Raw genomic sequence first — 57,671 nt, 5'->3', positions numbered from 1 at the left:
ACAATCGCCCCTGCTTCACGAGCGATTAATTCGCCTGCCGCACAATCCCACGGTTTTAAGCCGATTTCAAAGAAACCGTCCACACGACCGGCTGCAACATAAGCTAAATCTAATGCTGCCGAACCTGTACGACGAAAATCAGCCACACCATTATTCATTAATGCTTCAAGCATATTTAAGTGTGCTTCACGATGTCTTAACACTTTAAAAGGGAAACCTGTTGCTAATACAGTGCCTTTTAAATCACGGCGTTCTGCATCAATGCGTAAGCGGAACTCATTTAATTTTGCTCCTTCACCACGCACTGCAGTGAAAAGCTCATTACGGATAGGATCGTAAACCACTCCTACTGTTGTACGACCATTCTCACGAATGGCAATAGAAACAGAGAAATGCGGTAAGCGTTTTACGAAATTAGTTGTGCCATCTAATGGATCAATTACCCATTGCACATTTTCATTGCTACCGTTTAATACGCCTGACTCTTCCGTTACGATAGAATGATCAGGGTAAGATTTACGGATCACATCAATAATTGCTGCTTCAGCCGCTTTATCAATATCGGTTACATAATCATTTGTATTTTTTTGAGAAACTTGAGTATCTTGAGGCGATTGCTCATAGCCTTTGGCAATAATATTGCCTGCTTTTCGTGCAGCACGAATAGCAATGTTTAACATTGGGTTCATATTTCCACCAGATTTTAAAGAACATAAGAAAGCACCGATTATAAAGAAAGTAGCCCGATAAAGAAACAACAAGCGGTCTAATCTGTGAAATTTTTTGCAAAAAAATGGCTTTTTCTAACCGCTTGTAAATTGTATTCGTTATAATAAGCTTAATTTTAGCCACAACTTAGGTATGAAAAATGAAATTTAAAGAAAATAATGAGCCTCGCTTTAAAACTAGAGATGAAAAGAGAACGAGTGATCGTTCTTCCCGCTTTTCAGAAAAAGGCAAAGAGCGAAGCTTTGAACGCAAAAATGAGCGAAATGATAACCGCAAAGCTAATTTTCAACGTGAACGCTCTGAACCAATTTACCCAACCGAGGGCAGAAAAGCCAGCGGCGAAGGCAGCGTGCAAATTTGGGTAAAAGGCGGTAACTCATCAAAAGAGAAAAAAACAGGTCCGCTTTCGCCTCGAGCACCGGAAAAAATTAAGAAAAACCGCTTAGAGGAAATGAAAGTGTATGGCGAAAATGCGTGTATCACATTATTCCAACAACGTCCTGAATCTATTGTGCGTTTATGGGCAACGGTTGAAGGTGCGAAGAAATTAGGCGATGTAATGAGCTATTTAGCCGAAAATAAAAAGGCATATCACGTTATCGATCGTGAAGAAATGGAACGTGTAACCGGTACTGAACATCACGGCGAGATGTGCTTATTAGTGAAAAAATCGTCATCATTCGTGTTAGAGGGCTACTTACAAGTCCCGAAAAAGCAAGATTGTTTAGTATTGCTAGATGGCGTGAATAATGCACAAAATGTTGGCGGTATTATCCGTACCTGTGCATTTTATGGGGTGAAAGGGATCATCACGGAAAATGTAGATAGCTTAAATTCAAGTGCGGCAGCTCGTGTAGCGGAAGGTGGATTAGAGTTTGTGCGTGCTTTAGAAACGAAGAATAAGCAAATTGCGTTAGTGCAGTTACGCCAAGCCGGCTACCAAATTGTACATCTAACCCGCCATAAGCAAGCTCCATCTTTAACTAAAACGAAATTGGCAGAGAAAGTGGTCTTTGTATTAAGTGAAATTCCGGCAAGCGAGATTGCTTATATGGAAGATACTACTGTACAGCTTTCATTTAACAATCCGTTAAATAGTGGTTTAAATGTGGCAGTTAATACAGGTATTCTGCTTAACCAATGGTATCAAACCCATATTCTCTAGTCGTTTATAGGAATAGAAAATGAACCCACAAAAACCGTTTGAAGTTATTGCAATCGTTGGCACGCCTCGCCACGATAGTGCCTTTGAAACACATCTCGCAGTGTATAACTGGTTAAAAGATCGAGATTACACCATTTTAGTGGAAAAAGAGGTCGCTACCCAGTTACAGCTTGCCGAAAGTTATTGCCTAGATGAAATCGGGCAACGTGCCGAACTTGTAATTGTGATTGGTGGTGATGGCAATATGCTAGGCATTGCTCGTGCTTTAGCCAAATATCGTGTACCGCTTATCGGCATTAATCGTGGTAATTTAGGTTTTTTAACCGATATTGCCCCTCAAACGGCTTTTGAGCAGCTTTATAGCTGCTTAGTGAAAAATGAATATGTCATTGAAGAGCGTTTCTTGCTTGAAGCCTATATTGAACGTAACGGCAAAATCATTTCATTAAATAATGCCTTAAATGAAATTGTGGTTCACCCAACACAAGTCGCTCGAATTATTGAATTTGAAGTTTATATTGACGGCAAATTTGCCTTTTCGCAACGAGCAGATGGCTTAATTGTGGCAACCCCAACAGGCTCAACTGCTTACTCACTTTCTGCCGGCGGTCCAATTCTCACCCCGAATATGAATGCTATCGCACTTGTGCCAATGCACCCACACACGCTTTCATCACGCCCATTAGTCATTGATGGCGACAGCCAAATTTCACTCCGCTTTGCAAAATATAATACCCCTGATTTAGAAGTGATTTGTGATGGGCAGGAAAAGATGAGCTTTAGCCCTGAAGATCGTGTATTAGTTAGAAAAAGCCCTGATAAATTACAACTACTGCATTTAAAAGATTACAACTACTTTACTGTGCTAGGTTCAAAATTAGGCTGGGCGAGTAAGTTATTTTAAAGTGTAAAATATCCCTGCCCATTATAGATACTCCTTTTTTACAAGCGGTCATTTTTTTCTGACATTTTGCAGGTTGAATATGAAAGTTATTCATATTCAACTTCAAAACATATCATTTTTATTCAACAAAAATTTATGGTTCAATAAGTCATCTCAACAACAATAAGAACTCAAAGGAGACGTTAAGATGACTACAGATTTCAAATGCCAAGTTCACACCATTGAATTTGATGAAAACTATGAACCAGCCAATAGCACTCGCTTAACCACCAATTTTGCCAATCTTGCACGCGGCGAAAACCGTAAGCAAAATTTGCAAAATACGATTACGATGATCAATAACCGTTTTAATGATTTAGCGAATTGGGATAACCCAAATGCGGATCGTTATTCTGTGAAATTAGACATTGTGTCCGTAGATATTGACGTAGAAGGTAAAGGTGAATTTTTCCCTGCTCTTGAATGGCTTAAAACCTATGTAATCGATCACAAAACAGGTAAGACCATTGATGGTATTGTAGGTAACAGCTTTTCATCTTATGTGCGTGATTATGACTTTAGCGTTCTATTACTTGATTACAACAAAGATAAACCAAGTTTCAGCGTACCGGAAGGCTATGGCGATTTACACGGCAAGCTCTATAAACACTTGGTAAACTCGCCTGAATATCAAGCAAAATTCCCAAAATCACCTGTGATTTGTTTAAGTGTGGCAACCACTCGCACTTATCACAAAACCACTAATGTTCATCCAATTTTAGGGGTAGAATATGTGCAAAATGACTATTCATTAACCGATGAATACTTTGCCAAAATGGGCTTAAAAGTACGTTACTTTATGCCACCAAAATCGGTTGCACCTTATGCGTTCTATTTTGATGAAAACACGGATCTACTGAACGATTATAGTAACTTGGAGCTTATCAGTACTATTGCAACAATGGAAGCTTTCCAAAGAATCTATCGCCCGGAAGTGTATAACGCAAACTCTGTAGCAGGACAGGTTTACAAAGCCAGTTTGACTTATGGCGATTACTCTACTACCCAAGTGGAATATGACCGTGAAGAGCGTACTCAGCTTGCGATCAAACAAGGCAAATACACCGAAGAACATTTTATTAAGCCATATCAAGCTATTTTAGATGCTTGGTTAAGTGAAAAATAGGAATAAAAAAAGATGAGCAAAATCCTTCTCCCAACTTCTACCGCTGGCAGTTTACCCAAACCGGCTTGGCTTGCTGAGCCTGAAAAACTTTGGTCTGAATGGAAATTCAGTGGCAGTGAATTACTACAAGCAAAAAGAGATGCCCTTTTAGTTTCACTTGCTGAGCAAACAGCAGCTGGCATTGATATTGTGAGTGATGGTGAACAGACTCGCCAGCATTTTGTAACAACCTTCATTGAACATTTAGACGGCGTAGATTTTAACAAGCGTGAAACCGTCCGCATTCGTAACCGTTACGATGCCAGCGTGCCAACCGTGGTAGGAGCAGTTTCTCGCCCTAAATCCATATTTGTTGAAGATGCAAAATTCCTTCGAGCCCATACTGACAAACCCATTAAATGGGCATTGCCGGGTCCAATGACGATGATAGACACCTTATACGATGCTCACTACAAAAGCCGTGAAAAGCTAGCGTGGGAATTTGCCAAAATTTTAAATGAAGAAGCAAAAGAGTTAGAAGCGGTAGGCGTAGATATTATTCAGTTTGATGAACCTGCGTTTAACGTATTCTTTGACGAATTAAACGATTGGGGGGTTGCTGCTCTTGAACGAGCTATCGAAGGCTTAAAATGCGAAACTGCGGTGCATATCTGCTACGGCTACGGCATTAAAGCAAATACGGATTGGAAACAAACGCTCGGTTCAGAATGGCGACAATACGAAGAGAGCTTCCCGAAATTACAACAATCTAAAATTGATATTGTCTCTCTTGAATGCCAGAATTCCAAAGTACCAATGGATTTAATTGAACTTATTCGTGGTAAAAAGGTAATGGTGGGAGCCATTGATGTCGCAACCAATACCATTGAAACACCTGAGCAAGTAGCAGATACATTGCGTAAAGCATTGCAATTTGTCGATGCCGATAAGCTCTACCCTTGCACTAACTGTGGTATGGCACCACTTTCTCGTGAAGTTGCTCGTGGCAAACTCAATGCACTTAGTCAAGGTGCGGCGATAATTAGAGCAGAATTGGCGGGTTAGAAAAGCAAAACTTACTATCTTACAAGCGGTCATTTTTGGTAAAAAATTTACAAAATATGACCGCTTGTTGCTTTCTGCTTTTATAGGAGTATGATTATTTAAATTAATACTATCTATTAGATTAAAAAATACGTAAAATATCGGCAAATCAACTTACGCAAACGTTTACTTAAGCTTTATAGGAGTCCAACAATGTTAAAACGTGATATGAATATCGCAGATTATGATGCTGTTTTATGGCAGGCTATCCAAGATGAAGATCGTCGCCAAGAAGAGCATATTGAGTTAATTGCCTCAGAAAACTACGCAAGCCCACGTGTAATGCAAGCTCAAGGTTCACAATTAACCAATAAATATGCAGAGGGCTACCCTAATAAACGCTACTATGGCGGCTGTGAATATGTAGATATTATTGAGCAATTAGCGATTGATCGTGCTAAAGAATTATTTGGTGCCGATTATGCTAACGTTCAACCACACTCTGGCTCACAAGCAAATGCTGCGGTGTATATGGCGTTGTTAAATCCGGGCGATACCATTTTAGGTATGAGTTTGGCTCACGGCGGACACTTAACACACGGTGCTTCAGTTAGTTTTTCCGGCAAAATCTATAAAGCGGAGCAATATGGTATTACCGCAGAAGGCTTAATTGATTACGATGCATTGCGTAAGCAAGCTCAAGAAGTCAAGCCAAAAATGATTGTGGCTGGTTTTTCCGCTTATTCTCAAGTGATTGATTGGGCTAAAATGCGTGAAATTGCTGATGAAGTAGGAGCTTACTTATTTGTGGATATGGCACACGTTGCAGGTTTAATCGCAGCTGGAGTTTACCCAAATCCACTTCCACACGCACACGTTGTTACAACCACAACACATAAAACATTAGCCGGTCCTCGTGGTGGTTTAATTTTATCTGCTTGTGGCGATGAAGAAATCTATAAAAAACTACAATCTGCGGTATTCCCGGCAGGTCAAGGTGGTCCGTTAATGCACGTTATTGCAGCAAAAGCGGTTTGTTTTAAAGAAGCATTAGAGCCTGAATTTAAAGCCTACCAACAACAAGTAGTAAAAAATGCAAAAGCAATGGTGGAAGTATTTAAACAACGTGGCTTTGAGGTAGTTTCTAACGGAACGGAAAACCACTTATTCCTAGTAAGTTTTGTAAAACAAGGCTTAACGGGTAAAGCAGCAGATGCGGCTTTGGGTGCAGCAAACATCACGGTAAATAAAAACTCAGTACCAAACGATCCACAAAAACCATTTGTAACATCAGGTATCCGTGTGGGAACACCATCTGTTACCCGTCGTGGTTTTAAAGAAGATGATGTAGCAACATTAGCCGGCTGGATGTGTGATGTGTTAGAAAGTATCGGTAAAGACAACCACGAGCAAGTGATTGCAGAGACGAAAGCGAAAGTATTAGAGATCTGCAAACGTTTACCTGTTTATGCTTAGTATGCTGTAATTTATATTTAAAAAAGCAAATTATGATCTGCACCTCAAAAGTTGGACTAAACAACCAACTGATTAAGGTGCAGATTTTATCTTCAACATATTCACAAATATTATTTGTTCGTATTCAAATGAAATTAAAAGGACTAAGCCCTTAGAATATCGGGCTTAGTCCTTGAATTAAACCAATCTAACCATTATTGGGAACTGATTAAATTAAGAGCCTTAACGATTGACTTTAAGAATTTGCTGCGTGCTTTTCTGCCGTTGCTTTTAACAATTCTTGTAATTCACCTTTTTGGAACATTTCTAACACGATATCACAACCGCCGATTAACTCGCCTTCTACCCATAATTGTGGGAAAGTTGGCCAGTTTGCGAATTTTGGTAATTCAGCACGAATGTCTGGATTAGCTAAAATATCCACATAACCGAATGGCACTTGGCAGTTGATGACTGCTTCCACCGCACGAGCTGAGAAACCGCAAGATGGGAATTTTGGTGAACCTTTCATATAAAGTAGAATTGGATTTTCGCTAATTTGTTGTTTGATTTTGTCGATAGTTTCCATTTTTTAACCTCAATAAAATAGAATTTTAAAATTAAAATAGTTGAGTAATTATATCAGAATTAAGCCTATACCGAAATAGTTTAAAAGGTAATATCACGTCGCCCGGCAAATGAATGGGAAAGCGTCGTACCATCTACCATTTCAAGCGAACCGCCAACAGGCACTCCGTGTGCAATTCTAGTTGCTTTTACGTTGTACATCTTACACATTTCGGCGATATAGTTTGCCGTCGCATCGCCCTCAATGGTTGGATTAGTGGCTAAAATCACTTCGTGGAATGATTCATTTTCCAAACGCTGTTGGAGTAAATCCAGCCCAATTTCACGTGGACCAATACCATCAATCGGCGACAAATGCCCCATTAGCACAAAATAACGCCCCGAAAACTGCCCGGTTTGCTCAATAGCTTGAATATCTTCCGGCATTTCAACCACACAAAGCTGTCCGCTCATTTGACGGCGAGGATTTTTGCAAATTGTGCATTCCTCTTCTTCGGTAAAGGTACGGCAAGATTGGCAATGCCCGATATGGCTCATTGCTTCGCTTAATGCCTTAGCCAATGCCACACCGCCCGAACGATTACGTTGCAGCAGATGATATGCCATTCGCTGTGCCGATTTTGGACCAACGCCTGGCAACGCTCGTAAGGCTTCCATTAAATTTTCAAGTAAAGGACTGGTTTGCATACTCAATTAGAATGGGAATTTCATACCCGGTGGTAATTGCATACCTGCTGTTACACTCGCCATTTTTTCTTTTTGCATTTCTTCTGCACGGCGAACGGCATCGTTAAACGCTGCTGCAACTAAGTCTTCCACCATCTCTTTATCATCTTCCATTAATGATGGGTCGATCTCAATACGGCGGCAGTTGTGTGCCCCGTTAATGGTTATTTTCACCAAACCTGCTCCAGATTCGCCTGTTACTTCTAATTGTGCGATCTCTTCTTGCATTTTTTGCATACGCTCTTGCATTTGCTGAGCCTGTTTCATTAAGCCGCCTAAGCCACCTAAACCGCCTTTTCCAAACATAATTTTTCCTCTAAATTTAGCGATAAAATAAGCGGTTCATTTTACTGAACGCTTGTCTAATCTGCAAGCGGTTAATTTTTCCCAAAATTTTGCAAATTTGGTAAAATACCACTCATTTTTAACCGCTTGTATTCTCACTTTATGGCTTTAACCCGTTTACTGATTAATCATTTCCGCAATATCCAAAGTGCCGATTTAACATTTAGCCCCCATTTTAACTTTTTAGTCGGCTCAAACGGCAGCGGTAAAACCAGCCTGTTGGAAGCCATTTTTTATCTCGGGCACGGGCGTTCCTTTAAAAGCCATATCAGCAACCGCATCATCAATTATGATAGTGATGATTTTGTCTTACACGGCAAAATTGACGAAGCCCAACATTCGTGGTCGGTTGGCATTCAGAAATCTCGAAGTGGCGACACTACTCTGAAAATCAACGGCGAAGATGGCAATAAAATTGCTGATCTCGCTCAGTTACTCCCAATGCAAGTGATTACGCCTGAGGGCTTAACACTGCTAAACGGCGGTCCGAGCTATCGCCGAGCCTTTTTGGATTGGGGCTTGTTCCACCAACATTCTGATTTCTACACCCATTGGACTAACCTACGCCGTTTATTAAAACAGCGAAATTCTGCCTTGCAACAAGTGCGTTCTTACCAAGAGCTAAAAGCGTGGGATATTGAACTGGTGAAAACCACCTATGCAGTAAGCCAAATGCGAGCGGAATATGCCGAAGCTCTCCGCCCTGAAATTGAGAAAACCTGTCAATTTTTCTTGCCGGAATTAGAAATCGGCTTAAGTTTTCATCAAGGTTGGGAAAAGGGAGCGGATTATGCCGAAATTCTGGTACAAGGCTTTGAGCGTGATAAAGCGATTGGTTACACAATGATTGGGGCACAAAAAGCGGATTTCCGTTTTAAAGCGAACGGCTTGCCGGTAGAAGATGTGCTTTCCCGCGGGCAACTCAAATTACTGATGTGTGCGTTACGCTTAGCACAAGGGGAACATTTAGTCGCCCAAAAACAACGCCAATGCCTGTTTTTGATTGACGATTTCGCCTCAGAGCTTGACCCAACCAAACGTGAACTTTTAGCCCACCGTTTAAGAGAAAACGGCTCGCAAGTGTTTGTTACGGCAATTACCCAAGATCAACTTAATCAAATGCAGTGGCAAGATAGGGCGGATGATCGCTTGTTTGAAGTGAAAAACGGTGATATTCAGCCACTTGCAAGCGGTTAATTTATGGCAAAAATTTGCAAAAAATATTTTTAAAAAATTTTTCTCATCTATTTGGTTTTCTCCCTATCGCATTTTTAAAATAAATTGTAATGTCGAAAGACGCTATTTTATTTTTAAAAATGCCTCACAAATTATTAGGATTAGATAAAGAAAACTCAAAATTAAACATAAAATCGATTAAAAATATTAATGAAGAAACCGCTCGCAATTTCTTTCAATATTTACGTTGGGAGAGTTTAAGCGAGCAAATTTGCCCCCATTGTCAAAAAAAGCATCAAGCCTATTATATAAAAACACGCAAACAGTGGCGTTGCAAATACTGCAAACATACCTTTAGTTTAAGTTCCGGCACGATATTCCATTCTCGAAAATTATCTTTTGTTGATATTTATCATTTATTACTATACTTTAATAACCGAAGATGTGCTATTTCTATTTATCAACTAAGTATCGATCTTGGCATTTGTTATAAAACCGCCTTTATGAATGTAAAGAAAATCCAATATACTTTTTTAAAAGAACAAGAAAGCATTTTATTACAAGGTGAAGTGCATATTGATGGAAAATATAAAACCAAATCCATTAGAAAATGCAATTCTCAGCAAGCCAATGCAATAAATAAAGATAAAAACAAACTTGATAAGCAGAAAAACAAATTTTCGATTATTAATGCCACCTGTAAATACAAAGATGAAAAACAACCGAATAAATGGGTAAAAAAGAGCATTGTTTATATTGCTAAAACAGAAGATAAAGAAACGGTATTAAAAATATTAAATCAGGTGGATAAAAATAGCAAAATTCATACTGATTCCGCCCCTGTTTACTCGATTATTAAACAGCAAGGCTTTAACCATCAAAAAGTTAATCACGCCAAAGAATTTTGCACCCCAAATGGGGTAAGTAATAACCTTGCGGAAAATTTTAATAGTTTGCTTGTTCATAATTTAAATATCGTCAAACATATTAGCCAGAAATATATTTTCTTATTTAGCTTAGAAACCGCTTATCGAAGAAACCATAATCAAGATAGCCTTATTCAAAAACTAATACATTTATCTACACTTTGTTTTAATCACCCACCGATTAAGCTTATCTAGCAGCCTTCCAAACTGAAGGCGGTATGCAGAGCAGCTTAGTAGGCTAAAACCCTATCAAAACCACCCCTAACGCTTGCGTTCAGGGGTGTTTGTGCTGGCTATTGGTTGGATTTTGTTAAAATTATTGATTATTTTTTGAATGGATATTGACGAAAAAAAAACGATTTAGAATAAGAACTCCAATTTTCACTTAGATTATAAAGGAAACATTATGAGTTCAGAAAACCAACAAAACCCATCACAAGAAAATGAAAAAATAAAAGAAAAGCTAATAAACATAATAAATATTTGCTTATTAGCAGTAGTAGCAGTAGTTTTAGCTTTTATTATAGTATTTTCTATAGTCTATTTTGTAGCACCTCCTAAAGACATATCTCAATATAAAGAATTACTTATTGTTATCATTCCCCTAGCATTCCTATTTTTATTCACAACTTGTCTTGCCAAAAGATTAAAAACAACCTTTTTTGAGAATATAAAAAAGAAAATGTCAATATCAAGCAATTTTATTTTCAATATGCTAATAATATCCTGCTTAGCTACTGCTTGTAGTTTAAATACATTAGTTACAACAAGCAGTGAAATAATAAATGAAACAGACACTCAAAAAAGACATCAAGAGCTAAAAGATGAAATCAGAAAAATAAAAACGCAATGCAATATTGATAATACAATAAAAGAGACGGAATATAATATCAAAAACAAAGAAAAAGAAAGTCAAACTCAAGACAGCAATATTATCACACAACCGATAGAGGAAACCCAAACTCAAAACAATGATGTTATCACCCCAAAAACACAACAAAGTAAAGATATTAATGAAAAAACAAACACTCTTCAAAAAGAGTGTGAATGTAACAATTCCAAAAACATACAAGAAAAAGATGAAAGTATAAACACTTGTAATGAAAAAAATAATAAAAATGAAGATTCCTCCCACGAGATTCTAGAAATTTTCGCAAAATTTCTAATTATTTTTGGGACTGCATTCTTTGCATTTTTATCAGCCTATTTCTTTGTGCAAAAAGACAAGATTGAGGATTATCTTGACACTATTGATGAGCAAAATAGTTAATACCGTCCATATTCCCTAAATGCACAAAACTTTTTTATTAAAATAAAGATTACCCATTAAAAATGGAGCCTACTATGAAAAAACTTATTACGATTGCACTACTTGCATTAGCCACAACCACCACCGCACACGCTAAAATTGGCGATACGTTTATCGACCCTGAATTTGGGAAGATTACGGTGAAAGCACCTGCATTTCCTGACGATGGCAAAACCAAATATGAAATCGTCAATGGTGAGCGAAAAGCGATTAAGACACCAGCATGGAATTTTGTTATGAAATCAGCTCGTACTTACACTCTTGTTGATATTGCACTAAATAAATTCTTAAAACAAGAGAATAAATCTGAAAGCGATATTATTAAGATGACGAAAGTCTTTATTGAGAGTTTACAAACTTTAAAGCCAATGCGTAAAACCATTTATTTGGACGGCTATAACCCTGAAATGCTTTTCCAATATGGTGCTAAAATTAAAAACATTCAGCGAGCGTTTAAATACCAATTTTGGGATTACCTTTTAAAAATCGAAGGTACACCTGAATTTGACCAATTAAGAAATGAAATTAACTTTTCAACACAAATTCTTAAAAATCTCAAATTATATGAAGAAAACTAAAAAAATAGAGGGGGAACCCCTCTATTTTATACTCCAACTTCAAAATTTCTATTTTCAATTTGAGCCTCTTTCGTTTGCTCATTTGCATTTCCTAATGCGACCGCTTCGTGTTCTTTTGCGACAAGCTTATCTAATTGAGGATATTCTTCTTTAATTTCCCCTAACGGTTTCCCTTGTTTAGATAATTCATCTAGGGCGAACTGTTTTTCTTCCTCGCTAACAGGCTCTTTATTTTTCATTTTCTGTAAAATAACCCCCAAAGAATAAGCAGGCGTTAATTGATTAACTTCTTCCTTTTTATAAACATTATTGTATGCCCCATAAGCAGAATAACGCATAATTTCATCTTCGGTCATACGATTTATAAAACGCTCGGCTTCTTCTCGATTCATTTTTAGATGAGGGTCATTAACATAAGCGGAAATTAATGTTTTTTTCATCGCATCAATATGTTTACCCAACATATCCATTAACTCAGCATTGTCTTTATTTTCTAATTTATAGCTCACCAATGCTCTTAACTTCGCATATTGTTCATTGATACCGTTAAATTTTGCCTCATTTCCCTCTTCTTCATTTACAATAGTAAATTTTGTATTAATATTGGTGAAATCTTTTAAGAAGTCGTCAATTGAGTTAATATCTGTTTTATTTTCCGAAGTTAAATTTTTCAACCCCACTTTCAACATCGCTTCGGTAAAATCCAACATAACTTGTCCGCCATCTTTGGATTTTAATGAAATCACCCCCATATCGGAGCCAAAGCTACTGATTTTAATTTGATACCCTTTAAGGTTTTCGTCATCTTTTTGTTTTGCAAGAATATGATTTGTTACCCCCACGGTGATTTCAGTATAAATTAAATTATTAAGCTGACCTTTTAAATGGGCTGGGACTTCATCTTCTTTATAGGTGGCGATTTTCGCTTGCAACTCTTTGCGTTTTTGGATTGTTTCATTAATATTTGCTTCGGCAATATAAGCATCAAAATAAAAAACTTGACTTTTTATATCTTGAATCTTTATTTTGCCACTTTCGATATTTTTATACAATTCCAACAAATCTTCTTCTGAAAGCTCACTTTTCCCTATCTTACGAGCAAACTCTCTAATCATATTCGCTTGAAGTGGGGTCAATTTATCGCCATTCTCTTTTAAATAAGATTTAAACTCTAATGCACTTTTAATTTGCACAAGCAATAATTCTTTGAATTTTTGTTCTTCACTTAAACTATTATTTTGTAAAATTTGCTGGCTATTTACTAAATAATCAACACCTGCTTTGGCAAGTTTTTCTACATTTGGCAAAGGGGGATTAGAATTTTTAGCCATTTCAAAGAGTTCTTTAGCCGCGATAAGCTTTTCTTCTGTTGGCTTAACTTCATTCCAAATTTTCGCAAACTCAGGACGTTGAGAAACAAAAGCGTCCATTTTTCTCTCAATTTCTTTATATTCTTGCGATTGGAAAAACGCTTCCGCTCTATCAAAACGCTGTTGTAATACCGCCATCGCGGCTAAATGAGATTGAATATTGTATTGCTGTCTTTCAATATTACGCTGAATACGACTATCCTCTTCACGAGTATTTTGAACCTGTACTGTTTTCTCAATATAGTCAAGGTTTCGCATAAAACGCACACTCTCACGCAAAAGCTCTTGTTTTTCTTGTTGCTCTTGCAAAGCGGCTTCTAAAATAATTTTATTGTTCGCCTCTGTCGCAAACTGTTTAAATTGCTCGACTTTATCTTTAATTAAAGCGGTAAAACTCACACCCCCTTTCACTTGCTCCATATAATCAATGATTAATGCAAGCTGTTCTTTGGTGGCGTTTTCAATGTCTGCTTTGGTTAGGTTGCTGAGGTAGGTTTTGATATTATTCATTGCTTTATTCTTGAAAAATCACTTTGTTTTATTTTAAATAAAAAACAGAGAAAACAAGTTCAAGCAAGGAATAACGGCTTTGTGCATTTGGTCAAGAGGGGCGGAATTTGATGAATTAAAATTTTCTCGTTTAAATACCCACTCACAAACTGCTTTAAAATAGAAGCAATCAATATGTTTGTAAAAATACCCTCAATAACTAACGTCTTGAATCATTCGCCTGTTGCAGCAAAATGCGGCTTTCTTTTAGGAATTGTTCGGAATAGTCGCCAAACCAATGGTGTACTTCATCAAAAGCTTGGATAAAGCCGGCTTTATCGTTACGTTTGAAGAAATCCAAACCTTGTTCAAAGCTCTCTTTGAGTGATTCAATAATGTCTATATTTTCCGGTTTATCAGCAATAATATCTGCGTATAGGCTACCGTCTTGAGCAAATAAACGCCCGATCATCGCTAATTCTAATCTGTAAATTGGGGAAGATAACGCCAATAATTGCGACAATTGTATAGGCTGACGGGAAAGGTGTAGCCCGAATACAAAAGTTGAAAAGTGGCGTAACGCTTGAATATAAGTCATTGCGTGGTCGTGTTCTGCTGCTTCAATCTGTTCGATTTTCGCCCCCCAAATTTTCATTTGTTCAATCAACCATTCATAACGCTCAGGGTAACGCCCATTACAGCAGGCAATAACTTGTTTTGCTTGACTCGCAATATCCGGTCCGAACATTGGGTGCAAGCCAACTACCGCTCCATTATGCACTTCCAGCATTTTTTGCAGTGGCTGATATTTAACAGAAGTTAAATCTGCTAAAATCATATTTTCGGTTAAATAAGGCTTTAAACGCTCAATGGTATCTAAAGTGTTGGCAATTGGTACACAAACAATCACTAAATCAGCGTTGGCTAAAATAGTTGCGGCATTGCCCCAATCATTTCGTCCTAAGGCTTCAACGTTATAACCGGATAAGGTTAAATAATTGCCGAATAATCCACCTAATTTCCCTTTACCGCCTACAATTACAATTTTTTGGATAGCAGAATTCACTCTTTTGAAACCGTGCTTGTTTTCATTGGCGTAAGATTCACGCATTACACGGCGTAGCACATCTTCAATTAGATCGGCAGGAACACCTTGCTTTTCCGCCTCTTCTCGGCGGGCGGAAATCATTGCGGTTTCTCGCTCAGGGGCATACACAGGAATGCCGTGTTCTGATTTTACTTTTCCCACTTCTGCCACAAGGGCTAGGCGTTGGGAAAGTAATGCTATAAGTTGTTGATCAACTTGGTCAATTTGTTCACGTAACGGAGCTAATGGGTTCATAATTCTTACCAATATAAAAACAAGCGGTCGTTTTTATCTCATTTTTTGCAAATGATTAATCACGCAATTTTGTTGCAAAATTCGTTAAGAGATCTTCTGTAGTTTGCCAGTCAATGCAAGCATCGGTAATGGAAACACCGTATTTCATCTCACTAAACGGCAATTCTGATGATTGATTACCTGCGTGCAAATTACTTTCAATCATTAAACCGATAATCGAGGTATTGCCTGCAAGTAGTTGCTCCAATACATTTTCTGCCACAATCGGTTGGCGGCGGTAGTCTTTATTTGAATTACCGTGACTACAATCGATCATAATCGCCGTAGGTAAGTTTGCTTGTTTTAGCACCCACTCACAATCATCAACGTATTGCTTTTCATAATTTGGCGTTTTGCCGCCACGTAAAATAATGTGTCCATCGGCATTACCTTTAGTTTTGAGTAGAGTTACCTGCCCTTTTTGGTTGATGCCGATAAAACGATGACTTTGAGCAGAAGATTGCATTGCATTGAGAGCAACGGCTAAACCACCGTCTGTACCGTTTTTAAAGCCAACCGCCATTGATAAACCTGAGGCTAATTCACGGTGAGTTTGGGATTCTGTGGTTCTTGCACCAATTGCAGACCAGCTGAATAAATCCGCTAAATATTGCGGTGTCATAGGATCTAAAGCTTCTGTTGCAAGCGGTAAACCGAGTTCTGCTAAATCAAGGCAGAGTTTACGCCCAATACGCAGCCCTGTTTCAACATCAAAAGAGCCGTCTATTTTAGGGTCGTTAATTAAGCCTTTCCAACCTACTGTTGTGCGAGGTTTTTCAAAATAAACACGCATTACGATGTAGAGCTTATCGCTTACTTGGTCTGAAAGTGCCTTAAGTTTTTTGCCATATTCAATGGCGGCGATTGGATCGTGAATAGAACAAGGTCCGATCACAATTAATTGGCGTTTATCACGTTTGTGGATAATATCCGAGATCTCTTTGCGTGAACGTTCAATTTGCTCGCGTAAGTGTTCAGGCAATGGGAACTCTTGTTTTAGTTCTTGTGGGGTAAGTAAAACTTTTTCATCTTGAATATTCACATTATGCACGCTATCTTGATTAAATACAGTGTTCATTTTTATTTCCTTATGTAAACTTTAAATTACAAATACTTTACAGCTTTATTTTTAAAGTTTCAACTATTTTTTGCTTAACCGCATCAACACTGATTTTCTCCATCCAATTATTACCTTTGGCTTTAGTCGCCCAAGCCATTTCTTGCCAAGATTTACCGTAGGATTGCAAAATCGCTTCATCATACACAGACACCACTTTATCTAAATCTTGATAAGGTCCTGTTCGTCTTGGGTTATGAATAGCATATAAACCGATAACAGGTGTATTTTGAGTAGTAGCAATATGAGCTGGACCTGAATCTGAAGAAATCACTAAATCAACCTGACGGATAATGCCTGCAAGTTGTTTTAATGACGTTTTGCCCGCAATATTTGTACTTTCCGGTGCAAGTTGCTGAATGTTAGCTGCTGCTTCCATTTCATATTGCGAAGGAGAACCTGCAATTAATACATTAATATTTTGCTTACTTAACCAGTGAGCAATTTCTGCGTATCTTTCCGGCAGCCAATCTTTCTCTTTTTTACTTGAACAAGGGGCAATTAGTATGTTTTTCCTTGTAAAATCAATGAATTGCTTACTATAAGCTAAATCTTCATCATTCACAGGTAAATGCCATTTTGCCGATAGATCCGTTACCCCAATCGCTTTCGCAAACATCATTTGACCATCAAGAACGTGAGGGGAATTTGTTATTTCTACTTTCTGATTAGTAAATAACCATTGCATTTCTCTTGCTCTATCTTTATTAAAGCCGATTTTTTTATCAGCTTTAATCCCAAGCGAAAGCATTGATGCCCGAAATGCAGTTTGCAAATTAAGTAAAAAATCAAACCGCTTGTGAGAAAGTTTTCTCCATATTGTAAACATTTCTTTCCACCCTAATTTTTTATCAAAAGGAATTAATTGCACATTAGGGATATCTTTCATTAAAGCGGCTTCGGTTTTACCGATAATCCAAGTAATTTCAGCGGAAGGATAATGCCGCTGAATAGCTTGCACAACGGCTAAAGTATGGCATACATCACCAATAGCGGAGAGGCGTAAAATACAAATTGAGAGAGGTTTATTTGACATCATAATTTACTGGATTAAACATTGAGTAAGCTTATATTAAGATATAAAAAAAGCCACATAAAGTGTTTTATGTGGCTTTTGGTGCTACTCGGTTAGATTATTCAACTCTTAAAATACGGCAAGTGTTTGTGCCGCCTGCTTTTAATTCATCACCGTGTGTCAAAAGCACTAATTCGCCGGTTAATAAATAACCTTGCTCTTTTAATAACGAGATTGCTTTTTTCGCTCCGTCCATTGTACGGCTGTCTTCATTGTAATATACAGGGGTTACACCACGATATAATGCACAAAGATTTAATGCTTTTTGATTGCGAGACATTGCATAAATTGGTAAGCCTGAGCTGATACGGCTAGTTAATTTTGCTGTTTCACCGGAGTGAGTTAATGAAATAATTGCAGATACGCCTTCTAAATGGTTTGCTGTGTACATTGCAGACATTGCAACGGCTTCTTCAATTGATTTAAATGTGCCTTCCATACGGTGGCGAGAGATGTTGATGCTTGGCATTGTTTCTGCACCTAAGCATACATCAGCCATTGATTTTACTGTTTCAACCGGATAATCGCCGTTTGCTGTTTCGCCTGAAAGCATTACCGCATCCGTACCATCTAATACTGCGTTAGCAACGTCCATTACTTCAGCACGGGTAGGCATTGGTTTTTTGATCATCGACTCCATCATTTGTGTTGCGGTAATCACTACACGGTTTAATTTACGTGCACGACGGATTAAACGCTTTTGTACACCAACTAATGCTGCATCACCAATTTCAACCCCTAAATCACCACGAGCCACCATCACAACGTCTGCACCTAAAATGATGTCGTCCATTGCTTCTTCGGTTGCAACAGTTTCTGCACGTTCAACTTTTGCCACGATTTTTGCATCTAAACCTGCTTCTTTCGCTAATTGGCGAGCATATTCTAAATCCGCACTTGATTGTGGGAATGAAACCGCTAAGTAATCTACACCGATTTTCGCGGCTAATTTAATATCTTCTTTATCTTTTTCAGTTAGTGCAGGAGCTGATAAACCACCGCCTAATTTATTAATCCCTTTATTATTTGATAAAGGACCACCAACGGTTACTTCAGTATGAACACGCATACCTTCAACTTCTAACACTTTAAGTTGTACATTACCATCATCTAATAACAGAATATCGCCCGGTACTACATCGTTTGGTAGATTTTTATAGTCTAAACCTACTGCATATTGATGACCTTCGCCACGCGGTAAATCTGCATCTAAGGTAAATTTGTCGCCAATGTTTAAGAAAATTTTGCCATCTTTAAAAGTCGAAACACGAATTTTAGGACCTTGTAAATCGCCTAAAATAGCCACGTGGCGACCTAATCTTGAGGCAATTTCACGCACTTTATTCGCACGCTCGATATGATCTTCAGGAATACCGTGAGAGAAGTTCATACGAACCATATTCGCACCTGCCGCAATAATTTTTTCTAATGTATTGCCACGATCCGTTGCTGGTCCCATTGTACAAACGATCTTGGTTCTTCTGAGTTTTCTAGACATTATTTGACTCCGTAATAAATTTAAAAAATATAAGTTAAAATCTTTCTAAGCACTTGATTATGCGTTAAACGAGGGTCATTATACGCCTAAATGACAAGAGTTTAAATACAAGTTAAGGAGAATGTTATGAATATTTGGATTATGCGACACGGAGAAGCAGGTTTTAATGCCCCAAACGATGCCGCTCGTAGTTTAACCGACAATGGTATAAAAAACGTTATCTCACAAGGCAAATGGCTTGGAGAATATTTAAACAACAAGCAAATTAAACTAGACAAAATTCTGGTTAGCCCTTACCTCCGTGCTAAACAAACCCTTGAAAATCTCATTACAGGTATGCAAGCGGTCAATTTTTCACAAAATTTTGCAAATCTTACTGAAGAATGGGAAGAAATTACGCCTGATGGTAATCCTTATGTGGTTGAAGACTATCTCCATTTTCTAAGAGAAGAAGGGGCAAAAAATATTCTACTGATTTCTCATTTACCTCTGGTGTTCGATTTAAGCCAACGTTTAACGAATAATCAAGGTAATGTACAATTTCCAACTTCCACCATTACTGAAATTCATTGGGTTGGAAACAACGGCGAAGTTGCCGAAATAAAACACGTTTAGTCCTATTTTTTATATTGTCAATAAAAATATTTTCACTATTTTTGCAAATTGTCTAATTTATAGACTTCCAAAATGATTAAAAAGTGCGTATTATACGCCCCCTAAATCAGTAAAACTGATAACTAAATGATTAATAAAGAAGTACGGTATTTGCCGTACTTTTTATTTGGATATCCCTCTGGTTAAAATTACTTCAAATTTGTTAATAAAAGGTTAAAAATGCAAATAGGACAATATGAAATTAAAAACCGTATTTTCCTTGCACCGATGGCAGGTATTACCGACCAGCCGTTTCGCCGATTATGTAGCCAACTTGGTGCAGGTTTGACGTTTTCAGAAATGATGTCCACAAATCCTGATGTATGGCATACCGAAAAATCGAGATTGCGTTTAGCTCATCACGAAGAAATCGGCATTAATGCTGTACAAATTGCAGGTTCAGATCCAATAGAGATGGCAGAAGCCGCAAAAGTGAATGTTGAGTATGGTGCCGATATTATTGATATTAATATGGGTTGCCCCGCTAAAAAGGTAAACAAAAAAATGGCAGGCTCTGCTCTGCTGCGTGAACCTGAATTAGTCGCTCAAATATTAGATGCTGTGGTTAATGCCGTTGATGTGCCTGTTACGCTAAAAATTAGAACAGGCTGGGATCTTGAAAATAGAAATTGTCTGACAATAGCCAAAATTGCAGAACAAGCCGGCATTAAAGCCCTTACTATTCACGGACGCACTCGCAGTTGTTTATTCAATGGCGAGGCGGAATATGAAAGCATCAAAGCCGTTAAACAAGCTGTATCAATCCCCATTATTGCTAATGGCGATATTATTTCGGCTGAAAAAGCGAAATCTGTTTTAGATTACACCAATGCTGATGCAGTAATGATTGGGCGAGGAAGTTTTGGTAATCCTTGGCTATTTAAGGAAATCAACGATTTTTTTGAAACCGGGCAATATTCCACATTACCCGAAAATGAAAAATATCAACTGATGTTTAAGCATATTGAAGACTTACACCACTTTTATGGGGAAGAAAAAGGCTATCGAATTGCTCGTAAACACGTTGGTTGGTATGTGGAACAGTTACAACCGGAATCAAATTTTAAACGCACTTTTAATACGTTAAGCTCAACCAAAGAGCAATTAAACGCATTAGAAGATTTTGTTAAATCGATTCGTTAGAATCTTAATAATAAAGTTGGATAGAAAAAAATGTTAGAACAACAACCTACACAAAACCCATTAACAGTAACAATGTTAAATGCACAAGCACAACAGGTTAATAAACCTCTTCGTGATAACGTTAAAGCAGCATTAAAAAACTATTTATCTCAATTAAATGGTGAAGATCCAACAGAATTATACGAATTAGTATTATCTGAAATCGAACACCCGATGTTAGATATGGTGATGCAATACACTCGTGGTAACCAAACCCGTGCAGCAACAATGTTAGGTATCAACCGTGGTACATTACGCAAAAAATTAAAAAAATACGGTATGGGTTAATCTGAACTACCATAAAAAACGATTTAATTCGTATATTAATTAGGCAAAATAAAAACGCTGAACATACCATTCAGCGTTTTTTCTATTTTATTTAAGTGCCTAGAACTTCATTTCAAATGCTAAACTGAAATTTCGTCCGGGAGCAGCAAATCGGGTATAATTGCTACCTTGGTCTTGATTGACTGCATTCACACTAGATTGACGTACAGACTCCCAAGTGGAATATTTACGATTAGTTACGTTATAAATACCACCACGTAAAGTATAGTTTTTATAGTTGAGATAGCCCGTAATATCATGCGTATACCAAGAATTGGTGAGCTTACCGCCCAAATCAACACGATGTATACCGTGGTGTCGTGTTCCTGAAACCTCCTCTGCTTTTTTAGCTCTAGAGTAAGTAGTTGTAATTCCAATTCCCCATTTTTCTTCGGGATGATCATAGCCAAACCCAAACACATAGCGAGCAGGTTGAATCGCATCTAATATCGGATCATTTACACTGGTCAATCTTTGGTCGGTGAGTTTCCGATCTTTTACTTTGACACGGTTATACGCTACCGAAGAATAAAATCCATCAGGAATTAGTGAGAGAATACCGTGTAGATCGAATTTAGCGATTAAATTCACTCCATTTAAAACCACATCTTGAATATTATGGTAGTTATAGAAACATTCGGATTTCTTATGTGTGAGTTTTTTACAAGCCGTTGCGATCATATTCCGATAATTATTTCGGAAATAGCTCACATCAATATAACCAAATTGCCCTTTAAAACTTACCCCCATTTCATGATTCATTGATTTTTCCGGCTCTAAGCGGTGGTTGCGTTGCTCATTTTGCACATATTCATTATCAATCAAGCCAATATGAGTTCGTTTACCATAAAGTTCGTAGAAAGCCGGTACTCTAAATCCATTGGAAATACGGTATGAAAGTGCGATAAAATCGCTTGGTTTGAGCGTAATACCACCATTCCAAGACCAATTTCGATAAGTTCGACTAAGTGTCCATAGATCATCAGATTTAAATCGATGTTGATCAAAACGTACCCCTAAGCCAAGATCAACATACTCGCTAGTTATTAAATCACGGAAGCTGACAAAACGGCTGTCTCCTTTAATTTTACGAGGTTCGCAGTTTAAAATACCACCCTGTTTATTATCACATAATGATACAGTTTCAATACTACGTGGAAGGCGTCGATAGATATAAGGATCATCTAATCGTCCTCTGCCGCGAATATTAATATAGCCGCCTTTGGTGTATTGGGCATACATATCACCGTGGTTCATTAGAGAATTAAAACGATCAAAGCCAAGGCTAAAATTCATCTTATGAGTCTGTTTAAATATTCCTTGCCCAGCAGTAAATGCTTTATCAAATTCTAAGCGGATCAAGCGGTGTTTTTCTTGATAATTATTGCGTTCAGTTTGATACATAGACCAAGCTTTATCCAAGCTAGGGCGGCAATTTTTATCAACGTTCGGATAATCGCTACAATGCAAGCGGTGCATACGGCTATATAACTCAATATTTTGTTTATCAGCAATGAGTTTAAAACTATCCAGCCAACGATTATTTTCCGGCTTATATTGATAATTGAAACCTAAACGACGTTTATGATGATGTTCATCAAAGAATTTTACACGGCTATAACGCAGCCCATAAGGGATACTTCTATCAAATACTAAGCCATCTAAAATATTATTACCTTCATAAACAGGGTTCTTACTCCATAGATTATCTAGCTTGATATTAACATCATCTTTTGTGTAGTAAGCCGGCGTTTGCATATCACGTATATCATAACGCTGCTTCGTATCTTCTAAAACCGCACCAAGATAATGAGAAGAGTTAAAATGATAACCTAACTTCACGAAAACAGAATTGCTCTTATAATCCAAAGGATTTGGGGCAATACGCTCTTTACCTGTATATTCTTTAGCAGATAACTGCTCTGTACGATAAGGAATTTGCTCAATCTGTTTACGTTCTTCGGAAGTATATTCCGGTACTTTTCTAAGCGGGAAATTATCACGATTCAATTTAACGGTTGCTCGTGGGGTGCAATCCAATGTTGGACAAGCATCCTCTACGATAAAAAATGATCCTCCAGGAGCATTTTGTGCAGATCCGGGGTAAAGATCATAGCGATTTTCAAAACCGGTGATACGTTGAATATTATGATGTAGTTTATTGGCTTCAGAGTGAACTTTAGTCTCTTTACCGTTACGATGGGTCGCAATTACAAGGGCTTCAAATCCGTTGGCTTCTCCCGCAGCGGCAATAGATTGTAAAAAATGGCTATTTTTGCTGGTATAAGCGGTCTTAGTATCTAATCCCCACTGTTGCCCATCTTTAATTACATCCTGAGCATCTTTACTGCGGAAACTAATTGCTCCACCGAGAGCACCAGAGCCATATTCAGCAGAGCTTGCCCCTTTGCTTAATTCAATTGAGCGAATATTCTCATATTCGATTTCATTTATCGCCCCACCATTAGCACTTGAGCCGAGAGTATTATAATGCTGTGCTTGTGGTAGACCATCAACTAACATAGCAACTCGGTTTTTATCTACTCCTCGAATAGCATAACCACTACTAGCCCCTCTACCTTGTTCAACAACCGAAATCCCGGGATCATAGCGAGTTAGATCACGAATCCCAAGAATTTGATTTTTACTCATCTCACTATAATTTTTAACAACTTTTCCTAAGCCGGTTACCTCGTTTTGACGTTCGTGAGCGTAACGACTTTCTGTTACAATAACTTCGTCTAAAACAGCCACATCACTATTTTCTGTCATTTTTTCATTTTCAGTCGCCGCACTATATGAATGGGAAAGTGCAAACAACACCGCTGACGCAATGGTTGAATAGCGAAAATGATGATATTTCATTATCATTAAGTAGGATCTCCTTTATTTAATTTTGCAAATTTTTATAAAAAATAACCCGCTTGCTTAAGTGAAACGAGCGAAGAAATTATGATTATTTTTCTATTTGACGTTTACCGCCAAACATAATACTGACTTTATCTTTATCCGTTTCTGCACTATGTACAATACCACCTAATTCAGTTGCTTTAGGACCATAAAAACCTCCTTCAAATTGGGTATTGATATGTACTACCGTGCCACCATTGGTACTTTTCGGATCAAGATTAAAACCAGAATCACTCGTTTTGGCAGTCCCTGCAAAACCATTAGCCTTCACTTCACCTTCAAGTGTTAGCATTGGACGTTCTTCAACGCCATCATTAGCAATCAATTTGCCATTGATTTTTTTATTGGCAAAATCTACATCAAAGAGTGAGCGAGTACCACTTTCACTATTACTTGGTGACTCAGCTCCTACCGGACCGGATTTGCTATGAATTATCCCATTCCAAGTTCCGCGATATTGCACCATTCCGCTTGGTAAATCCATCACAGCTGTACGTTCACCCACCAAATATTGATGAGCACTATCATTATCGTTTTCTACATTGTAAGTCCCAAATTTGACATAGTCTAAATTATTACAACAAACTGAAATTCGATACGTTTTACCATTTATAGTACGGGTAACCACATCATCAAATTTCATTTCGGAAAAGCTATTTTTACCTTCTGCGATAAGAGGAATTTGCTGATTATTAATAATCAAATGTGTCGCATTCCCGAAAGTATCCATTTCAGTTTTACTCAAGTCTTTCAAGTTAATTTTGAGAGCATCAAAGGTGCTTTCGCTATCATTTTCTTTTGCATCTCGTTTGCCTGCAAAAACAACAAATATTGACTTATCATCCGCTAAGAATTTACCGGCGAGTTCTTGAGCCTCTCCGCCAAAAAATCCCCCTTCAAGCGTAGTAGAACTTTTACCAAAATAAGGATCATCGGGATTTTTTGCATTTGCTTTACCTGCAAAGCGATTGCCTTTAATTTTTGCATCTATGTAGTACATTGGTGTAATTTCTTGCTCTGTAGTACGACTAACATAACCATTACTTACCAATGTTCCAGTTAAAGTTTTATTAGTAAAATCGGCAGTAAATTCGCCCGTATGTCCCATTGGTTTCGTAGAGTCATCAACATTAACATCGTGCCTATTTTCCGGCGTAGCGCCAATGTTTATACCTGCTGCTGAATTATTAAAATACTTGTTATCTTTCCCTTTTCTTGCATCAGTAGTAAAATCCCAATATCCATTATAAGTAGCTTTTTGGGCTGGCATTGCTTTTGCAGGCTCAGTACCTAAATAGTAAACATACCCATGTGCACCTATTCTAAAAATATCTTTAGCCTCCCTTTCAGGTTTTGCCCCAGAGTGCAATACATAACCAGAACGGACAAAATTAAAATCTCTAGTATGTAGTTTGTGATTACCATCATGAGTATGGCTAAATCCGTCATCACTACTACCGTACGCTTTTACCTCTTCTTCATACGGAATTTTGGTTATATCTCCAGTAATCTCCGTTATATCACCAATAGGAGCGACTTCTTCTCCCCCTTTCGCAAAAGGTTGTAAATTACGACGCGGAATTTTGGCTGAAAAACCAAATCCCGGTTTCAATAGGGCTTCCGCTTCAGTACTATTTACTGTACGTCTTGCATTGCTATTATCATCTTGTAAACTTGGTTTTTGAGGTACATTTGGCGTATGAGATTCAGCTTTGGATGATTGAACATCAAAGCTTCCACCATTTGCTGAGCAAGCAGTAAGTAGTGCCGCATTAAGCAGTACAAAACCGCTTTTAAGTTTAAACATAGCGTCTCCTTTAAAAATAAAATAAAAACAAATAAAATAATAATCATTATCATTTTATTTGTTATATAAACTAATGTAAAGACTTGGACTTATTTTGTAGTACTTTAATGCTTTTTAGTTAAGTAGGTGAGGCTGGAGATAAGGCTAACGCTTTGAGTACAAATAATTGATTTTTAGCAGCTGACAAACCGCTATAGTTGTATTAAGCGATTTGAAGTCAAAAGTCGATGAGTTGCTGTTTGAAAGATGGATTGTATTTGGTCATAAAAACCTGCCCCTTAATCAGTTGGTTGTTTAGTCCAACTTTAGGGCAGATTATTACCCAGCTTTTTTATGCTCTACAAGCGGTTAATTTTCCGTAAAAATTTGCAAGAAATTTATCCGTTCTATTGTTTTTATGCAAAACGTGTTATTTGCTTGTATCCTCATCAACTTGCAACAGCGGAAACCCACCTAAATCTTTAAGGCGATTCACCATTGCACAAAATAACTCTGTAGTTTTTTCGGTGTCATATAATGCACAGTGGGCTTGGTGTCCGTCAAAGTTAATTTGGGCAGCTTGGCAGGCTTTAACTAACACGGTTTGCCCATACATAAAACCAGCAAGTGTTGCGGTATCAAACATTGCAAAAGGGTGGAATGGATCACGTTTAGCGTTAATCCGCTTGATTGCTGCTTGTAAAAAACTCTGATCGAATGTGGCATTATGAGCCACAATAATCGCACGCTGGCAACCTTGTTCTTTCATCGCCCTACGCACCATTTTAAACATTTCAGGGATCGCAATATTCTCTGCCACCGCACCACGCAGGGGGTTATCAATATCAATGCCGTTAAATTTAAGAGATTCGGGGTTGATATTTGCCCCTTCAAACGGTTTGATATGAAAATGGCATTTTTGATCTTCAACTAAATAGCCGTTTTCGTCCATTTTCACAGTAATTGCCGCCAGTTCTAATAACGCATCGGTTTGAGCATTTAGCCCTGCCGTTTCAACATCAATCACAACAGGCAAATAGCCACGAAAGCGATTTTTTAATAGATTATAATCGGTTGGTGGTGTAGTCGATTGAGTGGTAGATTCAGTTATATTTTCCATTTTTATTTCAACTTAAAAATACAAGCGGTCTGATTTGCAAAATTTTTTACAAATCCGACCGCTTGTGAATAGATAAAAGGAATTAGTTTCCTAATGCGGCTTGTGCGTTTTTGTTTTCAATAAATTCGATTTTGTAACCATCCGGATCTTCCGCAAAGGCAATAACCGTTGTGCCACCTAATACAGGACCCGGCTCACGGGTAATTTTACCACCTGCCGCACGCACATCTTCAATCGTTTGATAAATATCATCAACACCTAATGCAATATGACCATAAGCAGTACCTAGCTCGTAGCTATCCACACCCCAGTTGTAAGTCAGCTCAATAACTGCACTTTCGCTTTCGTCAGCATAGCCTAAGAAGGCTAAAGAGTACTTGTATTGCTCGTTCTCACTTCTGCGTAACAAACGCATACCTAACACTTCGGTATAGAATTTGATTGAACGCTCTAAATCTCCAACGCGTAACATTGTGTGTAAAATTCGCATATTTTCTTTCCCCCTTGAAGTTAAAAAATCTTGCGTATTATGGCATAATTTGAGCTTAAAATCATTTTCTTTCAATTTTTTAGGATTATTTATGGCTCACGATCACGACAGCCCATCAAAACTTGAAATTGCCACACACGCAGCCCTGCCGATGGTGTTAATGCTATTTATTGAAATGGCACTTAATTTTTACGCCTCTCCGGATAATGCTATTTTCATCTCCCCTTATTTATTGGCGTTTTTTGTTACCTCTTTCATCGCCATTTTAGTATTATGGAAAGGTGAGATTTGTCGTGGACAAACCAGCCGCTTAACCTTTATTCTGCCTTTTTTACTGATTTTTGCGGTTGGAAATTTTATTTATTCGATTGCTTTCACACCTAAATATAACCCAATGGCAATTGCCAGTTTTGCTGCCATTTTATCTTGCTTGATCTATTTTCGTTTGCCGGAAGATGAAATGCTCTACAACACTTTGATATATTGTGGCTTTGGTATTGTGGCAATTGGCATTATCCAATATTTGGCGATTTATTGGATTGAGCTACCTTCACTATTTAACGGCATTCGTGCCAATAATTTTGCTCAAGTGCTGCTTGGTATTTTACTCGCCGGCTGGTATTTAATGTTGGCAAAAAGCCGTTTAGAGGTTTTCTTGAAATTATTGGTAAAATCCGCCTTGATTGTCTTGATACTTAACTACTGCTGGTCAGCATTTGTGTTATATCAACATTTGCAAATTATGCCGGAAATGCCATTGCTCTCATTCATTCTTTATTTCGCTGCACAATTTGTGATTTTACTGATGCTGGCGTGGTTACTACTTGGAAAAAATATCAAAAATCCGACCGCTTGGAGTGTCGCTACAACCCTTGCGATCTTATATCCATTCGCCAATGTAGCCTGATTTTATGAAATGGGTATTACGCATTTTCGGCATACTTACCGCAATATTCATTGCGGTGATTGCCTTTTTATGTGTGCCTAATACTCAACTTGCTACTCCCATTAACTGGATTTTACCGAAAGAGTGGAAAGTGAAAATCCCACAAGGGTTACACCTGAATTGGCAAGGTTCATCAGTTTCACAATTTCAACTTTCTTATCGAGATTGCCCGCTGATTAGTGCAGATAAAACAGATCTCACTTGGATTAAGCAAAACCACCTATTTGTTGAAAAATTAGACATTGACTACTACTGCTTATCACTCTTTCCCAAATCGGAAAATAATTCCAACACTTCGCTAAAAGCATTACTGGCGGTGATTCCTGATGGCGAAGCAACTATCCACTCTCTTAATTGGAAAAATCTCCCAGAGAATTTTAACCCAAGAATTATCCACTTGTTAGAACAACAAACCGCCTTGAAAATTTCTCTGTTCAATGCGGAAATCAAGGCTACATTAGCTCAACAAGCGGTCGATTTTTCCGCATTTTTTACAAATGGGAAATTGAATGCCGATTTAACTTACCAACCGAGCAAACAAGAGCAACATAAGCTTACACTTTCTGCTGAAATTGAAGATAATTTTCTTACACTTCCACACACTCTTTCAGCAGAATATTACTGGCAGCTGCCCGATGAAATCATTACAACCAAAGCCTTACAAAACGGGCATTCAACCTTGAATTGGCAGAAAAACGCCCAACAACAATTTGAAGGAAACTGGCAGGCAAGCCTTAGTAGTGAAAATGATAAGCTCAATTTTCCTTTTCTGTTTGACGGCAAAAGCCTAGAAATCAAACAAGGGCGTTTTGACTGGAGCTTAACCGAACGTTTTCCGCTTCACGGCTTTGTTACAGCAAAATTTACTCCACAATCTTTTACCAACAAGCCATTTTTACCTCTCAAAACGGCTATTCGTATCAGCTTACTTTCTCAAAACAGTTGGGGAAAAGGCAATATTGTTATCTCCAATTCAGAGGGTGAAATTACCGAACAAGGGCTAAATTTACCACTGCGTCTGACGGGTAATATTAAGCACGGTAACTTTATTTTATACAGCAGTATTCCGCTGGATTTTCAGGGTAATTACGATGATTTAACCTTGAAGTTTTTACCCACTTCCCTGCTTCGTTTGACAGGGAAAGAGCGTTATTTAACGATTGAAGATTTACGTTTTCCGCTTGCCGGGATCAAAATAGATAAACAAGGTATTCACGGGCGATTACACGCCATTCTTCGAGGACAAAGTCCTGACTTTAAAAATATTGAATTCCATTTAGATGGACAAGCTCAAAATTTTAAAGCAGGAGCGTTAGATTTTTTCCAAGATCCGAAAGACCCAAAAGCCGTTAAAGACAGCTGGAAGTGGCGAATTTGGGGAAACTCCAATCTTAACGCTTTTAACAGTAAAGTAAATTTAAGCGGCAGAGGGCAATGGCATAAAAATACGGTGCAGCTTAACGAACTAAAGGGCGATTTATCCTCTGTGAGGCTTGATGGCACAACTATTTCCAAAACAGAGCTAACCAACGCCCAAACAATACAATTTAATATCAAAAAATTCACGCTTGACGGAGCTATTCAGCTCAAATCACCTGAAATTAAGTTTGATTACGGTGGGCTGCTACCAAAACCACAAGCAAAACTTGCTTTTAGCGGTGAGTTAGAAAATCTTAATTTCAAAGGTACAGTAAATACCACCGAACTTGGTCCGCTTAGATTATTTGCTCGCCGCCAATTAACCGCAGATGCCAGCCAAATTATCGGTAAACTCTATTGGCTAGAGCAGTCTGCACAAGGCTTTCAACCTCTTTTTCCATTCCGTAGCCAATGGATAATTAATAACGGCGCAATTCGTGGCGAAACGGCATTTACCGCCAGTGCAGAAAAAGGTTTAATTGCAGGCGGGCATTTAACCATTCGCAACGGAGGATTATCCTTACCCGATGGCGAGGCAAAAGGCATTGAATTTGCTCTACCTTACCGCTATCAAGATGGACGCTTTCATTTCGGCGTAAAAAAACCGATTGATGTCAAAGTCGCACAAATCAAACTCGGCGAGTTAGCCCTTGATAATGCCTCAATGAAAATTAATGGTTACTACCCTTACACTAAATCTAAGCCATTGAATTTAAATCAATTATCCTTTAATTTATTTGGCGGCAAACTCAATGTAAAACGCTTCGCCTTACCGCAAACCGAAATTGCTTATCTGAATTTAGAGCGGTTAGATTTTGAGAAAATTTTGCAATTTATGCAATATCAACAAATCGATCTGAAAGGCAAAGCCAACGCTACTTTGCCATTTTGGCTAAGCGGCAAACCTTGCTACATCTGCGATGGCTTACTTACACAAGCGGAAACCTCTTATTTAACCTTTACCCCTGAATTGCTTTCAGAAATGAAGAAAAGTGGTTACACCGAGCAAATTTTGTTACATTTAGTGGATAAAAGCACGATTAATGATTTTCGCAGTCTGATTAATGTCGGCTCAAAAGGCGATTTAGTGTTGGACGGAAAATTAAAATTATCGTCTAACCAAGATCAATCCAAAGTGAATTTAAACTATAATCACCGAGAAAATATGTTTGATTTGTGGAAATTAATTAACTACAGCTCACAATTTGAGCAAAAGCTAGAAAATTATCTCTACCAAAAATTAGATGATGAATAAAAATAACGGAAGAAAAATGAAAACAGCCTCATTTTGTTTTGCAATTTTTTTGCTAAATTTGACCGCTTGTACACCCAAAGTGCAGCTCGAAACGCCTGCTGATGGGATAACCATTAATATGAATGTAGTGGTAGATCACCGCATTGATGTGAAGATGGACGAAAAATCCCGTGCGGTGATCATGAAAAGTGAAAATAAAACAAAAAATTAGTTAAAGATTCCCATTTGGTGATCTTTAAATTGTTGATAAATATCGGCTAATTTTTCCCCTGTTGGTAATACCAAATTCGGGCTTAAATCAAACATCGGCACAATCACGAATTCACGATTTTTCATCTCAATATGTGGCACGTTCAAACGCTCGGTTTGAATTTGCTCATTGCCGTATAAAATAATATCCAAATCCAACGTCCGCTCGCCCCAACGGCGTAAACGCACTCTGCCCTGTTCATTTTCAATGCTTTGTAACTTATCTAGCAATTCAGTTGGCGATAATTCGGTTTCAAATTTCGCTACGGCATTCACATAATCAGGCTGATCTTGCGGTCCAACAGGTTTTGAGCCATAAAATGGGCTAACCTCAAAATGAATTGCAAATTTTTTCAATTTTTCGACCGCTTGTTTAATCTGCTCAAGCGGATTATCAAGGTTTGAGCCTAAGGCGATGTAGACAGTTTGCATAATTTTCCTTTCCTAAAAAAGTAGGAGCGAAAGATTTTTCGCCCCTACAACATTATTCAGTTTTAGATGTTTTCGTTTTTTTCTTAAACGTTCTACGGCGGCGTTTTTTCTTCGCTTCAGGCTGAACATTAGGCAAATGACGAACCGATTTTAACAACTCACCACGTTGCCCCTCATTGCTGAATTGGTATTCGTGCCACCAAGCAGCCAGTTCAACTAAATCGCCGCCTTCAATCTCCGCACGCATCACTAACAAGTCGAAGCCTGCACGGAATTTGATATGTTCCAGCGTTTGTTGCGGGCGGTTGCCACTACGTTTCATCATTTGGAATTGCAATGCCCAAATATCACGAATAACCGAAGTATGGCGACGGTGCAAGGCGATAGCTTTGCAGCTATCTGCCAAGATGTCATTTGCCGCTAACATCATTGCATCGTGGCTGTTGAAACCACCTTCATTTTTAAGCTGTTCCATTTTTTCACGCAATGGATACCAAAGCAGTGCAGCAAATAAGAAAGCTGGATTAACAGGCAATTGATCCGCAATGCGTTCATCTGTTGAGGCTAATGCTTTATTAATCATACGCTCAGCATTTGAATCCCCTTTTGGGGTGAAAAACGGCGTTAATACAGGGAACAAGAATTGCCACAAATCGTATTCACGTAATAATTGATAGGTTTTTAGCCCTGCTCCTGTTTGTAATAATTTGAGCGATTCATCAAACAAACGAGCCGCCGGGATATTCGTTAAAAGCACCGCCATATCACGAATTGGAGCTTCTGTTGCTTTATCAAGGAACATATCCAGCTTCGCCATAAAACGAATGGCTCTGATCATACGCACAGGGTCTTCTTGGTAGCGGATTGCAGGCTCGCCGATGAGCGATAATTTGCCTGCTCGTAAATCCTCAATACCGTTGAAGAAATCAAAAATCAAGTTACGCTTAGTATCGTAATATAACGCATTGACGGTAAAATCACGGCGTTCGGCATCGTCTCTTAATGTGCCGTATACATTATCACGCAATAGCATTCCTTCATCGCTTACTTTCGAGATTTTGTCATTGCTATGGGAAGCGTGCCCTGCTCGGAAGGTTGCCACCTCAAAAATTTCACGCCCGTAAACAATGTGAGCTAAGCGGAAACGACGACCAATCAAGCGGCATTGTCTGCCGAAAATACGTTGAATTTCTTCCGGGCGAGCATTGGTGGCAATATCAAAATCTTTTGGTTTTTTTTCAAGTAATAGATCACGAATACAACCACCAACAATATAGGCTTCAAACCCGGCAAGATGTAATTTATCTACAATCGAAAGAGCATTTTTAGGGAAATCCTTCGGACTAATCCCATATTGAGCTGCACTTACCGTGAATTTTTTATGTAGGAGATGAGAAGGCACATCTGTTTGATGACCTTTACTGCCTTTTTTATGGCTTTTTTGTTCTGTTAATTTAGGAGCTGAACGTTTAGAGCGACCGGATTTAGTTGTTTTCTCCGCTCTCGGTTCAACTTCTGGCTTATTTTCCTTCTCTTGCTTTTTGGGTTTGGAAAATAATGACTTAATATAATTAAAAATAGTACACCTCTAAATAGTAAATGCCTCTTTAAAAGAGGCATTATGTAACTTGATTATAAACCTAGCTGCTTCTCACGAATTTCAGCTAATGTTTTGCAATCTATACATAAATCTGCAGTTGGGCGAGCTTCTAAGCGTTTGATGCCGATCTCAACACCACAGGTTTCACAAAAACCGTAATCATCTTCTTGAATTTTATGTAACGTTTGCTCAATTTTTTTCAACAATTTACGTTCACGATCACGATTACGAAGTTCTAAACTAAACTCTTCTTCTTGACTTGCACGATCGTTAGGGTCAGCGAAGTTCGTCATATCTTCTTGAAGCTGGCTTTTTGTGCGTTCTGCTTCTTCCATAATTTGACCGTGCCACGCTTTCAGAATTTTTTTGAAATGCTCACGTTGAGCTTCATTCATATACTCTTCATCTTTTGCCGGCTCATAAGGCTCAACACCTGCTAATGCTAATAAACCAAGAGAGGTGGTTTTAGCCGCTTCAGTCATAGATTACTCCTTGTTTGGAATTTTATTGTTAAAATTATATCCCGAATACAACCTAACTTCCTTGTAACTACATTATACGAAAAAATCAACATCTTCGGGTTTTTAGTAATGGCGGCTATAAATAACACAAAATCGAATGACTAACAAATAAATTTGCAAAAATTTTGCATTTCTATTGATTTATTTGCTCAAAATTATAGCCGAATTTACGTTCGGCTATCATTCTGTTTATTTCTTACCAGCTTTTTGACCAATCGGCGAGCCATTTTTGAATCGTTTCATTAGAGGGCGGAGTAAATTCTAATGTGTTGTAGGTTGGCATTTCTGCAAAAGCAGGATCAACACCTTCCGCTAAAACAGGATTCATTACATTATGGTAAGAAATAATATGTTGCGACTCCGGCTTATGCAAAAATGCTAAAAATTGATTTGCTAACGCTCTTTGTTTAGTCGTTTTTACAATTGCCGCATTTTCTACTTGAACTAAATGCCCTTCCTCAAATGGAGCTGCCACATATTTATCGGTGTTTTCGTGCCATTTATGATATAAAGGCGATGTAGTATAACTTAATACTAAATCCGATTCCCCTTTTAAGAAAGCTCCATAAGTTTCAGACCAGCCTTTACCGACCGTTACGGTATGTTTTGCCAATGTTTTCCAAGCCGTTGGAGCTTCATCACCATACACTTGATTTAGCCACATTAAGAAACCACGTCCAACGCTACTGGTTCTTGGATCTTGGTAGATAATCTTTAAGTCTTGGCGTTCAACCAGCTCTTTCAAACTTTTCGGCGGATTTTTCAACTTTTCTTTATCGTAAATAAAGGCATAAGAGCCTGTATCATACGGAAAGAAAATTTTATCTTTCATCTCTAATTTGGTTTTTGCCTCAAATTCCGTAAACAAACCTGAATTTTCAGCTTCAGTTTGCAAGAAATTATCAATGCCTAACACCACATCGGCTTTGGTTTTTTCACCTTCTAAACGCACACGGTTGAACATTGTTACACCATTATCAAACGGCATAAATTTTAAATCACAGTTACACTCTTTCTCAAAATTTTGCTCTAATTTTGCAGCCGGACCATATTCAGAGGCAAACGAACTATAAGTGTAAACGGTAAGTGTTGGTTGGTTGGCAAAAGCGGTGGCGGTAAGTAGTGCCAATGAAGATAAAATCAGTTTCATAAAAAGTCCTTCTAAATTACGTTGATAGAAGGATTTAAGAGGCAAGTTTGCTATCTCAAATCCCTACGCTGATATTAATCAGATCAGGTTCTATGGGTATTTCTCAGCCACAAGCGGTCGGATTTTAGAGAAAATTTGCAAATTTTTAAGCAAATTAAACCGCTTGTTGCACCCCAATGAGAACGCTTTATTGTAAAAAGTTTGTTGCTGAATTTCAATATTCGCAAACGTTTGCTATTTAGCAAAAAAATCATTATACTACCCACCTAGTTCAAACAAGGAACTAGAAATGAATTATCCTACTTTAATAATGACTCCAAATTCTACGCAGCTACGCATCGTTTCACGAGGCGTGGCTGTTTTTTTATTCATTTCTAAACATTAAAAATCGCTCTTAAAGGCGATTTTTTTATGATACTTAATCTACATTGACAATATTGAAAGGAATAGCATAGATGAGCCAATTGATTCGTACCCTAAAAGGTCATATTCGTGATGAAATCATTAAAAAAGGCGGCTGGGTAAATGCTCACGCTCACGCAGATCGTGCATTTACAATGACACCCGAGAAAATCACTGTTTATCAAAATGCGAATCTACAACAAAAATGGGACTTGGTAGATGAAGTAAAACGTAATTCAAGCGTAGAAGATTACTACCGTCGCTTCTCTCAAGCGATTGAATTGATGATTTCACAAGGGGTTACTGCATTCGGTACTTTTGTAGATATCGATCAGGTATGTGAAGACAGAGCCATTATTGCCGCTCACAAAGCCCGTGAAGTGTATAAAAACGATATTATCTTAAAATTTGCTAACCAAACCTTAAAAGGAGTGATTGAGCCAACGGCGAAAAAGTGGTTTGATATTGGCTCTGAAATGGTGGATATCATCGGTGGCTTGCCTTACCGTGATGAATTAGATTATGGCAAAGGCTTGGAAGCAATGGATATTTTAATGGAAACTGCCAAATCACAAGGTAAAATGTTGCACGTTCACGTCGATCAATTTAACTCACCAAAAGAAAAAGAAACCGAGCAACTGTGCGATAAATCAGTAGAACACGGAATGCAAGGACGAGTTGTCGCTATTCACGGTATCTCAATTGGGGCTCACCCAAAAGATTATCGTAAAATGTTGTATCAAAAAATGCGTGATAGCCAAATGATGGTGATTGCCTGCCCGATGGCGTGGATTGATAGTGGTCGTAAAGAAGACCTCCAGCCGTTCCACAACGCTTTAACGCCTGCGGATGAATTAATTCCTGAAGGCATCACAGTGGCGGTGGGGACAGATAACATCTGCGACTATATGGTGCCACTGTGTGAAGGCGATATGTGGCAAGAGTTAAGCCTACTTTCTGCAGGTTGCCGTTTCACAAACTTAGAAGAGATGGCAAATATCGCCAGTATTAATGGACGAAAAGTGTTGGGTTTATAATTCACAGCTTTATTTATTCAAAATAAAAAAGAGTTAATATTGGCATATTAACTCTTTTTTAGTTCTACTGTACTTGCTTATCTTCTATATTTACCTGCCATTGCTTGGTACACCGCATTTTCATTCGCTAAGATGGTGTACTTGGCATTTAAAATGGCAAGTTGGGAATTACGCTCGGTGTTCATTGCTGCTATCCATTCACGGAATTCTGAAACACCTTGTTCATAACGATTTTTGTAGTATGTACTGATGCGTTTATCTTGATTATATGCATCTTGTAGCACTTTTAACGAGCTTCTTGATTGCGTATAGCCATAATAATAACGGTCAATTTCATTTAACGCCGAAGTAATTTTTTGCTCATAATTTAAACGAGCCGTTACATAATCCGCTTCTGAGATTTTTACATTATTTTTTACACGATTCCAATCTAAGAATGGTAAATCCAGTTTAATTAACGCATTACCAACCGGGTTATCTGCAATATTCCCCACATTTGTAGCATTACCTGTAATAGAACCGCCAATAGTTAAAGTTGGGAACCAACTTTTCTCTGTCGCCGTTAAAGATTTAAAGGCACTTTGTAAACGTTGTAATGAACCCACTACATCAGGGCGATTTGCAATCGCTGAAACCGGCACATTTAAATCCACACCTTGCAATTTCACGTTCATAATATTTGGATAGCGGATATTAAGCGGTGTATTTGGGTGAACATTTAGCAAATTACGTAACGTCTGCTCAGCCGTTTTTTGCATTGTGCGTAATTCAATCACCTTGTTGCGAGCAGTTAAAACTGCTTGCTGTGCTTGATCTACCGCTAAACGGTCAATTGCACCTGCATTCATCTTATTCGTTAAAATACGGCTGATTTGCTCATAGTTTTTAATGCTTTCTTCGGTAATACGAATAGCATCACGGTAATAAGCTAATTGATAATAAGTAGTTACTACAGAGTTAATAATAGATAAGCGAGTTGCTTTTAAATCTTCAACTGTCGCTTTATGAACCCATTCTGCCGCACTCGCGGTGTCAGCTAAACGCTGCCATAAATCAATGGTATAACTTAAATTGAATGCTGCTTGAGCCGCTGTAGTTGAAACACCGGTTGAAATATTATTAGAAGAAGCCGAACCCAATCCTTTTGCGGCTGAAGCAGAACCTGAACCACTAAAGGTTGGAACTAGATTTGCCCCCACTAAGTTCGCATTATAAAGAGCTTTATTTACTGCAATCCCACTTTTTGCTAAATCAAGATTGTTTTTAACGGCTAAATCAACAACACGGTTTAATTCCGCATCACTATAACCTTGCCACCATTGCTCATTAATTTGATATTGCTTAGTGATTTCATCATAACTTTGATAAGTTTCTTGTGCTTTTTGCAAAGAACCATCATTGCTCATATTTCCGGTGGTACAAGCCGTTACCGTTAAGGCTAACACCACAGAAAAGGCTAATTTTGAGAGTTTCATTCTATGTCCTTATTTGGGATAAAATAATTTTGTAAAAAAATTTGGGTAGAAAACCGGCGTATTCTACCCAAAAACTACGTTTCTTTCCAGCTAAAATGAACGCTTGTTCATTTAGTTATGTAATAGTTCACTAATCAGATTGGTATGACGAATTTTCTGACTATTTAAACTGACACGCTCTGCCACTAGAATTGCTTTTAGCTCAGAAAGAGCTTGTTCAAAGTTATCATTAATAATCACGTAATCAAACTCATCATAATGGCTCATTTCAGAAACGGCTTCTGCCATACGTTTTGCAATGGTTTCTGCTGAGTCTTGCCCTCGCCCGATTAAGCGTTTTTCGAGTTCAGCTTTTGAAGGTGGTAGAATAAAGATCGTTTTCACATTTGCCACTTTTTCCCGAATTTGTCTTGCCCCTTGCCAGTCAATATCAAGGAACACATCAATCCCTTGCTCAAGGCTACGTTCAATCATTGGTAGCGATGTGCCATAGTAATTACCGAACACTTCCGCCCATTCCAAAAAATGCTCTTGCTCAATTAAACGCTTAAATTCTTCGTGGTTGGTAAAGTAATAATGCACGCCATCTTGTTCAGCGGGACGTGGATTACGGGTTGTGTGAGAAACAGAAAGTTGGACTTCAGAACGTGGCAAATCAGCTAATAATGCGTTAATTAACGACGATTTACCTGCACCACTGGGTGCTGAAATAATATAAAGATGACCTAAACTCATTTTCTTAATCAATTTAAAACAGATAAAAATAATGGACAATTTTCATTGTCCATTACACAAAATTACTTACGAGCCAAAGGCGGAACAAAGGTAATACCTAAATCCCAAGGCTGCTCAATCCAGGTTTCTTGTGGAATGTCGATGATATAATCATCAACTAATGGAGCACCTTGTGGTTTAGCAAATACGGTTACAAAACGTGCTTTCGGGTACATTCTGCGAATTTCTTTTGCGGTATTGCCGGTATCCACCAAATCATCTACTACAATAAAACCTTCGCCGTCAGTTTCAGCTGCGTGTAATACTTTTAATTCACCTTGATTATCGTGATCGTAGCTTGCGATACACACTGTTTCTACGTGGCGAATACCCAACTCACGTGCTAAAACAGCTGCAGGGAATAAACCGCCACGGCTCACTGCAATAATCCCTTTCCACTGAGAAGCGGGTAATAAATTTTCTGCCAACTTACGGGCGTGCATATGGAACATATCCCACGTTACCACATATTTTTCGTTTGTGTATTTTTCGCTCATAGAAACAACCTAATATAAAATTGGGGCTCACCCCGATATAAAAAATTGCACTAGAATAACCTGAAAATGGTTTTTTCGCCATCATTTCATTCATTTTTTTATACAACTTATTACGCAACCGTATGCGTAGTGCAAAAAATCAGCACTAAAATAGCTTCTCTAACGTAAAAAACAGTTCTTTATTTTGTCGAGAGTAAAAATCGGCAATATTACTATCCATTTTTTGATAACGGAAATTCAACTTCGGCACAATGCCTTGCCAATGCCAAGTACGATTCCAAACCGCAAGATTAACTTGATATTCCTTATCTTGCCGTTTATAGCCAAATAAATAGTGCTTATCGGCAAAATAGCGTTTTCCAAAGCCTAAACTTGCCTGAGTTGCCCATTTTTCGCCCTGATAAACCGCCCCAACTCTTGCTAACCACTTATTTGACGTTTGAGCTTTCTCACGAGCGATTTCACGACTGCCGTCTAAATTTGCAAAAAATCGCCAGTTTTTGACCGCTTGCCACTGCAATCCACCACTGATTTGGTGCTGATAACTGTTATAACGACTTGCGGTTAGCTCATCAAAATAGCGTTTTTGTAAATGCGTAAAACTCCCCGACACCAACCATTGCGAATTGAGATAACGCAAACCACTTACCGTTGCTCCAAATTGGTAATTATAACGGCTACTTCCCAACCAATTCTGCTCAATAAACGGCGAAAAGCTCAAACGATAACGAGCCGTACGGTAACTATAATTTGGCGAGATAGAAAGAGATTGCTCACGGTAATCTTGATTATCCCAATAATAAATACCACTATAATTTAGCCCTAATCCTACAAAATGATTACCACGCAAATTCTGCAATTTGTTTAACCCGAAGCCATAGCGAATGCCTTTGGCTGATTGTGGTAAATTTTCTTCATTTTTGCGGAAAATCCGCCCATTTACGTTCACAATCGGCGAAGATGACGCATTATTCACATTATTGGTTTGGGTATATTGCAGATAAAAATCAGGCTGCCAACGCTCATTTTCTGCAATTTGCATTTGAGTATTCGCCGCAATTTTGCCTAAATCGGGCGGTAAATTGGCTTGAATATGGCTAAATTCACGCTCCGCCTCACTAAATTGCTGATCTTCTGCCAAAACTAAGGCTAAATCAAAACGTGGATAAACCAAATTGGGATTTCTGGCGAGTAATTGGCGGTAGTGAAAAATGGCTGAATGATGATCTTTTTTCGCATAGGCAAGTGCCGCTTTGGCGTAATGCCAAAGTAAAGGATCAACATTGAGCATTTGCTGATAGCGGCTTAAAAGCGGTGCTAAATTTTCCCAATCTTGGCTCAAAATTGCTTGATTAATTTGCTGTTCAACAGTCTGATTGAATGCATATTCAGGTTGGTAAGCGGTCGTTTTTTGTGGCTTTTTTGCAAATTTTTGTTCAAATTTCACCGCTTGTGAATGACGTTCAAACGAAATCGGGTCGGTGTTGTGCTCAATTACCGTTTCTGCCAAAGCAAAAGGGCTGAAAAGTGGAAATAACAGGGTATATTTTTTCATAAAGATAAAGAAAATGGGTAGATACGGTTAATATAAATGCCGTTTAATTTGTTGTTAAACGGCATTGGATATTAGAAAAGGTTATTATTGGATATCGCCACGAGTGCCGGCAAGACCGTAATTATCTTTACCTAATGTCATTTTACCACCAATTTCTTCTGCATTTGGTCCAAAGAATTCAATTCGATAAGAACCATCTGAATCAAAGCTTGAGGAAGCTTTTCCACTAATTCCACCCTTAGAAATTTTTCCTTCTGCTAATACAACATTTGGTTCGTGTCTTAAGCTATCTACTTTACCTGACCCTATACGTTTACCAAAATCGACATTATAGCTAAGTTTTCCTTGCCCTTCACTACCAGTATGGTAGGCATCAAAGGCGTGCCCTAAATAAGTTGCCTTACCCTCAGTAGGGATAGCATCTACTTTAGTTTTCAAACCTTTAGCACGAGGATTAAAAGAATTCTCAGATACAAATCCACCGTTAATAGTACCTGTTTTAGAGGAATAATTTCCAACCACCACAGAATATTTTTGGTTATAAAGTAATGAACCCGATGTATTTACAGTATTTTCGGTGTAAGTTGTGCATCCACCATTACTACAGCTTGTACTAGAACTATTAATTGGAGAGAATGATTTATTGTACTCTGTCAAACCATTCTGCCAATTTGCACTAGTAATACCTTTAGCATTATCAATAACCATTACATCAAGATTTGCTTTTGCAATATCACTAGTACTTTCTATATTATTTTTTGCAAAAATCTGAGCTTTTGAATCTGGTAATCCTTCTGATTTTGCCATTTCAACTAATTGATCAAAGCGAACTTTTTCCGCTGCTAAACGTTCTGCTTCTGCTTTCTCTTTCGCCGCTTTTTCTGCCGCTAAACGCTCTGCTTCCGCTTTCTCTTTCGCTGCTTTTTCTGCCGCTAAACGCTCTGCTTCTGCTTTCTCTTTCGCTGCTTTTTCTGCTGCTACTGCTAAACGTTCCGCTTCTGCTTTCTCTTTCGCTACTTTTTCTGTTACCAGACTTGAAATATCTTTATCTGCATTAGTAATATCTGCATCTACTGCACTATATTCTGAAGCTAATTGTTGTGCTTGCTCCTCTGATAAGCCTGCTTTTAATGCAGCTTTGTGTACTTTGTTATATTTTTCCCAACCTAAACTTGATAAGTAATTATTTGGCTCCCCATTTAAATTATCCTTAGCAAAACTCTCTGCTTCTGAATCAGAATATCCAGCCTTAATTGCAAGTGCTTTTAATCGCTCAATTTCCGTTTTCTCTTTCGCTTCTTTTTCTGCTGCTAAACGTTCCGCTTCCTCTTTCGCCGCTTTTTCTATTGCTGCTTTTTCGGCTTCTAAACGCTCTGCTTCGGCTTTCTCTTTCGCTGCTTTTTCTGCCGCTAAACGCTCTGCTTCCGCTTTTTCTTTTGCTGCTTTTTCGGCTGCTAGACGTTCCGCTTCCGCTTTCTCTTTCGCCGCTTTTTCTGCCGCTAAACGCTCTGCTTCTGCTTTCTCTTTCGCTGCTTTTTCTTTAGCAGCCTTGTCCTTCGCTGCCTTCTCAGCTACGGCTTTATCGGTTTGTTGTTGAGTGGTTTGCGGTTTAGCATTCGGTTTTGTTGCATTGTTAGAGTTGCCACCGGAGCCGCCACTACTACAAGCCGTTAAACTCAATAAAATCAAACTTGCCAATGTTACTTTTTTGATAGACATAGAATGTTCCTTTTGTAAGATAAAAGATGATTTTTGTGTTTAAAACACACGCAGATTGTACAAAAAAAAAACAACTCGTCATCAAGTACTTTTTTCACTTTTTTAAGATTTTTTTATTAAATTCATCTCAAATTATTCTACAATGGTAGAGATAGCTATCCAGCTTAAATACAAGCGGTGATTTTTTCTCAATTTTTTACAAAAGGAGCTCATTATGTCTGAAATTTCAACTCTCGCCCCTCAACTGCTCTGGCAATGGTTTGATAAAGTGTGTGCTATTCCCCACCCCTCTTATCACGAAGAGGAATTGGCTGAATTTATTGTAAATTGGGCAAAATCGAAAAATTTCTTTGTAGAGCGTGATGAAGCGGGTAACGTGTTAATCCGTAAGCCTGCAACGGCAGGAATGGAAGATCGTGCCGTCATTGCCCTACAAGCTCATTTAGATATGGTGCCACAAGCCAATGCCGGCACAGTTCACGATTTCAAAAAAGACCCAATCCAGCCTTATATTGACGGTGAATGGGTGAAAGCGAAAGGTACAACACTTGGGGCTGATAACGGCATCGGTTTAGCTTCGTGCTTAGCGGTGTTAGATAGTGATGATTTAGCCCACCCAACCATTGAAGTGCTGCTCACAATGACGGAAGAAGCGGGAATGGAAGGGGCGATTGGTTTACGCCCGAACTGGCTGACTGCCGATATTATGATTAATACCGATACCGAAGAAAATGGTGAAATTTATATCGGCTGTGCCGGTGGCGAAAATGTGAATATAACGCTTCCCGTTTTTTTAGTGCCACATCAGCAAGATGCGACTCTTACCTTTACGCTTAAAGGCTTACAAGGCGGGCATTCAGGTTGTGATATCCACACAACTCGAGCAAATGCGATTAAAGTTTTTGCTCGTATATTGGAAGAAGCTTACAACGAAGTGGAATTTCAAATTTCCGCTGTTCAAGGTGGTTCTGTGCGTAACGCTATTCCACGTGAAGCTCACGCAACACTGATTGTTTCTGCAGAAAATAAGGAAAAATTGACCGCTTGTTTAACCCAAACTGCCGAGCAATTAAAAACAGAGCTCAGAATTGCAGAGCCAAACTTCCAATTTTTCATTGAAGAAGCTGACGTGCCTGAACAAGCATTCGACCCGGCAAGTACCGCACGTGTAATTCACTTCATTAACGCTCTGCCAAATGGTGTGGTGCGTAATAGCGATGTTGTGGAAAATGTGGTGGAAACTTCATTAAGCATTGGCGTGCTGAGTACCAAAGAGAGCGATGTAAAAGCGACTATTCTTGCTCGCTCTTTAATTGAAGGTGGCAAAGCCGATATTCGCAGTAAAATTCGCTCATTAGCTACCCTTGTGGGAGCGGAGGTTGATTTTTCCGGCAATTATCCGGGCTGGGAACCAAATCCAGATTCAAAAATCACCCCATTAACCAAAGCGATTTATGATGATATTTTAGGTTATGAATCTCAAATTAAAGTTATTCACGCAGGTTTAGAATGCGGTTTAATCAATAAAATCTATCCTAATATGGATTTTGTGTCGATTGGACCAACTATTCTCAACGCCCACTCACCAGATGAAAAAGTGCATATTCCGGCGGTGGAAACGTATTGGAAGTTATTAACACAGATTTTGGCACAAACTCCAAAGAAATAATCTAAGATATATTAAAAAATGCCCTCAACTGGAGGGCATTTCACTAGCTACGGCTTGGAATATATTGGAATGACCCACCTAGAGCTTGAGCATACTTTATTAGAGTATCTGCTTTCGGAATAACCAAACCTCTTTCAAGACGACTGATATTTTGGGTTTTAATACCTGTTCGTTGTGCAATCTCTTGTTGAGAAAGTTTTTGAGAAATACGATCTTGTTTTAGTTGTTGAATCATCGCTTGTTGCAATTTATGCACTTTTAAACGCTCTATAAAACTTGGATCTTGCTCCAGTAACTCCTGTTTAAATTCATCTAAAGACACAAACTCTAATTTTTCATTTTCCATTAGTTACTCCTTATTTTGCTGAGCAAGCTGTAATTTAACTTGCCGCATTCTTTCTTTGGCTAGATGTAAATCTTGTTTTGGAGTCTTCTGCGTTTTCTTTTGTATAGCGTGAATTACATAAATCTGCTTACCAATATGAAAAAAGAAGAAACTGCGAGCAATACCATCTTTAGCAGAAGTTCTTAACTCCTTAAGACTATCACCTAAATCCCGTACTTTAGGCTCTTGCAAGTCATTGCCATAAACTGCAAGATCATCTAAATCAAAATAGATTTTCTCTTGTAATGATAAAGGCATTTTAGAGATTGCTTTTTTCGTTTGAGCTAAAATATGTACTGTAAAATTAGGCTTTACTTCCTCATTCATTTCTACCATAGCAACCTCAAAAATAATCATTTATGATGATTTTATCTAATAAGCAACAAGGTGTAAATTAAATAATTTCTTAAATAGAACAAAGGCGGATAAATTTCCGCCTTTACATTATCTATAAATATCTTCCCCATTTCGTCTGGTTTTGAGCAAACGTAAAATCCAAACATATTGCTCCGGGTTCTTCTCTACAAAATATTCAATCACTCGGTTCATTTCTCGGGCAGATTGAACAGGATCGCCTGAAAATTCAAGTGGTGGTAAAATTTCCATTTCATATTTTGCTTTTTCGGCATTATAGATTGAGAACATTGGAATCACTTCCGCGTTAGCTACTCTCGCCATTTTATTTAAACCGGGAAGAGTGGCTTTTTCAGTTGCGAAGAAATCTGCGTACACACTTAATTCTTCACCAAAATCTTCATCCGGAAGGAAATAACCGACATCGCCTTTGCGTACATCCGCTAAAAAGGCTTTAATACCATTTTGCCGAGTATGCATTCTTCCACCTAAACGCTCTCGGGTAATGTTCCATAGCCAATCGACTAACGCATTGCGGTGTGGATTGTACATTGAGGTCATCGGATAACCTAACGAGAACATTGCCACGCCCGCCATATCAATAGACCAAGTATGTGGCACAAGCATTATCACGTTTTTACCGCTCTCTTTGGCTTTTACTACGTGTTCAAAGCCTGTAAATTCACAACGTTTTTGCAAATAAGCAACAGGGCGAATAGCCGTTTCACCAATCGCTAACATTGTTTGAGCCACTGTGATAAACATTTTTTCAACTACATCTTCCCGTTTTTGCTCACTCCACTGCGGAAAGCAATAGCGTAAGTTTACTTTTGCCCGATGATAGCCTTTTTTATTTTTCTTTTTGAGATATTTATAGGCAGTTCTTCCCACAAAAGCAGAAAATTTATCTCTTATTCCTGCCGGCACATACGCCAAAATCACAAGTCCCAATACGCCTAACCACACCCCCCAATACTTTGGGTGGAGAAAAGACCATAGGAATTTGTGAGTGTAACCGTCTTGAGCGGTAATTCTTGTCATTCTGTATTCCTCAATATTATTGCTACTTTCTTTATCAACAGAGATGAATAACGCTAGATAAATTCCCCTCTTTAGCAAAGAGGGGTCTTAGATCTCCATAATGTTACTGTCAAAGAAAGTAATACAATCACTTCTTATCAATAATATTCTTCACCGCCAATATCACCCCAAGCCCAATAAAGGCTCCCGGCGGTAAAATCGCAAGTAACAATCCTGAATCAATATGTAATACATCAATATAGAGTGCTTTTGCCCAGTTGCCGAGTAATAAATCTAAACCGTAGAAAAGCGTTCCATTACCGATAATCTCACGCAATGCCCCCAGCACCACAAGGCTTAAGGTCATACCTAACCCCATTGAAAAACCATCAAAGGCGGAGAATTTTACTTCATTTTTCGAAGCATAGGCTTCTGCTCGCCCGATAACAATACAGTTGGTAACAATCAACGGAATAAAAATACCTAGCGATTGATACACAGGGAATGCAAAGGCATTCATTAGAAGCTGTACTGCCGTTACAACGGTTGCGATAATCATCACATAAACCGGAATGCGGATATCGTGCGGCGTAATTTTACGGAAAAGCGAGACGGTTACATTGGTAAAAATCAGCACAAACATTGTCGCTAAGCCTAAACCTAACGCATTGGTTACGCTGTTTGAAACCGCCAGCAACGGGCAAAGCCCCAATAATTGAACTAACGCACCGTTATTTTTCCATACACCATCGGTAAACAGATCTCGCCAAACAGCCACCTGTTTGGGCTCTATCTCAATATTGGTTACAGGGATTTGGTTTTCTCTTTCCATTTTATACCCTATTTACAATCTTTAAATTGGTCGATCATTTGCGGATTTTGTGCAAGCTCTGTGAGAGCCCATTTTGCACTTTGGCGGATATTATTCACTACTGCACGAGGCGTAATGGTCGCACCAGTGAATTGGTCAAATTGTCCGCCATCTTTTTTCACATTCCATTCGGCTTCATTTTCTAAGCTAAAATGTTTATTAGTGAAAGATAAAATCCAGTCTGACACACGAGTTTCAATTTTATCACCCAAGCCCGGCGTTTCTTTATGTTCTAGCGTGCGTACACCTAACAGATTACCATTTGGCTCTATTCCCATTAATAATACGATATTGCCTGAATAACCGTCCGGAGCTGTACTTTGAATTAAGTAAGCGGTCGTTTTTTCCGATTTTTTTGCAATATAAATGCGGTTCAGATAAGGAGCATTTTCAAGCTGAAGCAGTTTACAACTGCCTAATACATCATTGTCAAAAAGGCTTCTCGGCACAACTTCTTCTAATAATTTACGTTGCTGCATTGCCGTTACATCGTCAATTCTGCCTTTAGTAAGCAGATACACACCGGTGGAAACTGCGGTACTTAACAACGCAATCAAGCCTAAAATTAAGGCATATTTTAACGTGATTTTTGAGGTATTCATTATTTTCTATCCAATTTCGTACCGTAAAGTCTTGGTTGTGTGTAGTGGTCGATTAACGGTACGCAGATATTTGCCAATAATACGGAAAACGCAATTGCATCAGGATAATTGCCGTAATAGCGGATCACATAAAGCAAAACGCCGACCAACGCCCCGAAAATCAGTTTTCCTCTTGGGGTAATAGAAGCACTGACAGGATCAGTAGCAATAAAAAACGCCCCAAACATCATCGCACCACTGAATAAATGGCTGACAAAATGAAGATATGCTTGATCTGTTACCAACTCAGTTATACCACTTAAAACGATAAAGGCAGCAAGCATTGAAACAGGAATTTGCCAATGGATAATTCGCTTATAAATCAGCACAAGTCCACCTAATAAAAAGGCAATATTCAGTTGTAGCCAGCCTGTTGCAAATAATCCGTTAAAAATCGGCGTATTCATTACAGCAGCGAAACCGGATTTGGCTAAACTGCTTTTCATACTGTCTAACGGTGTGGCTTGTGCGATGCCATCAACGCTACTCACTAATTGGTGAAGGCTAAAACCATCGCTGGTTACTCCACTGAAAATTAATGAAATTGCATCACTAAATGTAGGTGGCTCATTTAACAAATCAATCGGCACAATCCAAGAAGTCATCTGTACAGGGAAAGAAACCAATAATAAGGCATAACCAATCATTGCAGGATTAAACAGATTCTGCCCTAAGCCGCCATAGCTATGTTTTGCTAATAAAAGAGCGGCAATAATACCAATGATGATGATCCAATAAGGAGCATAAGGTGGGATCGACATTGCTAAAATCAATGCGGTTAAAATGCCCGACATATCCGCCAAATAGAAAGCGGTCGTTTTTTTGCGTAATTTTGCAATTCCCACTTCAATGATAATTGCCAACGCAATCGCAATCACAATTTGGATTAGCACCCCGAAACCGAAATAGTAAAGTTGAACCCCAAGTGCGGGCAACATCATCGCAATAACCCACAGCATAAAATTTGCTGTAAGATTGCTTGAATGGGTATGTGGGGAACTTACAATTTTGAACATTAATATAAGCCTTTTTATAAAAAATAAGAAAAGATCTAATTAAACCTTTGGCAAATTCAAATTAAACCGAATTGCTAATAAGCGGATAATAATAACGGTGAAAACAGTGGCGAGATAAACCCAATCACTTTCTAGCCCAAATGAATTTGCCATCACAAAAATCACACCACCAATCAAGCTTGCCGTTACATAAACTTCTTTTTGTAGCACAATCGGCACTTCATTGCGTAAAATATCTCGAATCACACCACCGAAACAACCGGTAACACCGCCCAGTGCCACACAAATTAATGGGTGAAGCCCAAAATCTAAGCCTTTTTGTACCCCAATCACCGTAAATACACCAAGCCCAATCGCATCGAATACCAACAAGCCTGTTTGCCAACTTTTGCGGGAAATTTGATTGCGGAAAATCGCCGTAATTACTACTGCCAAGCTAATCATCAGCACATAAATCGGCTGCTTCATCCAAAATACCGGAGTTGAGCCAATCATCATATCCCTCAATGTGCCACCACCTACGCCTGTTACAAACGCTAAAATAAACATTCCGAAAATATCCATTTTGTGCTGGCGAGCCGCAATTGCCCCTGAAATGGCAAACACGATTGTACCGATTAAATCCTGAATAAACAGGAACGACCAAGGCAGTGGTGGAATTAGCTCACTAAACATCTTTTTGCTCCTGTTCAGCTTGCTTACGAGCTTTGGCTCGAGCAATGGCAGCAGCTACAGCGGCTTTGCGTGGATCTTCGCTTTCCGTTTTGGGCGAATTGCTATTCGCCCCTACAGTTGTAATATTTTCTGCTTTTTCAACCGCTTGTTGAGCTTCTTTTTTCGCTTTGGCTCTGGCAAGGGCGGCAGCAACCGCCGCTTTGCGTGGATCGGTTTCCACATTTTCTGTAGGTTCAGGCGAACTGTAATTCTCCCCTACAGTTGCAATATTTTCTGCTTTTTCAACCGCTTGTTGAGCTTCTTTTTTCGCTTTGGCTCTGGCAAGGGCGGCAGCAACTGCTGCTTTGCGTGGATCGGTTTCCACATTGTTTGTTGTTTCGGGCGAATTACTGTTCTCCACTACAGGATCTTTCTGAGCCTCTTTTTTCGCTTTGGCTCGAGCAAGTGCTGCGGCAACTGCAGCTTTGCGAGGGTCAGTTTCAGCATTATCTGTGGCTTCAGTTTCAGTGTTTGCAATATTTTCTGCTTTTTCGACCGCTTGCTCTGCCTGTTTAGCTAAACGTCTGGCTTTACGTTGTGCCATTAAATCGCTGTTATCAGGCTCGCCGTTAGGTTTTGCTTGTACTTCTGTTGGCGTTTCTTGGGCTGTTTCAGCTGCTTTCTTCGCTTTCAAACGTTCAAGAGCGGCTTTTACAGGATCAACACCACCCGCATTTGCCACTTCTTCACGACGTTTTTCAGCCGCTTGGGTAATTCGAGCCGTTCTTGCATCTCGTTCTTTTTGTAAACGGGCTTCTCGTGCTTCAAAACGGATTTTAGCTTCTTCTGCCTTGCGAGCTTTTTCTTCAATTTCATTGATTTTCGCTTTTTCTTGGCGGAAATACTGAATAAGTGGAATATAGCTTGGGCAAACATAGGCACAAACGCCACACTCAATACAAGCATCCAAATTGTACTCTTTAGATTTGTCGTGATCTTCCGCTCTGGCAAACCAATAAAGCTGCTGTGGTAATAACCCCACAGGGCAAGCATCAGAGCAGCTTGAGCAGCGAATGCAACTACGTTCAGGTTCCGGTGGTGCGTATTCAAAATGATCCGGGGCAATCAAGCAGTTTACGGTTTTGGTTACAGGAGCTTGCAATGAAGGCAAAATAAAGCCCATCATTGGTCCGCCCATAAACACAGGAAAACGCTTGTCAGCTTGGTAGTCCACTTGTTCTAACAAATGCTGAATTGGTGTACCGAGCCTTGCCCACACATTGCCTTTGTTGCGGATTTTGTCGCCAGTCAGAGTAACCACTCGCTCAATTAACGGCTCGTCATCAATAATCGCACGTTTAACGGCATACGCTGTGCCGACATTGTGCATTACAATACCCATTTGAATCGTGCGTTGTCCTGCCGGAATTTCAAGCCCGGTCAATACTTGGATTAACTGATCAGATGCCCCGGACGGATATTTAGTCGGAATGGCTCGCACAAACATATCATTTGAACCTTTCAAGGCTTCTTCTAGTGCTTTAATGGCGTGCGGTTTGTTATCCTCAATCGCAATTACCACTTCTTCGGGGCGAAGCACATAACGCAAGATCCGAATTCCCTCAATCAGATCCTGCGTACAATCTTGCATTAAGCGGTCATCACAAGTGATGTAAGGTTCACATTCTGCCCCGTTAATCACAAGCAATTTACAGCGTTTATCCGCAAGGCTTAATTTTGTTGCAGTTGGGAATACCGCACCGCCTAAACCGGCAATACCATATTGGTAAACTTTTTGGATAATTTGATCGCTTGTAAGACTTAGGAAATCCTCTATCGGCTGGCGTTCTACCCACTCATCTTTGCCATCGGTTTCGATGATAATCGTCATTTCAGGTAAGCCCGAAGCGTGGGTGGAAACATAAGGCTCAATGCCAATCACTCGTCCTGATGTTGGGCTATGTACCGGAAGCTGACGGTAGTTATCACCTTTAGTGAGCGGTTGCCCTTTTAGCACCAAATCGCCCACTTTTACTAATAGCTCTCCCGCCCAACCGGAATGCTGAACCAGCGGCACATAGAAAAAGCGAGGTAAATTGAGGGTTCGAATCGGCTTACTATTAGATTGATCTTTATTTTCCATCGGGTGAATACCACCCGGGAAATCCCATAACTTGCCGGTTTCTTTGTTTTGGCGGATACGCTCAATCACTAAGTTAGGATTGCTCATTCTTCCCTCCGCCTGTTACCAATTTTTTCTGTAATTCTGTTGTATTTACCACAGGAATAATTAAATTTTGGTCAAATTTCCAATTCCACGAGTTCGTGGTTTGTTTAACCGGGATCATTTCAATACAGTTAGTTGGGCAAGGGGCAACACAAAGCTCGCAACCTGTACAGAGATCAGGAATGATCGTGTGCATTGCTTTGTTCGTACCGATAATGGCATCAACAGGACAAGCCTGAATACATTTAGTACAACCAATGCAAAGATCTTCAATCACAAAAGCTACTTTGACTTCGGGCTCTTCCATTCCCTCCATTGGCGGTACTTCAACCCCTAATAGCTCGGCAAGATTAACCACCAAAGGTCGTCCACCCGGTACACATTTTGTAATGACATCACCATTAGCAATCGCTTCTGCGTAAGGTTTACAACCCGGATAACCGCATTGCCCGCATTGGCTCTGCGGTAATAAAGCATCAATTTGTTCAACAATCGGATCGGCTTCAACTTTTAGCTTAATTGAGGAATAGCCCAAAATCGCCCCGAAAATCAGTGCGATAAAAGCGATAGCGATAAGAATATAAGCAATAATTGGTAAATCAAGCATTAGAGTTTCACCAATCCTGTAAAGCCCATAAAGGCAAGCGACATCAAGCCTGCGGTAATTAAGGCGATAGATGCTCCTTGGAATGGACGAGGCACATCAGCAGCGGCTAAACGTTCACGCAGAGCGGCAAATAATACCAAAACAAGCGAGAACCCAGCTGCGGCACCGAAACCATAAAGTACGGATTCCACTAGGTTATTAGATAAATTCACGTTTAATAACGCCACCCCAAGCACCGAACAGTTAGTAGTAATCAGCGGTAAGTAGATGCCTAATAAGCGATAAAGAGTCGGGCTGGTTTTATGAACAATCATCTCCGTTAGCTGAACAATCACCGCAATCACCAAAATAAACACCAAGGTTCTTAAAAACTCGGCATTGAGCGGCTCAAGCAGGTAAGTTTCCACCAAATAGGCAGAGAGCGAGGCAACCGTCAAAACGAAAGTGGTGGCAAGCCCCATTCCGATTGCGGTTTCTACCTTTTTCGACACCCCCATAAACGGACAAAGCCCTAGGAATTTCACTAGAACAAAGTTGTTGATTAGGGCGGTGCTGATGACTAACAGAATATAATCGACCATAACATCCACAAAATTAAACATACAAGCGGTCAAAAACGCATTTTATTTTGCAAAAAACAGAGAAAATCTGACCGCTTGTTAAAGTAGCTCATTAAAATAAACGTGATATTATCCCCTGTTTTTACTTCATTCACAATAAAAAATCAGAGGTACTTTTTTAAGCGAAAAACCACCCTATATTTCAAGCTAAAATTCAAGTAGAATAAAGCGAATTTTTTTGTGAGGAATACGAACAATGTCAAGTCAATTTGTTTATACGATGCACCGAGTCGGCAAAGTTGTGCCACCGAAGCGTCATATTCTTAAAGATATTTCTTTAAGCTTCTTCCCGGGTGCAAAAATCGGGGTTTTAGGTTTAAACGGTGCGGGTAAATCCACTTTATTACGCATTATGGCAGGTGTGGATAAAGAGTTTGAAGGTGAAGCTCGCCCACAACCTGGCATTAAAATCGGTTATTTACCGCAAGAACCAAAACTTGATCCGCAACAAACCGTGCGTGAAGCGGTTGAAGAAGCCGTTTCAGAAGTGAAAAATGCATTAACTCAATTAGATGAAGTTTATGCAATGTATGCAGACGAAAATGCCGATTTCGACAAGTTGGCAGCGAAACAAGCGGAACTTGAGGCGATTATCCAAGCCCACGATGGTCATAACTTAGATAACCAATTAGAACGTGCGGCAGACGCATTACGCTTGCCGGATTGGGACGCCAAAATCGAGCATTTATCAGGGGGCGAACGCCGCCGTGTGGCACTTTGTCGCTTGTTGCTCGAAAAACCGGATATGTTGTTGTTAGACGAACCGACCAACCACTTGGATGCAGAGTCTGTGGCATGGTTAGAACGTTTCTTACACGATTACGAAGGCACTGTTGTCGCGATTACCCACGACCGTTACTTCTTAGATAACGTTGCTGGCTGGATCTTAGAGCTTGACCGTGGTGAGGGTATTCCTTGGGAAGGTAACTACTCATCTTGGTTGGAGCAGAAAGAAAAACGTCTTGCCCAAGAGCAAGCAGCGGAATCGGCTCGTCAAAAATCGATTGAGAAAGAGTTGGAGTGGGTACGCCAAAATCCAAAAGGTCGCCAAGCGAAAAGCAAGGCACGTATGGCTCGCTTTGACGAACTTAACAGCGGCGAATATCAAAAACGTAACGAAACCAACGAACTCTTTATTCCACCTGGTCCACGTTTAGGTGATAAAGTGATTGAGGTGCAAAATTTAACCAAATCTTATGGCGAACGTACTTTAATTGATGATCTCTCATTCAGCATTCCGAAAGGGGCGATTGTTGGTATTATCGGGGCAAACGGTGCAGGTAAATCCACCTTATTCCGTATGCTTTCAGGACAAGAACAGCCGGATAGCGGCTCTATTGTAATGGGTGAAACTGTGGTGCTTGCTTCTGTGGATCAGTTCCGTGATGCAATGGACGATAAGAAAACCGTGTGGGAAGAAGTATCAAACGGACAAGATATTTTAACCATCGGCAACTTTGAGATCCCAAGCCGTGCTTACGTTGGACGTTTCAACTTCAAAGGTGTGGATCAACAAAAACGTGTGGGCGAATTATCGGGCGGTGAACGTGGTCGTTTACACTTAGCGAAACTTCTACAACGTGGCGGTAACGTACTGTTACTGGACGAACCGACCAACGACCTTGATGTAGAAACCCTTCGTGCGTTGGAAAATGCGATCCTAGAATTCCCTGGCTGTGCAATGGTTATCTCGCACGACCGCTGGTTCTTAGACCGTATCGCCACCCACATTTTAGATTACGGCGATGAAGGTAAAGTAACCTTCTACGAAGGTAACTTCTCCGACTACGAAGAGTGGAAGAAGAAAACCTTTGGTGAAGCCGCTACTCAGCCGCATCGTGTGAAATATAAACGAATTGCGAAATAAAGCGTAATAAACTAAAAAAGCTCAAATCTGCCATCAGATTTGAGCTTTTTCATATCTCTATGTATAAAAATAGAATTTATTTTTTACACGGAGAAACCGCTTCAATAATAGAAATGCCCATAAAGGTCGCATTTTCACATACAGGACCTGAACCGTCGTGTCCACGCACACCTGTACAAGCGGATAATGTTGCAACAACAGATACAACTGCAAAAATTTTCATTATATTTTTCATATTTTGTCTCCTTTAAAATTAAAGCTTTTATATTATATTAAAAATCATCTTTTAACGAAAGCAATTTAACCACATTCAATGTATGGTTTTTGTGCATTTAATCTACTTTTAAAACTCAAAGTAAAAATTTCTCTACAAGCGGTTCAATTTTGGTAAAATTTTACAAGATCAAATTATAGAAAGGAAAAATATGACAGAAGAAAAAATTATTCGCCAAGTGGTTCTGGATACTGAAACCACAGGAATGAATATGGCAGGTGGACCGCCACAAATTGGGCATAATATTATCGAAATCGGAGCGGTTGAAGTAATTAACCGCCGTTTGACCGGGCGAACTTACCACGTTTATATCAAACCACCGCGTGAAGTCGATGAAGAAGCGATTGCAGTTCACGGAATTACCAATGAATTTTTGCAGGATAAACCTGTTTTTGCTGACATCGCCGATGAGTTTTTAGATTTCATCAAAGGAGCTGAGCTGATTATTCATAATGCACCCTTCGATGTGGCATTTATGGATCAGGAATTTTCTTATCTGCCTAATCCTCCGGCTAAAACATCTGAAATGTGTACAGTTACCGATAGCCTACAAATGGCACGTAAGATGTATCCGGGTAAGCGAAATAATTTAGATGCTTTGTGCGACCGTTTAGGCATTGATAACAGCAAGCGTGTACTTCACGGAGCTTTGCTGGATGCAGAGATCCTAGCCGATGTTTTCTTGATGATGACCGGCGGGCAAATTTCATTACTAGGCGAAGAAGAAGCAGAAACGACATCGGTTGTTGTCGATAGTGAAGAAGAATTTTCAGCAATTACACTAAATGCAGATGACGCTATTATTCTTAAAGCCAATACTGAAGAGGAAGAATCGCATTTGGCATTATTAAAGCTGATTGAAAAGAAATCGAAAGGAAATTGTCTTTGGACAAAAACAATGACTGAAGAAGCAGAAATCTTAAATTAATTCAAAAAATAAACCCAGCACTACGCTGGGTTTATTTTTATCTTTATTACTGATTATTCAGCAACAACGTTTACTGCTACAGTTGCATTCACTTCAGGGTGTAAGTGAATTTTAACTTGGTGTTCGCCTGTTGTACGAAGTGGACCTTCGCCTAAACGAACTTCAGATTTAGCAACTTCAACGCCTGCTGCAGTTAATGCTTCAGCGATGTCTTTAGCAGAAACAGAACCGAATAAACGACCATCATCACCTGCTGTTGCAGATACTGATACAGCTGCAATTTCAGCAATTTTAGCTGCACGAGCTTGTGCAGTTGCTAATGCATCCGCTGCTTTCGCTTCTAATTCTGCACGGCGTGCTTCGAAGTGAGCAATGTTAGCTGCTGTTGCCATAACTGCTTTACCTTGTGGGATTAAGAAGTTACGAGCAAAACCAGATTTAACTGTTACTTGGTCGCCCACAGAACCTAAGTGAGCAACTTTGTCTAATAAAATAACTTGCATTGTACTCTCTCCTGATTATTGGTGGTTATCAGTATATGGAAGTAACGCAAGGTAGCGAGCGCGTTTGATAGCACGAGCTAATTGACGTTGATACTTCGCACGAGTACCAGTAATACGGCTAGGAACAATCTTGCCGCTTTCAGAAATGTAGTTCTTTAATGTAGCGATATCTTTGTAATCGATTTCAACAACATTTTCCGCTGTAAAACGGCAGAACTTACGACGACGGAAATAACGTGCCATTTGGCTTCTCCTGATCTATAAATTCAATTTGTTCGGTGTGTAAAACTAATTGGTTTAAACCGTTATAGTCTTTGTGAGTATGGATAAAACCTTTAATTCTCACGCTCTCACCGAGCTTAATTTGTTGGGTTAAATAACTAAATTGATTGCCGCTCAAAATCACTTGGATTTTGCACCACGCTTGACGTTCTAAATCCACTTCTATTTGATTTGAACGATGTTCCAACCAAAAACTGTAATGTGGAACTCCTAGCGGGCTAAGGCTCTGTTTAACTAAGCTGGCAACTTTGCCACTTAAAATTAAACAATTTTCAACAGACAAATTATTCGCCTGCTTCTTCTACTTCAACTTCTGCTGCTTCAACAGGTTTACGCTCTTCACGTGCTTTTAACATTGGAGACGCTTCTGTTACCGCCGCTTTAGTGTGAACGATTAAGTTACGAAGAACCGCATCGTTGTAGCGGAAGTTAGTTTCTAACTCATCGATTACGCTTTGTGGCGCTTCTACATTCATTAACACATAGTGTGCTTTGTGAAGTTTGTTGATTGGGTATGCTAATTGACGACGACCCCAATCTTCTAAGCGATGAACTTGACCGCCAGCTTCTTTAACAGATGCTGTGTAACGCTCAATCATTGCCGGTACTTGTTCGCTTTGGTCCGGGTGAACCATAAAAACGATTTCGTAGTGACGCATTGACTATCCTTACGGGTTAGCAGCCTCCAACTTTAGCCAGTCACCAACTTGTGGAAGCAAGGATTAAAAAACGGATGTGACTGAACAGCGGAATTATACGGAAAAAAGCCTATTTTGCAAGCAACAATTCATCTTTTTGCAAAAAATTGAGTAAAAACGACCGCTTGTCATCAAACAAATAAATAAAGTACAATACGCAAACGTTTGCTTTTTATTTTATCAAGGAATTATATGAACATTTTAATTATCGGCAACGGTGGGCGTGAGCACGCTCTTGCGTGGAAAGTCCGCCAATCTCCATTAGCAGACAAGGTTTTTGTTGCTCCGGGTAATGCAGGAACTGCAACCGAAAACGGTATTGAAAATGTAGCAATTTCCGGCACGGATTTACCTAATCTTGTTGCCTTTGCCAAAGAACAGGAGATTGGCTTAACTATCGTTGGTCCTGAAGCTCCGCTCGTTGCCGGTGTGGTTGATGCTTTCCGTGCCAATGGTTTAAAAATTTTTGGTCCAACCCAAGCTGCTGCACAGTTAGAAGGCTCAAAAGCCTTTACTAAAGATTTCTTGGCTCGCCA

The 57,671-nt window shown here is 39.1% G+C and carries 57 protein-coding genes and 1 riboswitch (2 of these 58 only partly in view); of the genes, 20 read left to right on the top strand and 37 right to left on the bottom strand.

The features are described 5' to 3' along the window. Positions 1–689: the 5' portion of an inositol-1-monophosphatase gene (gene suhB / locus V6W77_RS01470; RefSeq protein WP_283386248.1), read on the bottom strand. Its footprint begins 124 nt before the window's first position; only the first 689 of its 813 coding nucleotides appear in the window; the start codon lies at positions 687–689; its stop codon lies beyond the left edge, outside the window. 179 nt (positions 690–868) lie between these two features. Here suhB and V6W77_RS01465 point away from each other — a divergent pair, with 179 nt between their 5' ends. The 5 genes from V6W77_RS01465 to glyA all read left to right on the top strand — a co-directional run bounded on the left by V6W77_RS01465 (position 869) and on the right by glyA (position 6,462). Continuing rightward, positions 869–1,894 carry a TrmH family RNA methyltransferase gene (locus tag V6W77_RS01465; protein WP_334228882.1) on the top strand — a complete coding sequence of 342 codons (1,026 nt, stop codon included), beginning with the start codon at positions 869–871 and terminating at the stop codon, positions 1,892–1,894. A gap of 19 nt (positions 1,895–1,913) precedes the next feature. Beyond that, a complete protein-coding gene (locus V6W77_RS01460) occupies positions 1,914–2,798 on the top strand; it encodes an NAD(+) kinase (RefSeq protein WP_025236483.1) in 885 nt (294 codons plus the stop codon). 187 nt (positions 2,799–2,985) lie between these two features. Next, entirely contained in the window at positions 2,986–3,963 is a 978-nt protein-coding gene (locus V6W77_RS01455; protein ID WP_283386250.1) for a DUF1852 domain-containing protein, read from the top strand. A gap of 12 nt (positions 3,964–3,975) precedes the next feature. Then, the gene (locus V6W77_RS01450) at positions 3,976–5,007 is read left to right on the top strand and encodes a methionine synthase (RefSeq protein ID WP_334235863.1); all 1,032 of its coding nucleotides are present in this window, start codon (positions 3,976–3,978) and stop codon (positions 5,005–5,007) included. A gap of 192 nt (positions 5,008–5,199) precedes the next feature. Further along, complete coding sequence (glyA, locus tag V6W77_RS01445; RefSeq protein ID WP_334253567.1) at positions 5,200–6,462, top strand: serine hydroxymethyltransferase; 1,263 nt, start codon at positions 5,200–5,202, stop codon at positions 6,460–6,462. Positions 6,463–6,697: 235 nt separating this feature from the next. On the opposite strand, the gene grxD is transcribed toward glyA, so the two are convergent. The 3 genes from grxD to V6W77_RS01430 form a co-directional block, all read right to left on the bottom strand. Continuing rightward, a complete protein-coding gene (gene grxD, locus V6W77_RS01440; RefSeq protein ID WP_025236487.1) occupies positions 6,698–7,030 on the bottom strand; it encodes a Grx4 family monothiol glutaredoxin in 333 nt (110 codons plus the stop codon). Between the two features lie 80 nt (positions 7,031–7,110). Next, a complete protein-coding gene (recR, locus tag V6W77_RS01435) occupies positions 7,111–7,716 on the bottom strand; it encodes a recombination mediator RecR (RefSeq protein ID WP_025236488.1) in 606 nt (201 codons plus the stop codon). 6 nt (positions 7,717–7,722) lie between these two features. Continuing rightward, positions 7,723–8,061: a YbaB/EbfC family nucleoid-associated protein gene (locus V6W77_RS01430; RefSeq protein WP_025236489.1), complete on the bottom strand. Its 339-nt coding sequence runs from the start codon at positions 8,059–8,061 to the stop codon at positions 7,723–7,725. A 141-nt stretch (positions 8,062–8,202) separates the two neighbouring features. Between V6W77_RS01430 and recF the strand changes: the two genes are divergently transcribed. The 4 genes from recF to V6W77_RS01410 all read left to right on the top strand — a co-directional run bounded on the left by recF (position 8,203) and on the right by V6W77_RS01410 (position 12,089). Further along, on the top strand, positions 8,203–9,297 hold the full coding sequence (recF, locus tag V6W77_RS01425) for a DNA replication/repair protein RecF (protein WP_334253566.1): 1,095 nt from the start codon (positions 8,203–8,205) through the stop codon (positions 9,295–9,297). 89 nt (positions 9,298–9,386) lie between these two features. Then, a complete protein-coding gene (locus tag V6W77_RS01420; RefSeq protein ID WP_334253565.1) occupies positions 9,387–10,397 on the top strand; it encodes an IS1595 family transposase in 1,011 nt (336 codons plus the stop codon). Positions 10,398–10,608: 211 nt separating this feature from the next. After that, positions 10,609–11,472, top strand: a complete 864-nt coding sequence (locus V6W77_RS01415) for a hypothetical protein (protein WP_334253564.1) — start codon at positions 10,609–10,611, stop codon at positions 11,470–11,472. A gap of 74 nt (positions 11,473–11,546) precedes the next feature. Then, the gene (locus V6W77_RS01410) at positions 11,547–12,089 is read left to right on the top strand and encodes a hypothetical protein (protein ID WP_334253563.1); all 543 of its coding nucleotides are present in this window, start codon (positions 11,547–11,549) and stop codon (positions 12,087–12,089) included. A gap of 26 nt (positions 12,090–12,115) precedes the next feature. On the opposite strand, the gene V6W77_RS01405 is transcribed toward V6W77_RS01410, so the two are convergent. The 5 genes from V6W77_RS01405 to pyk form a co-directional block, all read right to left on the bottom strand. Next, positions 12,116–13,969: a hypothetical protein gene (locus V6W77_RS01405; RefSeq protein WP_334253562.1), complete on the bottom strand. Its 1,854-nt coding sequence runs from the start codon at positions 13,967–13,969 to the stop codon at positions 12,116–12,118. Positions 13,970–14,168: 199 nt separating this feature from the next. Further along, a complete protein-coding gene (tyrA, locus tag V6W77_RS01400) occupies positions 14,169–15,290 on the bottom strand; it encodes a bifunctional chorismate mutase/prephenate dehydrogenase (protein WP_334253561.1) in 1,122 nt (373 codons plus the stop codon). Between the two features lie 55 nt (positions 15,291–15,345). Further along, positions 15,346–16,407: a 3-deoxy-7-phosphoheptulonate synthase gene (locus tag V6W77_RS01395; RefSeq protein WP_334253560.1), complete on the bottom strand. Its 1,062-nt coding sequence runs from the start codon at positions 16,405–16,407 to the stop codon at positions 15,346–15,348. A 37-nt stretch (positions 16,408–16,444) separates the two neighbouring features. Beyond that, positions 16,445–17,482 (bottom strand): glycosyltransferase family 9 protein, encoded by a 1,038-nt coding sequence (locus V6W77_RS01390; RefSeq protein WP_334253559.1) that lies wholly within the window; start codon positions 17,480–17,482, stop codon positions 16,445–16,447. Positions 17,483–17,579: 97 nt separating this feature from the next. After that, positions 17,580–19,019: a pyruvate kinase gene (gene pyk / locus V6W77_RS01385; RefSeq protein WP_334253558.1), complete on the bottom strand. Its 1,440-nt coding sequence runs from the start codon at positions 19,017–19,019 to the stop codon at positions 17,580–17,582. Positions 19,020–19,145: 126 nt separating this feature from the next. Here pyk and sixA point away from each other — a divergent pair, with 126 nt between their 5' ends. The 3 genes from sixA to fis all read left to right on the top strand — a co-directional run bounded on the left by sixA (position 19,146) and on the right by fis (position 21,143). Continuing rightward, entirely contained in the window at positions 19,146–19,634 is a 489-nt protein-coding gene (gene sixA, locus V6W77_RS01380) for a phosphohistidine phosphatase SixA (protein ID WP_334253557.1), read from the top strand. Between the two features lie 219 nt (positions 19,635–19,853). After that, the gene (gene dusB, locus V6W77_RS01375) at positions 19,854–20,816 is read left to right on the top strand and encodes a tRNA dihydrouridine synthase DusB (protein WP_025236500.1); all 963 of its coding nucleotides are present in this window, start codon (positions 19,854–19,856) and stop codon (positions 20,814–20,816) included. A gap of 30 nt (positions 20,817–20,846) precedes the next feature. Next, positions 20,847–21,143 carry a DNA-binding transcriptional regulator Fis gene (gene fis / locus V6W77_RS01370; RefSeq protein WP_006247967.1) on the top strand — a complete coding sequence of 99 codons (297 nt, stop codon included), beginning with the start codon at positions 20,847–20,849 and terminating at the stop codon, positions 21,141–21,143. Positions 21,144–21,242: 99 nt separating this feature from the next. On the opposite strand, the gene V6W77_RS01365 is transcribed toward fis, so the two are convergent. The 4 genes from V6W77_RS01365 to gloA form a co-directional block, all read right to left on the bottom strand. After that, positions 21,243–24,047, bottom strand: a complete 2,805-nt coding sequence (locus V6W77_RS01365) for a lactoferrin/transferrin family TonB-dependent receptor (RefSeq protein WP_334253607.1) — start codon at positions 24,045–24,047, stop codon at positions 21,243–21,245. A 91-nt stretch (positions 24,048–24,138) separates the two neighbouring features. Continuing rightward, positions 24,139–25,899, bottom strand: coding sequence for a transferrin-binding protein-like solute binding protein (locus V6W77_RS01360; RefSeq protein WP_334253556.1), 1,761 nt, complete (start codon positions 25,897–25,899; stop codon positions 24,139–24,141). 409 nt (positions 25,900–26,308) lie between these two features. Then, positions 26,309–26,998, bottom strand: a complete 690-nt coding sequence (gene rnt, locus V6W77_RS01355; protein WP_334253555.1) for a ribonuclease T — start codon at positions 26,996–26,998, stop codon at positions 26,309–26,311. An 82-nt stretch (positions 26,999–27,080) separates the two neighbouring features. Next, positions 27,081–27,488, bottom strand: a complete 408-nt coding sequence (gene gloA / locus V6W77_RS01350; RefSeq protein WP_025236505.1) for a lactoylglutathione lyase — start codon at positions 27,486–27,488, stop codon at positions 27,081–27,083. Between the two features lie 91 nt (positions 27,489–27,579). On the opposite strand from gloA, the gene V6W77_RS01345 reads away from it, so the two are divergent. The 3 genes from V6W77_RS01345 to V6W77_RS01335 are packed head-to-tail and all read left to right on the top strand — an operon-like array spanning position 27,580 to position 31,319. After that, complete coding sequence (locus V6W77_RS01345; protein ID WP_334253554.1) at positions 27,580–28,395, top strand: hypothetical protein; 816 nt, start codon at positions 27,580–27,582, stop codon at positions 28,393–28,395. Between the two features lie 4 nt (positions 28,396–28,399). Next, the gene (locus V6W77_RS01340; RefSeq protein ID WP_334253553.1) at positions 28,400–31,108 is read left to right on the top strand and encodes a YdbH family protein; all 2,709 of its coding nucleotides are present in this window, start codon (positions 28,400–28,402) and stop codon (positions 31,106–31,108) included. Positions 31,109–31,124: 16 nt separating this feature from the next. Further along, positions 31,125–31,319: a YnbE family lipoprotein gene (locus tag V6W77_RS01335; protein WP_334253552.1), complete on the top strand. Its 195-nt coding sequence runs from the start codon at positions 31,125–31,127 to the stop codon at positions 31,317–31,319. On the opposite strand, the gene folK is transcribed toward V6W77_RS01335, so the two are convergent. From folK to thiB, 4 genes are all read right to left on the bottom strand, one after another. Further along, complete coding sequence (gene folK / locus V6W77_RS01330; RefSeq protein ID WP_334253551.1) at positions 31,316–31,789, bottom strand: 2-amino-4-hydroxy-6-hydroxymethyldihydropteridine diphosphokinase; 474 nt, start codon at positions 31,787–31,789, stop codon at positions 31,316–31,318. The genes V6W77_RS01335 and folK overlap by 4 nt on opposite strands. A 52-nt stretch (positions 31,790–31,841) precedes the next feature. Beyond that, positions 31,842–33,368 (bottom strand): polynucleotide adenylyltransferase PcnB, encoded by a 1,527-nt coding sequence (gene pcnB, locus V6W77_RS01325; RefSeq protein WP_334253606.1) that lies wholly within the window; start codon positions 33,366–33,368, stop codon positions 31,842–31,844. 53 nt (positions 33,369–33,421) lie between these two features. Further along, entirely contained in the window at positions 33,422–33,871 is a 450-nt protein-coding gene (dksA, locus tag V6W77_RS01320) for an RNA polymerase-binding protein DksA (RefSeq protein WP_283386268.1), read from the bottom strand. A gap of 235 nt (positions 33,872–34,106) precedes the next feature. Beyond that, positions 34,107–35,060 (bottom strand): thiamine ABC transporter substrate binding subunit, encoded by a 954-nt coding sequence (gene thiB, locus V6W77_RS01315; protein WP_334253550.1) that lies wholly within the window; start codon positions 35,058–35,060, stop codon positions 34,107–34,109. 42 nt (positions 35,061–35,102) lie between these two features. After that, positions 35,103–35,246, bottom strand: a riboswitch (TPP riboswitch). A gap of 269 nt (positions 35,247–35,515) precedes the next feature. Between thiB and V6W77_RS01310 the strand changes: the two genes are divergently transcribed. Beyond that, positions 35,516–36,499, top strand: coding sequence for an amidohydrolase family protein (locus V6W77_RS01310; protein WP_025236513.1), 984 nt, complete (start codon positions 35,516–35,518; stop codon positions 36,497–36,499). Positions 36,500–36,576: 77 nt separating this feature from the next. Here the strand turns inward: V6W77_RS01310 and tdeA are convergent, their stop codons facing one another. The 5 genes from tdeA to V6W77_RS01285 form a co-directional block, all read right to left on the bottom strand. After that, positions 36,577–37,974, bottom strand: coding sequence for a toxin/drug exporter TdeA (gene tdeA, locus V6W77_RS01305; protein WP_025236514.1), 1,398 nt, complete (start codon positions 37,972–37,974; stop codon positions 36,577–36,579). Between the two features lie 111 nt (positions 37,975–38,085). Then, complete coding sequence (gene gmk, locus V6W77_RS01300) at positions 38,086–38,709, bottom strand: guanylate kinase (protein WP_025236515.1); 624 nt, start codon at positions 38,707–38,709, stop codon at positions 38,086–38,088. A gap of 62 nt (positions 38,710–38,771) precedes the next feature. Beyond that, on the bottom strand, positions 38,772–39,245 hold the full coding sequence (gene gpt, locus V6W77_RS01295; RefSeq protein ID WP_025216824.1) for a xanthine phosphoribosyltransferase: 474 nt from the start codon (positions 39,243–39,245) through the stop codon (positions 38,772–38,774). A gap of 145 nt (positions 39,246–39,390) precedes the next feature. Next, positions 39,391–40,800, bottom strand: coding sequence for a surface lipoprotein assembly modifier (locus V6W77_RS01290; RefSeq protein WP_334253549.1), 1,410 nt, complete (start codon positions 40,798–40,800; stop codon positions 39,391–39,393). Between the two features lie 84 nt (positions 40,801–40,884). After that, positions 40,885–42,519: a factor H binding protein domain-containing protein gene (locus V6W77_RS01285; protein WP_334253548.1), complete on the bottom strand. Its 1,635-nt coding sequence runs from the start codon at positions 42,517–42,519 to the stop codon at positions 40,885–40,887. A 214-nt stretch (positions 42,520–42,733) separates the two neighbouring features. Here V6W77_RS01285 and V6W77_RS01280 point away from each other — a divergent pair, with 214 nt between their 5' ends. Then, positions 42,734–44,188 (top strand): aminoacyl-histidine dipeptidase, encoded by a 1,455-nt coding sequence (locus V6W77_RS01280; RefSeq protein ID WP_334253547.1) that lies wholly within the window; start codon positions 42,734–42,736, stop codon positions 44,186–44,188. Between the two features lie 43 nt (positions 44,189–44,231). Here V6W77_RS01280 and V6W77_RS01275 read toward each other — a convergent pair whose 3' ends face one another. The 10 genes from V6W77_RS01275 to rsxA form a co-directional block, all read right to left on the bottom strand. After that, positions 44,232–44,534, bottom strand: a complete 303-nt coding sequence (locus tag V6W77_RS01275; RefSeq protein ID WP_334253546.1) for a helix-turn-helix domain-containing protein — start codon at positions 44,532–44,534, stop codon at positions 44,232–44,234. 3 nt (positions 44,535–44,537) lie between these two features. Further along, positions 44,538–44,909, bottom strand: a complete 372-nt coding sequence (locus V6W77_RS01270; RefSeq protein ID WP_334253545.1) for a type II toxin-antitoxin system RelE/ParE family toxin — start codon at positions 44,907–44,909, stop codon at positions 44,538–44,540. A gap of 108 nt (positions 44,910–45,017) precedes the next feature. Continuing rightward, complete coding sequence (gene lpxM / locus V6W77_RS01265; protein ID WP_334253544.1) at positions 45,018–45,968, bottom strand: lauroyl-Kdo(2)-lipid IV(A) myristoyltransferase; 951 nt, start codon at positions 45,966–45,968, stop codon at positions 45,018–45,020. Between the two features lie 127 nt (positions 45,969–46,095). Next, on the bottom strand, positions 46,096–46,779 hold the full coding sequence (locus V6W77_RS01260; RefSeq protein ID WP_334253543.1) for an electron transport complex subunit E: 684 nt from the start codon (positions 46,777–46,779) through the stop codon (positions 46,096–46,098). Between the two features lie 8 nt (positions 46,780–46,787). Continuing rightward, on the bottom strand, positions 46,788–47,420 hold the full coding sequence (rsxG, locus tag V6W77_RS01255; protein ID WP_025236523.1) for an electron transport complex subunit RsxG: 633 nt from the start codon (positions 47,418–47,420) through the stop codon (positions 46,788–46,790). Next, positions 47,420–48,475: an electron transport complex subunit RsxD gene (rsxD, locus tag V6W77_RS01250; RefSeq protein ID WP_334253542.1), complete on the bottom strand. Its 1,056-nt coding sequence runs from the start codon at positions 48,473–48,475 to the stop codon at positions 47,420–47,422. The genes rsxG and rsxD overlap by 1 nt, the downstream gene beginning before the upstream one ends. A gap of 39 nt (positions 48,476–48,514) precedes the next feature. Further along, a complete protein-coding gene (locus V6W77_RS01245) occupies positions 48,515–49,150 on the bottom strand; it encodes a trimeric intracellular cation channel family protein (protein ID WP_025236525.1) in 636 nt (211 codons plus the stop codon). Further along, positions 49,143–51,359: an electron transport complex subunit RsxC gene (gene rsxC / locus V6W77_RS01240; protein ID WP_334253541.1), complete on the bottom strand. Its 2,217-nt coding sequence runs from the start codon at positions 51,357–51,359 to the stop codon at positions 49,143–49,145. The genes V6W77_RS01245 and rsxC overlap by 8 nt, the downstream gene beginning before the upstream one ends. Beyond that, positions 51,346–51,963: an electron transport complex subunit RsxB gene (rsxB, locus tag V6W77_RS01235; RefSeq protein WP_025236527.1), complete on the bottom strand. Its 618-nt coding sequence runs from the start codon at positions 51,961–51,963 to the stop codon at positions 51,346–51,348. Before rsxB ends, rsxC begins: the two co-directional genes overlap by 14 nt. After that, on the bottom strand, positions 51,963–52,544 hold the full coding sequence (gene rsxA / locus V6W77_RS01230) for an electron transport complex subunit RsxA (protein WP_334253540.1): 582 nt from the start codon (positions 52,542–52,544) through the stop codon (positions 51,963–51,965). The genes rsxB and rsxA overlap by 1 nt, the downstream gene beginning before the upstream one ends. Before the next feature lie 235 nt (positions 52,545–52,779). Here rsxA and ettA point away from each other — a divergent pair, with 235 nt between their 5' ends. After that, the gene (gene ettA / locus V6W77_RS01225) at positions 52,780–54,450 is read left to right on the top strand and encodes an energy-dependent translational throttle protein EttA (protein ID WP_025236529.1); all 1,671 of its coding nucleotides are present in this window, start codon (positions 52,780–52,782) and stop codon (positions 54,448–54,450) included. Between the two features lie 76 nt (positions 54,451–54,526). On the opposite strand, the gene V6W77_RS01220 is transcribed toward ettA, so the two are convergent. Then, complete coding sequence (locus V6W77_RS01220) at positions 54,527–54,685, bottom strand: hypothetical protein (protein ID WP_176672200.1); 159 nt, start codon at positions 54,683–54,685, stop codon at positions 54,527–54,529. Between the two features lie 190 nt (positions 54,686–54,875). Here V6W77_RS01220 and dnaQ point away from each other — a divergent pair, with 190 nt between their 5' ends. Further along, entirely contained in the window at positions 54,876–55,652 is a 777-nt protein-coding gene (gene dnaQ / locus V6W77_RS01215; protein WP_334253539.1) for a DNA polymerase III subunit epsilon, read from the top strand. A 53-nt stretch (positions 55,653–55,705) separates the two neighbouring features. Here dnaQ and rplI read toward each other — a convergent pair whose 3' ends face one another. The 4 genes from rplI to rpsF are packed head-to-tail and all read right to left on the bottom strand — an operon-like array spanning position 55,706 to position 57,096. Further along, a complete protein-coding gene (gene rplI / locus V6W77_RS01210; RefSeq protein ID WP_334253538.1) occupies positions 55,706–56,155 on the bottom strand; it encodes a 50S ribosomal protein L9 in 450 nt (149 codons plus the stop codon). Positions 56,156–56,170: 15 nt separating this feature from the next. Beyond that, a complete protein-coding gene (rpsR, locus tag V6W77_RS01205) occupies positions 56,171–56,398 on the bottom strand; it encodes a 30S ribosomal protein S18 (RefSeq protein ID WP_005598105.1) in 228 nt (75 codons plus the stop codon). After that, positions 56,373–56,720: a primosomal replication protein N gene (gene priB / locus V6W77_RS01200; RefSeq protein ID WP_334253537.1), complete on the bottom strand. Its 348-nt coding sequence runs from the start codon at positions 56,718–56,720 to the stop codon at positions 56,373–56,375. The genes rpsR and priB overlap by 26 nt, the downstream gene beginning before the upstream one ends. 1 nt (position 56,721) lies before the next feature. Further along, entirely contained in the window at positions 56,722–57,096 is a 375-nt protein-coding gene (gene rpsF / locus V6W77_RS01195; protein WP_025236533.1) for a 30S ribosomal protein S6, read from the bottom strand. A gap of 231 nt (positions 57,097–57,327) precedes the next feature. On the opposite strand from rpsF, the gene purD reads away from it, so the two are divergent. Then, on the top strand, positions 57,328–57,671 hold the 5' end (the start) of the coding sequence (purD, locus tag V6W77_RS01190; RefSeq protein ID WP_334253536.1) for a phosphoribosylamine--glycine ligase. The gene runs 943 nt beyond the window's last position; only the first 344 of its 1,287 coding nucleotides appear in the window; it begins with the start codon at positions 57,328–57,330; its stop codon lies beyond the right edge, outside the window.

Origin of the sequence: Mannheimia indoligenes, from assembly GCF_036880405.1 — a bacterium.
GTDB classification, from domain to species: Bacteria; Pseudomonadota; Gammaproteobacteria; order Enterobacterales; family Pasteurellaceae; genus Mannheimia; species Mannheimia indoligenes.
The sequence above is the reverse complement of the archived record's forward strand: the minus strand, read 5'-3'. Positions and strand labels throughout refer to the sequence as shown.

Bases quoted from the DNA above. Each gene is read 5' to 3' on its own strand.
- tyrA (WP_334253561.1), bottom strand. From the start codon at position 15,290: ATGAACCCATTAGCTCCGTTACGTGAACAAATTGACCAAGTTGATCAA.
- V6W77_RS01405 (WP_334253562.1), bottom strand. From the start codon at position 13,969: ATGAATAATATCAAAACCTACCTCAGCAACCTAACCAAAGCAGACATT.
- lpxM (WP_334253544.1), bottom strand. From the start codon at position 45,968: ATGACAAGAATTACCGCTCAAGACGGTTACACTCACAAATTCCTATGG.
- V6W77_RS01220 (WP_176672200.1), bottom strand. From the start codon at position 54,685: ATGAAAAATATAATGAAAATTTTTGCAGTTGTATCTGTTGTTGCAACA.
- V6W77_RS01360 (WP_334253556.1), bottom strand. From the start codon at position 25,899: ATGTTTAAACTTAAAAGCGGTTTTGTACTGCTTAATGCGGCACTACTT.
- rsxD (WP_334253542.1), bottom strand. From the start codon at position 48,475: ATGTTCAAAATTGTAAGTTCCCCACATACCCATTCAAGCAATCTTACA.
- folK (WP_334253551.1), bottom strand. From the start codon at position 31,789: ATGCAAACTGTCTACATCGCCTTAGGCTCAAACCTTGATAATCCGCTT.
- rpsF (WP_025236533.1), bottom strand. From the start codon at position 57,096: ATGCGTCACTACGAAATCGTTTTTATGGTTCACCCGGACCAAAGCGAA.
- pyk (WP_334253558.1), bottom strand. From the start codon at position 19,019: ATGTCTAGAAAACTCAGAAGAACCAAGATCGTTTGTACAATGGGACCA.
- V6W77_RS01460 (WP_025236483.1), top strand. From the start codon at position 1,914: ATGAACCCACAAAAACCGTTTGAAGTTATTGCAATCGTTGGCACGCCT.
- V6W77_RS01465 (WP_334228882.1), top strand. From the start codon at position 869: ATGAAATTTAAAGAAAATAATGAGCCTCGCTTTAAAACTAGAGATGAA.
- glyA (WP_334253567.1), top strand. From the start codon at position 5,200: ATGTTAAAACGTGATATGAATATCGCAGATTATGATGCTGTTTTATGG.
- gloA (WP_025236505.1), bottom strand. From the start codon at position 27,488: ATGCGAATTTTACACACAATGTTACGCGTTGGAGATTTAGAGCGTTCA.
- rplI (WP_334253538.1), bottom strand. From the start codon at position 56,155: ATGCAAGTTATTTTATTAGACAAAGTTGCTCACTTAGGTTCTGTGGGC.
- V6W77_RS01310 (WP_025236513.1), top strand. From the start codon at position 35,516: ATGAGCCAATTGATTCGTACCCTAAAAGGTCATATTCGTGATGAAATC.
- V6W77_RS01345 (WP_334253554.1), top strand. From the start codon at position 27,580: ATGGCTCACGATCACGACAGCCCATCAAAACTTGAAATTGCCACACAC.
- V6W77_RS01335 (WP_334253552.1), top strand. From the start codon at position 31,125: ATGAAAACAGCCTCATTTTGTTTTGCAATTTTTTTGCTAAATTTGACC.
- V6W77_RS01340 (WP_334253553.1), top strand. From the start codon at position 28,400: ATGAAATGGGTATTACGCATTTTCGGCATACTTACCGCAATATTCATT.
- rsxC (WP_334253541.1), bottom strand. From the start codon at position 51,359: ATGAGCAATCCTAACTTAGTGATTGAGCGTATCCGCCAAAACAAAGAA.
- rsxG (WP_025236523.1), bottom strand. From the start codon at position 47,420: ATGAATACCTCAAAAATCACGTTAAAATATGCCTTAATTTTAGGCTTG.
- V6W77_RS01270 (WP_334253545.1), bottom strand. From the start codon at position 44,909: ATGGTAGAAATGAATGAGGAAGTAAAGCCTAATTTTACAGTACATATT.
- dusB (WP_025236500.1), top strand. From the start codon at position 19,854: ATGCAAATAGGACAATATGAAATTAAAAACCGTATTTTCCTTGCACCG.
- dksA (WP_283386268.1), bottom strand. From the start codon at position 33,871: ATGACTGAAGCGGCTAAAACCACCTCTCTTGGTTTATTAGCATTAGCA.
- gpt (WP_025216824.1), bottom strand. From the start codon at position 39,245: ATGAGCGAAAAATACACAAACGAAAAATATGTGGTAACGTGGGATATG.
- gmk (WP_025236515.1), bottom strand. From the start codon at position 38,709: ATGAGTTTAGGTCATCTTTATATTATTTCAGCACCCAGTGGTGCAGGT.
- V6W77_RS01280 (WP_334253547.1), top strand. From the start codon at position 42,734: ATGTCTGAAATTTCAACTCTCGCCCCTCAACTGCTCTGGCAATGGTTT.
- V6W77_RS01420 (WP_334253565.1), top strand. From the start codon at position 9,387: ATGTCGAAAGACGCTATTTTATTTTTAAAAATGCCTCACAAATTATTA.
- fis (WP_006247967.1), top strand. From the start codon at position 20,847: ATGTTAGAACAACAACCTACACAAAACCCATTAACAGTAACAATGTTA.
- V6W77_RS01365 (WP_334253607.1), bottom strand. From the start codon at position 24,047: ATGAAATATCATCATTTTCGCTATTCAACCATTGCGTCAGCGGTGTTG.
- sixA (WP_334253557.1), top strand. From the start codon at position 19,146: ATGAATATTTGGATTATGCGACACGGAGAAGCAGGTTTTAATGCCCCA.
- rpsR (WP_005598105.1), bottom strand. From the start codon at position 56,398: ATGGCACGTTATTTCCGTCGTCGTAAGTTCTGCCGTTTTACAGCGGAA.
- grxD (WP_025236487.1), bottom strand. From the start codon at position 7,030: ATGGAAACTATCGACAAAATCAAACAACAAATTAGCGAAAATCCAATT.
- V6W77_RS01260 (WP_334253543.1), bottom strand. From the start codon at position 46,779: ATGGAAAGAGAAAACCAAATCCCTGTAACCAATATTGAGATAGAGCCC.
- thiB (WP_334253550.1), bottom strand. From the start codon at position 35,060: ATGAAACTGATTTTATCTTCATTGGCACTACTTACCGCCACCGCTTTT.
- V6W77_RS01290 (WP_334253549.1), bottom strand. From the start codon at position 40,800: ATGAAAAAATATACCCTGTTATTTCCACTTTTCAGCCCTTTTGCTTTG.
- V6W77_RS01275 (WP_334253546.1), bottom strand. From the start codon at position 44,534: ATGGAAAATGAAAAATTAGAGTTTGTGTCTTTAGATGAATTTAAACAG.
- V6W77_RS01450 (WP_334235863.1), top strand. From the start codon at position 3,976: ATGAGCAAAATCCTTCTCCCAACTTCTACCGCTGGCAGTTTACCCAAA.
- V6W77_RS01410 (WP_334253563.1), top strand. From the start codon at position 11,547: ATGAAAAAACTTATTACGATTGCACTACTTGCATTAGCCACAACCACC.
- V6W77_RS01455 (WP_283386250.1), top strand. From the start codon at position 2,986: ATGACTACAGATTTCAAATGCCAAGTTCACACCATTGAATTTGATGAA.
- V6W77_RS01430 (WP_025236489.1), bottom strand. From the start codon at position 8,061: ATGTTTGGAAAAGGCGGTTTAGGTGGCTTAGGCGGCTTAATGAAACAG.
- dnaQ (WP_334253539.1), top strand. From the start codon at position 54,876: ATGACAGAAGAAAAAATTATTCGCCAAGTGGTTCTGGATACTGAAACC.
- rnt (WP_334253555.1), bottom strand. From the start codon at position 26,998: ATGGAAAATATAACTGAATCTACCACTCAATCGACTACACCACCAACC.
- V6W77_RS01415 (WP_334253564.1), top strand. From the start codon at position 10,609: ATGAGTTCAGAAAACCAACAAAACCCATCACAAGAAAATGAAAAAATA.
- ettA (WP_025236529.1), top strand. From the start codon at position 52,780: ATGTCAAGTCAATTTGTTTATACGATGCACCGAGTCGGCAAAGTTGTG.
- V6W77_RS01395 (WP_334253560.1), bottom strand. From the start codon at position 16,407: ATGAACACTGTATTTAATCAAGATAGCGTGCATAATGTGAATATTCAA.
- tdeA (WP_025236514.1), bottom strand. From the start codon at position 37,974: ATGAAACTCTCAAAATTAGCCTTTTCTGTGGTGTTAGCCTTAACGGTA.
- V6W77_RS01390 (WP_334253559.1), bottom strand. From the start codon at position 17,482: ATGTCAAATAAACCTCTCTCAATTTGTATTTTACGCCTCTCCGCTATT.
- rsxB (WP_025236527.1), bottom strand. From the start codon at position 51,963: ATGCTTGATTTACCAATTATTGCTTATATTCTTATCGCTATCGCTTTT.
- V6W77_RS01285 (WP_334253548.1), bottom strand. From the start codon at position 42,519: ATGTCTATCAAAAAAGTAACATTGGCAAGTTTGATTTTATTGAGTTTA.
- recR (WP_025236488.1), bottom strand. From the start codon at position 7,716: ATGCAAACCAGTCCTTTACTTGAAAATTTAATGGAAGCCTTACGAGCG.
- rsxA (WP_334253540.1), bottom strand. From the start codon at position 52,544: ATGGTCGATTATATTCTGTTAGTCATCAGCACCGCCCTAATCAACAAC.
- recF (WP_334253566.1), top strand. From the start codon at position 8,203: ATGGCTTTAACCCGTTTACTGATTAATCATTTCCGCAATATCCAAAGT.
- V6W77_RS01245 (WP_025236525.1), bottom strand. From the start codon at position 49,150: ATGTTTAGTGAGCTAATTCCACCACTGCCTTGGTCGTTCCTGTTTATT.